This window comes from Pseudofrankia sp. EUN1h, from assembly GCF_001854645.1.
GTDB lineage: Bacteria > Actinomycetota > Actinomycetes > Frankiales > Frankiaceae > Pseudofrankia > Pseudofrankia saprophytica.
Genome location: NZ_MBLN01000095.1, coordinates 1 through 57,671, shown reverse-complemented (window position 1 = coordinate 57,671; position 57,671 = coordinate 1). Strand labels below are relative to the sequence as shown.

The 57,671-nt window shown below is 72.3% G+C and carries 49 protein-coding genes and 1 tRNA gene (1 of these 50 running past the window's edge); 30 read left to right on the top strand and 20 right to left on the bottom strand.

Annotated elements, in window-relative coordinates; all coding sequences use genetic code 11:
• The 4 genes from BCD49_RS36125 to BCD49_RS36110 form a co-directional block, all read left to right on the top strand.
• A protein-coding gene (locus tag BCD49_RS36125) for an ABC transporter ATP-binding protein (RefSeq protein ID WP_007515188.1) crosses the window boundary here: on the top strand, positions 1-627 show its 3' portion. The gene continues 264 nt to the left of window position 1, outside the view; only the last 627 of its 891 coding nucleotides appear in the window; the start codon falls outside the window, past its left edge; it ends in the stop codon at positions 625-627.
• A 16-nt stretch (positions 628-643) separates the two neighbouring features.
• Positions 644-1,501, top strand: coding sequence for an ABC transporter permease (locus BCD49_RS36120; RefSeq protein WP_007515190.1), 858 nt, complete (start codon positions 644-646; stop codon positions 1,499-1,501).
• On the top strand, positions 1,498-2,397 hold the full coding sequence (locus BCD49_RS36115) for an ABC transporter permease (RefSeq protein ID WP_007515191.1): 900 nt from the start codon (positions 1,498-1,500) through the stop codon (positions 2,395-2,397). The genes BCD49_RS36120 and BCD49_RS36115 overlap by 4 nt, the downstream gene beginning before the upstream one ends.
• Before the next feature lie 374 nt (positions 2,398-2,771).
• Positions 2,772-4,388 (top strand): adenine deaminase C-terminal domain-containing protein, encoded by a 1,617-nt coding sequence (locus BCD49_RS36110; RefSeq protein WP_232794244.1) that lies wholly within the window; start codon positions 2,772-2,774, stop codon positions 4,386-4,388.
• A 16-nt stretch (positions 4,389-4,404) separates the two neighbouring features.
• Here the strand turns inward: BCD49_RS36110 and BCD49_RS36105 are convergent, their stop codons facing one another.
• Entirely contained in the window at positions 4,405-5,646 is a 1,242-nt protein-coding gene (locus BCD49_RS36105; RefSeq protein WP_232794243.1) for an ATP-binding protein, read from the bottom strand.
• A 228-nt stretch (positions 5,647-5,874) separates the two neighbouring features.
• Positions 5,875-6,990, bottom strand: a complete 1,116-nt coding sequence (locus BCD49_RS36100) for an aromatic ring-hydroxylating oxygenase subunit alpha (RefSeq protein ID WP_007515194.1) — start codon at positions 6,988-6,990, stop codon at positions 5,875-5,877.
• Positions 6,991-7,371: 381 nt separating this feature from the next.
• On the opposite strand from BCD49_RS36100, the gene BCD49_RS36095 reads away from it, so the two are divergent.
• From BCD49_RS36095 to BCD49_RS36075, 5 genes are all read left to right on the top strand, one after another.
• Positions 7,372-8,385, top strand: a complete 1,014-nt coding sequence (locus BCD49_RS36095; RefSeq protein ID WP_007515195.1) for an FAD binding domain-containing protein — start codon at positions 7,372-7,374, stop codon at positions 8,383-8,385.
• A gap of 5 nt (positions 8,386-8,390) precedes the next feature.
• A complete protein-coding gene (locus tag BCD49_RS36090; RefSeq protein ID WP_425343329.1) occupies positions 8,391-9,101 on the top strand; it encodes a (2Fe-2S)-binding protein in 711 nt (236 codons plus the stop codon).
• Positions 9,098-11,536 (top strand): xanthine dehydrogenase subunit D, encoded by a 2,439-nt coding sequence (gene pucD / locus BCD49_RS36085; RefSeq protein ID WP_071042410.1) that lies wholly within the window; start codon positions 9,098-9,100, stop codon positions 11,534-11,536. Before BCD49_RS36090 ends, pucD begins: the two co-directional genes overlap by 4 nt.
• Complete coding sequence (gene allB, locus BCD49_RS36080) at positions 11,526-12,902, top strand: allantoinase AllB (protein WP_007515198.1); 1,377 nt, start codon at positions 11,526-11,528, stop codon at positions 12,900-12,902. Before pucD ends, allB begins: the two co-directional genes overlap by 11 nt.
• A 90-nt stretch (positions 12,903-12,992) precedes the next feature.
• Entirely contained in the window at positions 12,993-14,543 is a 1,551-nt protein-coding gene (locus tag BCD49_RS36075) for an allantoicase (RefSeq protein ID WP_007515200.1), read from the top strand.
• Positions 14,544-14,906: 363 nt separating this feature from the next.
• On the opposite strand, the gene BCD49_RS36070 is transcribed toward BCD49_RS36075, so the two are convergent.
• Positions 14,907-18,134: an AAA family ATPase gene (locus BCD49_RS36070; RefSeq protein WP_007515201.1), complete on the bottom strand. Its 3,228-nt coding sequence runs from the start codon at positions 18,132-18,134 to the stop codon at positions 14,907-14,909.
• Between the two features lie 498 nt (positions 18,135-18,632).
• On the opposite strand from BCD49_RS36070, the gene uraH reads away from it, so the two are divergent.
• The 3 genes from uraH (at position 18,633) to BCD49_RS36055 (ending at position 22,434) form a co-directional block, all read left to right on the top strand.
• On the top strand, positions 18,633-18,959 hold the full coding sequence (gene uraH, locus BCD49_RS36065; protein WP_007515202.1) for a hydroxyisourate hydrolase: 327 nt from the start codon (positions 18,633-18,635) through the stop codon (positions 18,957-18,959).
• 138 nt (positions 18,960-19,097) lie between these two features.
• Positions 19,098-20,396, top strand: coding sequence for a DUF6986 family protein (locus BCD49_RS36060; RefSeq protein WP_071042415.1), 1,299 nt, complete (start codon positions 19,098-19,100; stop codon positions 20,394-20,396).
• Positions 20,397-21,495: 1,099 nt separating this feature from the next.
• Positions 21,496-22,434 carry a hypothetical protein gene (locus BCD49_RS36055; RefSeq protein ID WP_007515204.1) on the top strand — a complete coding sequence of 313 codons (939 nt, stop codon included), beginning with the start codon at positions 21,496-21,498 and terminating at the stop codon, positions 22,432-22,434.
• 183 nt (positions 22,435-22,617) lie between these two features.
• Here BCD49_RS36055 and BCD49_RS36050 read toward each other — a convergent pair whose 3' ends face one another.
• The 3 genes from BCD49_RS36050 to BCD49_RS36040 form a co-directional block, all read right to left on the bottom strand.
• A complete protein-coding gene (locus BCD49_RS36050) occupies positions 22,618-23,319 on the bottom strand; it encodes a GNAT family N-acetyltransferase (RefSeq protein WP_007515205.1) in 702 nt (233 codons plus the stop codon).
• A gap of 130 nt (positions 23,320-23,449) precedes the next feature.
• The gene (locus tag BCD49_RS36045; protein WP_071042409.1) at positions 23,450-24,760 is read right to left on the bottom strand and encodes a glycosyltransferase; all 1,311 of its coding nucleotides are present in this window, start codon (positions 24,758-24,760) and stop codon (positions 23,450-23,452) included.
• Positions 24,757-25,773 carry a helix-turn-helix domain-containing protein gene (locus BCD49_RS36040; protein ID WP_232794242.1) on the bottom strand — a complete coding sequence of 339 codons (1,017 nt, stop codon included), beginning with the start codon at positions 25,771-25,773 and terminating at the stop codon, positions 24,757-24,759. Before BCD49_RS36040 ends, BCD49_RS36045 begins: the two co-directional genes overlap by 4 nt.
• Before the next feature lie 444 nt (positions 25,774-26,217).
• Between BCD49_RS36040 and BCD49_RS36035 the strand changes: the two genes are divergently transcribed.
• Complete coding sequence (locus BCD49_RS36035; RefSeq protein ID WP_007515208.1) at positions 26,218-26,613, top strand: hypothetical protein; 396 nt, start codon at positions 26,218-26,220, stop codon at positions 26,611-26,613.
• A gap of 51 nt (positions 26,614-26,664) precedes the next feature.
• Here BCD49_RS36035 and add read toward each other — a convergent pair whose 3' ends face one another.
• On the bottom strand, positions 26,665-27,750 hold the full coding sequence (gene add, locus BCD49_RS36030; RefSeq protein ID WP_007515210.1) for an adenosine deaminase: 1,086 nt from the start codon (positions 27,748-27,750) through the stop codon (positions 26,665-26,667).
• A gap of 291 nt (positions 27,751-28,041) precedes the next feature.
• Positions 28,042-29,493, bottom strand: coding sequence for an 8-oxoguanine deaminase (locus BCD49_RS36025; protein ID WP_071042408.1), 1,452 nt, complete (start codon positions 29,491-29,493; stop codon positions 28,042-28,044).
• A 35-nt stretch (positions 29,494-29,528) separates the two neighbouring features.
• Here BCD49_RS36025 and BCD49_RS36020 point away from each other — a divergent pair, with 35 nt between their 5' ends.
• Positions 29,529-30,479 (top strand): TrmH family RNA methyltransferase, encoded by a 951-nt coding sequence (locus BCD49_RS36020; RefSeq protein WP_007515212.1) that lies wholly within the window; start codon positions 29,529-29,531, stop codon positions 30,477-30,479.
• A 51-nt stretch (positions 30,480-30,530) separates the two neighbouring features.
• On the opposite strand, the gene speB is transcribed toward BCD49_RS36020, so the two are convergent.
• Positions 30,531-31,598, bottom strand: coding sequence for an agmatinase (speB, locus tag BCD49_RS36015; protein WP_007515213.1), 1,068 nt, complete (start codon positions 31,596-31,598; stop codon positions 30,531-30,533).
• Between the two features lie 40 nt (positions 31,599-31,638).
• On the opposite strand from speB, the gene BCD49_RS36010 reads away from it, so the two are divergent.
• The 5 genes from BCD49_RS36010 to BCD49_RS35990 all read left to right on the top strand — a co-directional run bounded on the left by BCD49_RS36010 (position 31,639) and on the right by BCD49_RS35990 (position 36,536).
• Positions 31,639-32,160, top strand: a complete 522-nt coding sequence (locus BCD49_RS36010) for a DUF2752 domain-containing protein (protein ID WP_007515214.1) — start codon at positions 31,639-31,641, stop codon at positions 32,158-32,160.
• A 175-nt stretch (positions 32,161-32,335) separates the two neighbouring features.
• Positions 32,336-33,178, top strand: coding sequence for an ABC transporter ATP-binding protein (locus BCD49_RS36005; RefSeq protein WP_007515215.1), 843 nt, complete (start codon positions 32,336-32,338; stop codon positions 33,176-33,178).
• Positions 33,179-33,486: 308 nt separating this feature from the next.
• The gene (locus BCD49_RS36000; protein WP_007515216.1) at positions 33,487-33,969 is read left to right on the top strand and encodes a hypothetical protein; all 483 of its coding nucleotides are present in this window, start codon (positions 33,487-33,489) and stop codon (positions 33,967-33,969) included.
• Positions 33,970-34,199: 230 nt separating this feature from the next.
• Entirely contained in the window at positions 34,200-35,024 is an 825-nt protein-coding gene (locus tag BCD49_RS35995; protein ID WP_131803634.1) for a MarR family transcriptional regulator, read from the top strand.
• Positions 35,025-35,168: 144 nt separating this feature from the next.
• The gene (locus BCD49_RS35990) at positions 35,169-36,536 is read left to right on the top strand and encodes an ABC transporter substrate-binding protein (RefSeq protein WP_007515218.1); all 1,368 of its coding nucleotides are present in this window, start codon (positions 35,169-35,171) and stop codon (positions 36,534-36,536) included.
• 144 nt (positions 36,537-36,680) lie between these two features.
• Here BCD49_RS35990 and BCD49_RS35985 read toward each other — a convergent pair whose 3' ends face one another.
• The 8 genes from BCD49_RS35985 to BCD49_RS35950 form a co-directional block, all read right to left on the bottom strand.
• Entirely contained in the window at positions 36,681-37,454 is a 774-nt protein-coding gene (locus BCD49_RS35985) for an ABC transporter ATP-binding protein (protein ID WP_083401904.1), read from the bottom strand.
• On the bottom strand, positions 37,451-38,215 hold the full coding sequence (locus BCD49_RS35980) for an ABC transporter ATP-binding protein (protein WP_071042414.1): 765 nt from the start codon (positions 38,213-38,215) through the stop codon (positions 37,451-37,453). Before BCD49_RS35980 ends, BCD49_RS35985 begins: the two co-directional genes overlap by 4 nt.
• A complete protein-coding gene (locus BCD49_RS35975) occupies positions 38,212-40,494 on the bottom strand; it encodes an ABC transporter permease (protein ID WP_007515222.1) in 2,283 nt (760 codons plus the stop codon). The genes BCD49_RS35980 and BCD49_RS35975 overlap by 4 nt, the downstream gene beginning before the upstream one ends.
• 3 nt (positions 40,495-40,497) lie before the next feature.
• The gene (locus BCD49_RS35970; protein WP_007515223.1) at positions 40,498-41,064 is read right to left on the bottom strand and encodes a hypothetical protein; all 567 of its coding nucleotides are present in this window, start codon (positions 41,062-41,064) and stop codon (positions 40,498-40,500) included.
• 321 nt (positions 41,065-41,385) lie between these two features.
• Positions 41,386-41,694: a hypothetical protein gene (locus BCD49_RS35965; protein ID WP_131803633.1), complete on the bottom strand. Its 309-nt coding sequence runs from the start codon at positions 41,692-41,694 to the stop codon at positions 41,386-41,388.
• A 119-nt stretch (positions 41,695-41,813) separates the two neighbouring features.
• The gene (locus BCD49_RS35960) at positions 41,814-42,890 is read right to left on the bottom strand and encodes an NAD-dependent epimerase/dehydratase family protein (protein WP_007515225.1); all 1,077 of its coding nucleotides are present in this window, start codon (positions 42,888-42,890) and stop codon (positions 41,814-41,816) included.
• Complete coding sequence (locus tag BCD49_RS35955; protein ID WP_007515226.1) at positions 42,891-44,432, bottom strand: helix-turn-helix domain-containing protein; 1,542 nt, start codon at positions 44,430-44,432, stop codon at positions 42,891-42,893.
• Between the two features lie 273 nt (positions 44,433-44,705).
• The gene (locus BCD49_RS35950) at positions 44,706-44,900 is read right to left on the bottom strand and encodes a hypothetical protein (protein ID WP_035930750.1); all 195 of its coding nucleotides are present in this window, start codon (positions 44,898-44,900) and stop codon (positions 44,706-44,708) included.
• Between the two features lie 485 nt (positions 44,901-45,385).
• On the opposite strand from BCD49_RS35950, the gene BCD49_RS35945 reads away from it, so the two are divergent.
• From BCD49_RS35945 to BCD49_RS35905, 10 genes are all read left to right on the top strand, one after another.
• Positions 45,386-46,801, top strand: a complete 1,416-nt coding sequence (locus BCD49_RS35945) for a nicotinate phosphoribosyltransferase (protein ID WP_051466478.1) — start codon at positions 45,386-45,388, stop codon at positions 46,799-46,801.
• Between the two features lie 163 nt (positions 46,802-46,964).
• On the top strand, positions 46,965-47,624 hold the full coding sequence (locus tag BCD49_RS35940; RefSeq protein WP_007515230.1) for an NUDIX hydrolase: 660 nt from the start codon (positions 46,965-46,967) through the stop codon (positions 47,622-47,624).
• A gap of 76 nt (positions 47,625-47,700) precedes the next feature.
• Entirely contained in the window at positions 47,701-47,991 is a 291-nt protein-coding gene (gene clpS, locus BCD49_RS35935) for an ATP-dependent Clp protease adapter ClpS (RefSeq protein WP_071042406.1), read from the top strand.
• A gap of 61 nt (positions 47,992-48,052) precedes the next feature.
• A complete protein-coding gene (locus tag BCD49_RS35930; protein WP_007515232.1) occupies positions 48,053-48,607 on the top strand; it encodes a DUF2017 domain-containing protein in 555 nt (184 codons plus the stop codon).
• A 75-nt stretch (positions 48,608-48,682) separates the two neighbouring features.
• Positions 48,683-49,087, top strand: coding sequence for a Mov34/MPN/PAD-1 family protein (locus BCD49_RS35925; protein WP_027141197.1), 405 nt, complete (start codon positions 48,683-48,685; stop codon positions 49,085-49,087).
• A 47-nt stretch (positions 49,088-49,134) separates the two neighbouring features.
• Positions 49,135-49,272: a putative leader peptide gene (locus BCD49_RS43855; RefSeq protein WP_157845295.1), complete on the top strand. Its 138-nt coding sequence runs from the start codon at positions 49,135-49,137 to the stop codon at positions 49,270-49,272.
• Positions 49,273-49,567: 295 nt separating this feature from the next.
• Complete coding sequence (locus tag BCD49_RS35920) at positions 49,568-49,909, top strand: MoaD/ThiS family protein (RefSeq protein ID WP_007515234.1); 342 nt, start codon at positions 49,568-49,570, stop codon at positions 49,907-49,909.
• Between the two features lie 38 nt (positions 49,910-49,947).
• Entirely contained in the window at positions 49,948-50,895 is a 948-nt protein-coding gene (locus BCD49_RS35915) for a PLP-dependent cysteine synthase family protein (protein ID WP_071042405.1), read from the top strand.
• 117 nt (positions 50,896-51,012) lie between these two features.
• Entirely contained in the window at positions 51,013-52,620 is a 1,608-nt protein-coding gene (locus BCD49_RS35910; RefSeq protein WP_083401902.1) for a DUF2867 domain-containing protein, read from the top strand.
• Complete coding sequence (locus BCD49_RS35905) at positions 52,614-54,005, top strand: cryptochrome/photolyase family protein (protein WP_007515237.1); 1,392 nt, start codon at positions 52,614-52,616, stop codon at positions 54,003-54,005. The genes BCD49_RS35910 and BCD49_RS35905 overlap by 7 nt, the downstream gene beginning before the upstream one ends.
• 54 nt (positions 54,006-54,059) lie before the next feature.
• On the opposite strand, the gene BCD49_RS35900 is transcribed toward BCD49_RS35905, so the two are convergent.
• From BCD49_RS35900 to BCD49_RS35895, 3 genes are all read right to left on the bottom strand, one after another.
• Entirely contained in the window at positions 54,060-54,929 is an 870-nt protein-coding gene (locus BCD49_RS35900; protein WP_007515239.1) for a 1-aminocyclopropane-1-carboxylate deaminase/D-cysteine desulfhydrase, read from the bottom strand.
• Between the two features lie 321 nt (positions 54,930-55,250).
• Positions 55,251-55,415, bottom strand: a complete 165-nt coding sequence (locus tag BCD49_RS43850; protein WP_157845294.1) for a hypothetical protein — start codon at positions 55,413-55,415, stop codon at positions 55,251-55,253.
• A gap of 451 nt (positions 55,416-55,866) precedes the next feature.
• Positions 55,867-55,947, bottom strand: a tRNA-Leu gene (locus BCD49_RS35895).
• A 451-nt stretch (positions 55,948-56,398) separates the two neighbouring features.
• Between BCD49_RS35895 and BCD49_RS35890 the strand changes: the two genes are divergently transcribed.
• Entirely contained in the window at positions 56,399-57,103 is a 705-nt protein-coding gene (locus BCD49_RS35890; protein ID WP_007515240.1) for a hypothetical protein, read from the top strand.
• Positions 57,104-57,671: the final 568 nt, after the last annotated feature.

The window sequence follows — 57,671 nt, the reverse complement described above, 5'->3', positions numbered from 1 at the left end:
CTCGCCGACCTGGAGGGGCCGACCCAGGGCGAGGTGCTGGTGCACGGCGAGCCGCCGTCGACGGCTCGCCGCAACCACCACCTCGGGATCGCCTTCCAGGACGCGGCTCTGCTGCCGTGGCGGTCGGTGGAGGCGAACATCCGGCTGCCGCTGGAGGTGAGTGGCACCAGGACGAACAAGAAGGTGATCGCCGACCTGATCTCGCTGGTCGGCCTCACCGGCTTCGAGAAGGCGCGCCCGGCGCAGCTGTCCGGCGGCATGCGCCAGCGGGTCGCGATCGCGCGCGCCCTGGTCGTCGAGCCGAAGGTCCTCCTGCTCGACGAGCCGTTCGGTGCCCTGGACGACATGACCCGCCAGCGGCTGAACTTCGAGCTGCTGAGGATCTGGACGGAGCGGGCGACGACGACCCTGCTGGTCACCCACTCCATTCCCGAGGCGGTCATCCTGTCCGACAAGGTCGCCGTGATGAGCCCCCGCCCCGGGCGGATCGCCGCGATCGTCGACATCGACCTGCCGCGCCCGCGCACCCCGGAGATGCTGCGCACCTCGCAGTTCCACGACCTGCACGACCAGCTGTCGAGCCTGCTGTTCTCTGGCCAGGGCGACGACAGCGCGCAGGCAGCGTGACGGCGGTGGTGCGCCGATGACGACGATTCAGGACACGCCGGCCGGAGCGGCCGTCGGCCCGACGGGCGGTGGCCCAGGCCAGCCGGGCGGCGCGGGCAGCGCCCGTTCCGGCGGCGCGCCGTCGTGGCTCGGCGGCCTGATCGGGACCGTCGCCGTGATCGCCCTGTGGTGGATTCTCGCGGTGACCGCGTTCGAGCACGGCGGCGCGGTGCCGACTCCCTGGGAGGTCCTGAAGGACCTGTGGACCGACCGGCATCTGTGGTCGAGCCCGGTCAGCTCGACCGTATGGATCGCGCTCAAGGGATACCTGATCGGCAACGGCCTCGCGATCGGTCTCGCCGTCCTGTGCTTCGGGATCCCGGTCGTCGACCGGATCGTCCTGCAGATCGGGGTCGCGTCGTACTGCCTGCCGATCATCGCGATCGGACCGATCCTCACCACGGTGTTCGACGGCACCACGCCGCAGACGGCGCTCGCCGGGATCTCCGTGTTCTTCACGACGCTGGTCGGCACGCTCGTCGGCCTGCGCTCCGCGGACCAGACGACGCTCGACCTGATCAAGGCCAGCGGCGGCGGGCGTTTCGCCCAGCTGCGTTACGTCCGGCTGCGCGCGGCGCTGCCGAGCACCTTCACCGGGCTGCAGATCGCGCCGCCGGCCGCCCTGCTGGGCGCGATCATCGGCGAGTACCTGGGCGCCGACAAGGGGATCGGGATCACGATGATCGCCTCCCAGCAGGGGTTCAACGTGCCCCGCACCTGGGCGCTCGCGCTCATCGCCTCGGCCATCGCCGGTATCGGGTATGGCATTACCTCGCTGGTCGCCCGGCTGCTCACGCCGTGGGCGCCGCGCGGGAACGTCGGAGGTGCATCGTGACGACGGCCGCCGCCCCGCCCAAGGCCACGACCGAGCCCGCGCCGGCCACGGCCGTCGCGCCCCCGGTTGAGGAACGCGCCCCCAGCTCGATGATCCTCATCACGGCGCTTTCCCGRCTCGGCCGGACCTTCGGGTCCGTGCTCGCCTCGGTCGTCGTGATCCTCGTCCTCTGGTATGCCTTCCTCAAGGTGTTCGACCTCAGCCCACTGGTCGCGAAGTCGCCGAAGGACGTCTACCACTACCTGTTCACCGTCCCCAAGGCGCCGGACAACCGGCACGCGATCTTCGACGCCCTGATGGTGACACTCGGCGACGCGCTGGCCGGCTATATCGCGGGAACGGTCGCCGCCATCGTCGTGGCGGTGCTTTTCGTGTTGTACCGGCCCGTCGAGCAGGCATTCATGCCCGTCGCGATGGTGCTGCGCTCGGTACCGCTGGTCGCGATGACCCCGATCATCACCCTGGTCTTCGGCCGGCATCTCGTGGGCGTCACGGTCATCGCTGGGATCGTGGTGTTCTTCCCCTCCCTGGTGAACATTGTCTTCGGCCTGCGCTCGACGCCACGCGCCGCCGCCGACCTGATTACCGCGTACGGGGGCTCCGAGTTCACGGTGCTGCGCAAGGTGGCCATTCCGAGCGCATTGCCGGCGCTGTTCGCCTCCGCGCGTATCGCCGTCCCGGGCGCCATCATCGGCGCGCTGCTGGCCGAATGGCTGGCCACCGGCAAGGCGCTCGGCTACTACATGCAGCACGCGCAGCAGACCTTCAACTACGGCGGCGTCTGGGCGGCGGTCATCGTCATCACCGCGGTCAGCATCGCCCTCTACGGCGTCGTCGGCATCATCGAGACCGTCGTCCTCGCCCGCTACGGCCCGGCACCGTCCCGCGGAAAGTGACGCCGCTGCATCCCGGTCGTTCCGGGTAGCCGGTCACGTAACCAGCAGGTTTCCGGACTCCCCAGACCACCCGAAAGGGGTGGCCCCGGGCCGTGCGTGAAGCGGCGACGCCCCACCCGCACGCGCCCCGCTCGTTTAGCGGCGGGCCCGCCCGCGCGTGAAGTGACGCGCTTCGTTCCCGCTTCGTTCCCGCCACGTTTGCCGGGGCCGGCGTGCCCCGGTGTGACGGTTGTGTTTCGGCGTACTTAATGCTTGGCAGCAATCGGTGACTGTGCTGTGCTTGCCTGCGACAATGGGGCGGCGGTCGTTCGGGTATGCCGAACGGCCGGACCCCCGGCGTCGAGCTTCGCTCGACCCCCTCAGCGGAGGTGAGCGTGTCGACTCCTCGGGGGTTGGCGGCTGGATGGCCGGGCTCGGGCCTCGTCGTGGGGCCCGCCCCGGTGCCAGGCGCGGTGGTGGGCGCCCAACCAGCGCCCGGAGCGCCCGGTGTCGTCGGCGGGCAGGGGCTGGTGCCGAGCGGCGGGGAGCGGGCCCGGCTGCGCCGGGTCGCCGTCGGCGAGGAGGACGCCGACCTGCTGGTCCACAGCGGGACCGTCGTCGTCGTGCAGACGGGCGAGCTGCTGCATCGGGACGTCGCGATCGTCGGCCGGTTCATCGCCGCCGTGACCAAGCCGGGCGCGATCGCCGGCCGGCGATCGCTCGACGCCTCGGGCCGCTACCTGCTCCCGGCCTTCGTCGACGCCCGCGTCCGGCCGGAGCGGACGCTGCTGATGCCGGGCGAGGCGGCCCGGCTGCTGGTGCCGCGCGGCACGGTGACCGTGTTGACCGACCCGTCCGGGCTCGCCGCGCGCTGCGGCCCACGCGGCGTGGGGCTCGCCACCGCGACCGGTACGCCGTTGCGCGCGCTGGCGCGCCGTCCCGGCCCCCCCGGGCGCACCGGGCCCACCCCCGCGGACCTGCTGCCGGGGGAGCGCCCCGGCACGCACCGCACGCTCGCCGACCTGGTCGGCTACGGCCAGCTTGCCTGTGCCGTGCGGCGCGCGGTGGTGGCGGGCATGCCCCCAGCGGAGGCGGTGCGCCGGGCGACCCTCGCGCCCGCCCGTTGGCACGGTCTCGACCACGTGCTCGGCGCCATCACCCCGTCGCACCTGGCCGACCTGCTCATCGTCTCCGAGATCGGCGGCCTCGAGCCGCCCGACCTGGTCGTCGCGGGCGGGCGGATCGCCGCTGGCCAGGGCCGGCCGCTGTTCGACAACTCTGACGTGGTGCCCGGCTGGGCCGTGGACAGCGTGCGCCTGCCGGCGAACCTGCACGTCGGCTCGTTCGCGGCGGCGCGCTGGCCCGGTCATCCCGCGCCGCTGCCACTCGCGGTGGAGATCGTGTCGCCGCTGTCCGCACCGGTGATCTCGCAGCGGTCGGCCGGCCTGCCCGGTCTGCTGCCGGGGCTGCCCGTCGTGCCCGGGGCACCGGGGATCGCCCCCGCGATTCCCGAATGGCAGCCCGCGACGGTGCTGCCCGTCGGTGAGCCGTCCGCGCGGCACGTGCGGTTCGAACCGACGGTACGGGACGGCCTGATCGCCGCCGACCCCGAGCACGACCTGCTCAAGGTGGCCCTCGTCGACCGGTCAGGCGCCCATGAGCCGGTGCGCGTGGGCCTGGTGCGCGGCGTCGGGCTCACCAGCGGCGCCGTCGGCGTCACCATCACCGAGCCGCCCGGCGACCTGCTGCTCGTCGGCGCGAACGACGCCGACCTGCTCACCGCCGCGCGGGCGCTGGAGGGCATGGGCGGCGGTTTCGTCGTCGTCGACCGCGGCTGGGTGCAGGCGGCCTGCCCGCTGCCGGTGGGCGGCGTCGTGAGCGACGCGCCCTGGGAGGCGGTCGACGGCCAGCTGGCCGCGGCCGACGCGGCCGCCATGGCGATCGGCTGCCGGCTGACCGCCCCGCTGCAGACCCTCGCCGACCTCGGCGAAGCCCTGTACGTCCAGCCCTGACGCGGGGAAGTTCTCGTCAGCTGGCGGCTTCGGCCGGTGGCTTGCCGTCGGCGGGCACCGCCGGGGGCGAGGAAGCGGCCGAGCCGGCCGCCGCCGGCTCGCGCGCGGGTGACTCCGCCGCGGCGACGGCTTCGGCGGACTCGCGCAGCGCCCGCTCGGTGTACTCGGACAGCGACCAGGAACGCCGTGGGGTCGACGCGTCCCGGATGTCCACCAGGCCGGCCCGCACCATCCGGAACAGCGCCCGGCGCGCCTCCGTCTTGGAGACGGCGAGCATCTGGGCGACGTCCTCGGTCCGCAGCCGGGACTGCCGGCGCAGCCGGGTGATGATCTGCAGCTCCGGCAGTGACAGCGGCCGGCCGCCGAGCTCGTGGCTGAGCACGAATCGGGCGAAGCCCAGGTCGGGGCGCCCGCCGGGGAGCACGACGACGACCGCGTGCTCACCGCTGCGGCCGTGGTCGGGCGGGGCGTGCCCGTGCCGCAGCTGCTCGCGCCAGATGTGGCTGACGCCCCGGCCGGTGCGCGTGACGATGCCGGCCCGGCGGAACGCGTCCGCGAGCAGCGGGTTGCGCGGGCTCGGCGGGGCGCTCAGCAGGCTCTCGACGGTGATCCCGGCCGGCAGCCCTGACGGGTTGGAGACGACGATCTGGTCGGCCGACCACTGCACGTGCACCGCGCCGGGGGCCGTGTAGTCGCGGTGGATCAGCGCGTTGGCCAGCGCCTCGCGAAACGCGCTCTCCGAGTACACCGGCACGCGCATCCGGACCAGGTCGAAGCGCACCTCCCGCATGGGGTTCAGCGCGCGGAACCGGGCCAGGAACTCCTCGACGAGCCGGAGCAGGGGCCAGCGCAGGAACACGTTCGTGCCGGTCGCCAGCCCGTCGATCCGGTCGAAGACCTGGATCGCGGCCTCGTGGGTGGGCGCGAAGCGGCGCAGCGACTCGGGCCGGCCGAACAGCAGCAGGCCCGCGAGCAGGATCTCCACCCGCTCGGGGCCCGCGTCGTCGCCTGCGGCCGCGTCGCCGGCCTCGGCCTCGGCCTCGGGGCCAGCGGCCTCGAGGTCAGCGGCGCTGGGCACGGTGCGCACGACGCCGAGCTCCCGTGCGAGCGCGAGGTCGTCGAGCAGAGCGAGCCGCTCGTCGGCCTTCTCCCGGTAGGCGCCGACGAGGCGGCGCAGCCGATCGAACTCGACCGGGTCGAGGTCGTCCCAGCCGGCGCCGGGCACCACCCGCCCGGTCACGTCGATCGTGCCGGTCACCGGCACGCGTCCCTCAGGACCATGACTCCCAGACCCCTGGCTTCCGGGCCCGCGGCCGGGCGTGTCGCCCTCAGCGCTTCGCACGGCAATATCGTAAGGACGATCAGTGGCGCGCGCGGCGCTTCCGCGCTGTCGGGTAGCGGCTACTGGCTGGACCGGCCCCAACGCGCCCCGGCACAGGTCCGTGGGGCGCGCCGGTGCCCGACGGGCTGGCGCCGCGCGCCAGCCTCAGCGGCCGGCGCGGGTGGGTGGGCGGCGCGGTGCCCTGGTGTGGCGGCCGTCGGGGTCGGCGGCGCTCGTGCCGGGGCGGCGGGAGTAACGGCCCGCTCGGGTGACGAAGGCGGCCAGCACCCGGCGCAGGGCCACCCCGGCGGCGTCGGCGCGGATGCTGACCTCCTCGGCCAGCTCCCCGTCGCCGCTGATCAGCGGCAGGCCGTCCAGGGTGAACTTCTCCTGCAGCGCCAGGTCCTCGTCCAGGATCTCCTGCTCGAAGCGGGCGGCGTCGCGCAGGCGTCCCGCGTCGCCGCCGAGGTCGTCGCGCAACAGCCGGGTGTAGACCCTGGTCGCGCCCTCGTCCTCGGGCTGCAGGCAGAAGTGGATCGCGCTGGTGATCCCGGCGTCCGGGTACTCGAGGCGCAGCCGCAGCATGAACGGCGGGCGGAACACATAGGTGGACACGCGCCGCTGCACGAGCGGCCGGATCCCGGCGGCCACCCCGGGATCCTCGGGGTTGGCGACCTCCTGCTCCAGGGTGACGCAGAAGCCGTCCCCGTCCGCGTCGACGCGGTACGGCGGCACGACCATGTCCTCGCCCGCGCCGATCGTGCCGGCGTGCACGAACGGGAAGTGCGCGGTGTCGAGGAAGTTGTCGGCGAGCAGGCCGGCGGCGGCGGTGGTGCGCGACGGCTCCAGCGAGATCGAGTCGAAGGCGTCGTCCGCGTCCTCCGGCAGCTCCATGATCTCCGAGAACGGCTCGTCCGGAGCCACCCAGACCAGGCCGTACCGCTCGGTCACACCCCAGGCGGCCGTGGCGCGGGCACGGCGCGGAGCGGGCACCCCGGGACCGAGCGCGGGCACCGCGACGCAGTCGCCGCCGGCGGCGAACCGCCAGCCGTGGTACGGGCAGACGAGCGTCTCGCCGTCGACCCGGCCGGCGGACAGCGGCGCGAGCCGGTGTGGGCAGCGGTCCTCGAAGGCGGTGACGGCGCCGTCGAGCCGGGCGAGCACCCAGGGCTCACCGAGCAGGCGCACCCCGAGCGGCTGGTCGCCGAGCTCGGTGGAGAGGGCTACGGGGTGCCAGCCGTGCCGCAGCGCCGGGTCCGTGTTCGTCAGACGGCGTGACACACCCACCTGCCTCCCTGCCCCCGTGATCGTCATCGCTGTCCGGTCGCCTGCGCCGGGTCGTCGGCCGGGTGGGCGGTCCTTCCGCACATCATCCACGCTCCCGGGCCTCGCCGAGGCTTAACCGACGTTCAGTGACGTAACACGCTGTGAGCATTCCCGGCCGTCCCCGGCGCCCGCGCTCGGGCGCCGGCCTGAACACGTCCGTAACCTGCGGGTCCTATCGTCGACGGTCGAACGGCTCGCGCAGATAGGCGGCGTTCGCGCCGCTCGCGCTGGTCAGGGCCCTGTACCCGGTGTCGGCGGCTGTGCCCAGCCACCGGCTGCCGGTGGCCTGAACCTTGCGCATGCTTACGGAGAGCGACAGGCGGGAGGGCTGGCCAGGTGACAGGCAGCACGGCCGCGCTGCACAGGCCGGGCACGGTGGGGGAGGCGGTCCGGATGCTCGCCGAGGTCGGCGACGCGGAGCTGCTCGCGGGCGGCACGGACCTGGTACCGGCGATGCGCGCCGGCACGCGCCGGCCGCGCGCGATCGTGGCGCTGCGCCGCGTCGTCGAGCTGCGCGCCCGGGGCGTCGGCGCGGACGTGCTCACCATCGGCGCCGGGGTGACCTACGCCGAGCTCGCCGACTGGGCTCCCGCGCCCGGGCTCGCCGCGACCGCCAGGGCGGTCGGCTCGGCCCAGATCCGCAACGCCGGCACGGTCGGTGGGGCGCTCGGCTCGGCGAACCCGCGTGGCGACCTGCTCACCTTCCTGACCGCCGCCGGCGCGGACGTGCTGACCTGCTCGGCGCGCCGCGGCCCGCGCGCCACGCCGCTGGGCAGCTTCCTCGCCAGCACCCGGGCACCCGGCCGCGGTGAGCTGGTGACCGCGATCCGCGTCCCGCGCCCCCGAGGACCGCAGGCCTTCCTCAAGATCGGCGGCCGGCAGGCGGCCTATCCGACGCTGGTCTCCTGCGCGCTGGTCGTGGACCAGACCAGCGGTCAGGTCGGCTGCGCCGTCGGTGGCGTCGCCGCGACGCCGCTGCGCGCCACCGAGGCCGAGAGCTTCGCGACGGCCGAGATCGACTGGACGTCCCCCGCAGGGACGTCTCCGGGAGGAACGCCGCCCGGAGGGGGCGACGCGGCGCGGGCCGCCGTCGCGCGCCGCTTCGGCGCGCTGGTCGCCGACGCGGCCCGCGGCGCGGCGGCTCAGCTGCCGGAGGGGCCGCGAGACCCGGCGGCATACCGCTGGCACGCGGTCGGGGTGCTGGCAGAGCGGGCGCTCGCCCGCTGCCTGGCCTCCGGAGACGACCAGCGGCCTGGCACGCCGGCCGAAGGAGGAGCGAAAATGCCGCACCTTCGCTCCTGCGGGGGCGATCAGGGGCCTGGCGGGTCGGCGAGGGGACGGAGCCGGTGAGGGCCGTGGGGACGGACGAGGACGGCGGTCCCGGCGGGGGCGTGCCTGCCCGCCGGGTGCTCGACCGAGGGAGCGCGGGCCGCCGCGGCGATGCCATCGGCTACACCGACGAGGCCACCGAGGCCGGCCCGGTCACCCGGCCGTACCGCCTGCACGTCGACGGCCGGCTGCGCACCGTGACGGGCTCCTGGCTCGGCGACTCCCTGCTGACCGTGCTGCGCGAGCGGCTCGGGATCACCAGCGTCAAGGACGGCTGCGAGCAGGGGCGCTGCGGGTCCTGCTCGGTGCTGCTCGACGGCCGGCTGGTCGCCGCCTGCGCGACGCTCGCCGCCGACGCCGTCGACGCGAGGGTGACGACGCTCGCCGGCCTGCCGGCCGATGGGCTGGCCCCCGCCGTGCGGGCGGCCTTCCTGCGCCATGGCGCGGTGCAGTGCGGCTTCTGCACGCCCGGCTTCGTCGTCGCCGTCACCGACCTGCTGGGCAGGTGTCCGGAGGCGGACGAGGACGAGCTGCGCGAGGCCCTGGCCGGCAACATCTGCCGCTGCACCGGCTACGGCCGGATCATCGCCGCCGTCAGGGCCGTCCAGGCAGAGCTGGCGGCAGGCGCGGCAGGCGCGGCGGACGCGGCGGACGCGGCGGACGCGGCGGACGCGGCGGGCCAGGGCGGCGGTCGCGCCGCCGGCCGCTCGGACGCTGATCGCGCGGGAGAGCGATGAGCATCGCACCGCCGCCGCCGCCGGGGCGGGGCGGGATCGGGCGGTCGACCCTGCGCCCGGACGGGCCGGCCAAGGTGACGGGCACTTTCCCCTACGCCGGGGACCTAGCGTTGCCCGGCATGCTGCATGCCCGCACGCTGCGCAGCCCGCACGCGCGCGCCAGGATCCGTGCCGTCGACACCTCGGCCGCGCTGCGGATCCCCGGCGTCGTCGCCGTCGTGACCGCGGCCGACGTCCCCGGGGTCGCCACCTTCGGGCTGATCGGACCCGACCAGCCGGTGTTCGCCGCCACCGAGGCCCGCTACGCCGGCGAACCGGTCGCGGCCGTGGCCGCCGTCGACGCCCGCTGCGCCCGGCGCGCGCTCGCGGCGATCCAGGTCGACTACGAGCCGCTGTCACCGGTCACCGACCCGGAGCTGGCGATCGCGCCCGGCGCCGAGCCGCTGCATCCGGGCAGCCCCGGCTACGGACCGGGCGCCCCGTTCAGCGACCCCGGCCACCCCAACCTCTACCGGCAGATCGACATCCGCCACGGCGAGACCCCCGACCTCGTCGGCGAGGTCGTCGTCGAGGACACGTACGTCTTCGGCATGCAGGACCAGGCTTTCCTCGCCCCGGAGGCCGCGCTGGTCACGCCCGCCGCCGACGGCGGCGTCGACATGGCCGTCGCCACCCAGTGGCTGCACTCGGACCAGGAGCAGATCGCCGCCTGCCTCGGGCTGCCGGAGGAGCTGGTCCGGCTCACGCTGGCCGGTGTCGGCGGCGCGTTCGGCGGGCGCGAGGACGTCACCCTGCAGGTCCACGGCGCGCTGCTGGCGCTGGCCACCGGGGCGCCGGTGCGGATCGCCTACGACCGCGTCGAGAGCTTCCTCGGCCACCCGCACCGCCACCCGGCCCGGATGTGGTTCCGGCACTCGGCGACCCGGGATGGCGACCTGGTCGCCGTCCAGGCCCGGGTCATCCTGGACGGCGGGGCGTACGCGTCCAGCTCGCGAGCCGTGATCTCGAACGCGGTCACCCACGCCGCCGGGCCCTACCGGGTGCCGAACGCCCACCTCTACGGCGCCTCCGTCCGGACGAACAACCCGCCGTGCGGGGCGATGCGCGGCTTCGGCGTGCCGCAGGTGACCTTCGGGCATGAGGCGCAGATGGACAGGCTCGCGGACAGGCTCGGGATGGACCCGGTCGAGCTGCGGGCCCGCAACGCGCTCGCCGCCGGCGACATCCTGCCGACGGGGACGCCGATCCCCGGCCCGATGCCGGCCCGCGAGCTGATCGAGCTGGTCGCCGCCCGCCCGCTTCCGCCGCCGCTCGACCCGGCGGCCCCCGGCGTGGGCAGCGGCCTCGCGCTGCCCGGCGGCCGGCCGGCCGGCGCCGAGCCGTCCCGGGTGCGCCGCGGGGTCGGCTACGCGCTCGGCATCAAGAACCTGCTGTTCTCCGAGGGTTTCGACGACTCGTCGGTGGCGCGGGCGCGCCTGGAGATGGGGCCGGACGGTGTCCCGCGGGCCTGGGTGCACACCGCCTGCGCGGAGGTCGGGCAGGGCTTCGTCACGATCGCCGGGCAGATCGCGCGCACCGAGCTCGCCGTCGAGGAGGTGGTGCTCGCCCCGGCGGACACCGCCGTCGGCAGCGCCGGCTCCACCAGCGCCTCCCGGCAGACCTGGATGAGCGGCGGAGCGGTACGCGGCGCCTGCGCCGCCGTCGCCGACCGGCTGCTCGCCAGGGTGGCGCGCGGGCTGGGCCTGCCGCCGTCGGTGCTGGAGGCGCCTCGCCGGGTCCTCAGCCTGCGCGACGGGGAGATCATCGGGCCCGAGGTCGGCGCGCGGATCCCGCTCGCCGAGGCGCTCGCGGACGGGCCCGTGGAGGCCGAGTACACCCACCACCACCGGCGCACCGAGGCGCTCGACGAGCGCGGTCAGGGCGACGCGCACGTCGCCTACGCCGCGGCGGCGCACCGCGCGGTCGTCGACGTCGACCTCGACCTGGGGCTGGTCCGAGTGGTGTCGCTGGCGCTCGCGCAGGACTGCGGGACCGTGCTCAACCCGCTGTCGCTGCTCGGCCAGGTCGAGGGCGGCACCGCGCAGGGCCTGGGCGTCGCGGTGATGGAGGAGCTGGTCACCGTCGACGGCGTCGTCGTCAACCCGACCTTCCACGACTACCTGCTGCCGACCATCGCCGACGTGCCCGACCTGGACTTCGTCGCGGTCACCTACCCGCAGCCCGACGCGCCGTACGGGGTCAAGGGGGTCGGCGAGGCGCCGACCGGCACGGCCACCCCGGCGGTCGTGGCGGCGATCCGGGCGGCCRTCGGCCGCGACCTGCGCCGCGTCCCGGTCCGGCCGGCGGACCTGGTGATGCCGTCACCCGCTGACCCGGCTGGGGCCACTGGTGACATGGCCACTGGTGACACAGGATGGGAGGACGATGGCGACTGAGCCAGCCGCGCCGGCGCTCGCGCTGCCGGAACGAGTAGAGGTGCTGCGCTCACGGCGGGTCGTGACGCCGCGCGGTGTGATCGCCGCCGCGGTGCACGTCGCGGGTGGGCGGATCACCGCGATCACCGGCCCGGACGAGACCAGCCCCGGCGCCGCCGTCACGGACCTCGGAGACCTCGCCCTGCTGCCCGGTGCGGTCGACGCGCACGTGCACGTCAACGAGCCGGGCCGCACCCACTGGGAGGGCTTCGCGACCGCCACGAGGGCCGCGGCCGAGGGCGGCGTGACGACGATCATCGACATGCCGCTGAACTCGATCCCGCCGACCACGTCGGTGGCCGCGCTCGAGGCCAAGCGGGCCGTGGCGGCCGGGCAGATCTCGGTGGACGTCGGCTTCTGGGGCGGGATCATCGGCGCCGACGCGACCAACGTCCGCGACCTCGCCGAGCTGCACGACGCCGGCGTGTTCGGTTTCAAGGCGTTCCTCGCCCCGTCCGGGGTCGAGGAGTTCCCGCACGTGTCGATGGAGGCGCTCGCCGCCGCCGCGAGGCACACCGCCCGGCTCGGCGCGCTCACCGTCGTCCACTCCGAGTCGCCGACCGTGCTGGAGGCGGCGCCGCCCGCCGCCGGGCGCGCGTTCGCGAGCTGGCTGCGTTCCCGCCCGCCGGCCGCCGAGACGGAGGCCGTCGCCGCGCTCGCGGCACTCGCCGCCGGGACCGGCGCCCGGCTGCACGTGCTGCACCTGGCGGCGGCCGGGGCGCTCGACGACGTGCTCGCCGCCCGCGACGCTGGGCTGCCGCTGACGGTCGAGACGTGCCCGCACTACCTCAGCTTCACCGCCGAGGAGGTCCCGGACGGCGCGACCGAGTTCAAGTGCGCTCCGCCGATCCGGGAGCGCGCGAACCTGGAGCGCCTGTGGGACGGCCTGGCCGAGGGGTTGTTCGTCGGCGTCGTCTCCGATCACTCGCCCGCGAGCCCGGACGTCAAGGCGGTCGACACCGGCGACTTCGGTGCCGCCTGGGGCGGCATCGCCTCCGTCCAGCTCGGCCCGCGCGCGGTCTGGACCGGCGCCCGCCGGCGTGGCCACGGTCTGGCGGAGCTGGCTCGCTGGGTGGCCACCGGGCCCGCCGACCATGCCGGGCTCGCCCACAAGGGGCGGATCGCGGTCGGCGCCGACGCGGACCTCGTGGTGTTCGACCCGGAAGGGTCCGCTGTGGTGGACGTCGCGACGCTTGCCCACCGGCACCCGATTACCCCCTACGCTGGAAGAACGCTGGACGGCATCGTCCGCGCGACCTACCTGCGCGGCCAGCGGGTCGACGGCGGCCGCCCCCCGCGCGGCCACCTCCTTACCCGAGCCGGATGACCCTGTTCGCTGCCCGAGAAGACGGACAGATATTGAGCACGCGTCACCCGGGCATACGGCTGGGTGACGCAGGGAGAGGACATACCCCGGATGGCTGACGCCCCCGACCTGACCAATCTCGTCGACCTCGCCGGCGCGCGGCTTGGCGGCTCGGTGGTTGCTGTCAACGACGAGTTCTTCGCGTTCGCCGAGCGGATGCTGCTGCCGGAGCCGCCGATCGTGCGACCGGGAGTGTTCACCGAGCGCGGCCAGTGGACCGACGGCTGGGAGACCCGGCGTCGCCGGGTGCTGCCGGGAGCCGACTGGGCCGTGGTCCGCCTCGGCGTGCCCGGCATCGTGCATGCCATCACCGTCGACACCACCCACTTCACCGGCAACGCGCCGGAGGCCGTGGAGATCCAGGGCGCCACCGTCGGTGGCTACCCGGCGCCCGAGGAGCTGCTCGACGAGTCGGTCCAGTGGGTGACGCTCGTGCCGCGCACCCCGGTGAACGCGGACTCGGTCAACGTGCTGCCCGTCGAGGGCTCCGGCCGGTTCCGGATCACCCACCTGCGGCTGACGATCTACCCGGACGGCGGCGTGGCCCGGCTGCGCGCCCACGGCGAGGTCGTGCCCGACCCGCGGCTGCTCGACCGGGTGACCTCCGATCTGGCCGCCACCTACCTCGGCGGCGTGGTCGTCGCCGCCAGCGACATGCACTACGGCGACCGGCACAACCTCAACGCCTCCGGCGAGGCCCGGGTGATGGGCGAGGGCTGGGAGACCCGGCGCCGGCGGACCCCCGGCTACGACTGGGCGGTGATCCGCCTGGCGACGACCGGGCGGATCGTGCGCGCCGAGGTCGACACCCGCCACTTCCGCGGCAACGCGCCGCGCGCCGTCGCGCTCTGGGCGGCCAACGCGCCCGAGCTGTCCTCCTCCGACGACGTCTCGGTGATCACCGACTGGCGCCCGATGCTGCCACCGACCAGGACCCAGCCGAACACCAGGCACCTGTTCGACCTCGACACGCCGATCGAGGCGACGCACGTGCGGGTCGACGCGATCCCCGACGGGGGTCTCGCCCGGCTGCGCCTGCTCGGCGCACCGACCGAGCGGGGCCGCGAGTCGCTGGCGATGCGCTGGCTGGACGCGCTCTCGCCCGCCGCGGCCAAGGAGGAGCTGCTCGCCTGCTGCGGTTCGGAGGACTGGGCGGACGCCGTCGTCGCCCGCCGGCCGTTCGGCACCCTCGACGAGCTGCTCGCCGTCGCCGAGCAGGAGTGGTGGCGGCTGACCGAGTCGGCGTGGCTCGAGGCGTTCACCGCGCACCCGCGGATCGGCGAGCGCCCGGCCGTCGCGTCGGCCCCGCCGACCTCGGCGCGCGCGACCGTCGTCGGCCTGGACGCCCCGCGCCGCGAGCAGGCGGCGATGGACTCGGCGGCCGCCGAGGTCCGCGCCGCGATGGCCGAGGGCAACGCGGCCTACGAGGAGCGCTTCGGCTACATCTTCCTCATCCGCGCAGCGGGACGGAGCGCCGAGGAGATGCTTTCCCTACTGCGGGAGCGCCTCGAGAACGACCCGGCACGCGAGCTGCGGGTGGCAGCCGGCCAGCAGGCGGAGATCACCGCCATGCGGCTGCACCGGCTGATTACGGGCTCCTGACGAAGGAGGCGGCCTCCCCGGGAGGCAGCGCGGTCCTGGGCCTGGGACGGCAAGACACCGCTCGAGGAAGGCCTTGCCTTACATGGGATTTTCCACTGTCGGTGGGCTCCTCGGGAKCCCTAGCATCAGCTGTGGTGCAGCCCGGACGGTCGTCGGGGGGTCGTTCCTCCGGGCGCCCGATCTCCACGGCCTGGTCCGTCAAAAATACGGGAGGTGACGGCCCGGGTCGTGGAGGACCGCCTCGCCGCCGCTTGCGGTGCGGTGCGGTGCCGGCTATGCGGCGGTCCGGCACGGGGCCGCCGCATAGCCGGCCACGTATCGCGGCCACGCTCAACGACCGGGCGCGGCGGCCGGGCGCGGCGGTCAGCGGCCCGGGGCACCGCCGGGGCTGTCCGCTGGCGGTGGCGCCGGCCGGGGCTCGGCTGCCTCATCCCGGCGCGGTGGCGAGGTGGGCAGCGGGAAGAGCGGGGGGTCGCTGGAGCCGCGCAGACCCAGGTAGATGCCGGCGAGTTCCGCGCGGGAGGTGACGCCATGCATCCGGTACAGCTCCCGGGCGACGTTCTCGGCGTGCCCCTTCGACATGTAGAGCTCCCGGGCGATGGACTCGAAGTCGTCCCCACGCAGGATTCTCGTCAGCAGTGCCTGTTCTCGGTCCGTCAGTGGCCGGCCGCCCGCCCCGCCGGCCGCCGGCCCCGGACTCGCGCGAGCGTCGCCGCTCCCCACAGCGGCCGCGGCGGCCACCCTGGTGATCGGCGGCGCATCACCCGGGTGGGTGGCGACCGGAGCGGTCCTGACCGCCGCCCGCCCGCGCAGGGCGGCGATCAGCTCGCGGCACCGGCGCGAGTACGTCGCGGCGCCCAGCGCGTCGAAGACGTCGAGCGCGGCGGTCAGCTCGGCCGCCGCCTTGGCGTTGCGGCGCCGGCGCCGGTGCACCTCGGCCGCGCGCAGCCGGGCCTGGGCCGCGGGGAACGGCATGCCCAGCGCGTCGGACTCGGCGGCCGACCTCTCGAACAGCGCGACCGCCTCGTCGTGGCGGCGCTGGCCCGTGAGCAGGACGCCGTGCGCCCTGGCCACGAGCGCGAGCGTCACCGCCGAGCCGCGGGTACGCGCGTCGGCATCGAGGCTCGCAAGCTCGGCCTCGGCCTCGGCGAACCGGCGCAGCCGGGAAAGCGCCTCGATGTAGAGGTGACGCCACTCGAAGACACCGGGCGGGCGCGCGCCCGCCGGGTTTGCCAGCGCCGCGACCCGCGAGCAGGCTTCGACGACACCGTCCGGGTCGTCGAGCGCCGCGGCCAGGTGCGCGGCGGTGGTGGTGCGGTAGCCGCAGATCGACGCCACGCCCTCGACGTCGTACTCGGCCGCCCGGGCCAGCATCCGACCGACGGTGGCCGCGTCGCCGCGCGCCGCCGGGACGAGCGCGGCCGTGGCGTGGACGACCGGCAGCCCCCAGAGGTGCCCGGCCGACTCGGCGAGCGTGATGCTGTCGCGGCCACAGGCGAGCGACTCCTCCCAGCGCCCGGACCGGAAGGCCGCCTCCGTGTAGTGGATCATCCCCATGAAGCGCTGGTGCAACGGATCCTGCGGGGTGTAGGTCTCAGGGTGCAGGTCCGCGACGGCGCCCTCCAGGTCCCCGGACCACAGCCGCACCGCGCCGCGGCCCACCCGGATCGTCATGTGGGTGTGTGGAGTGGGGTCGAGCAGCCGCTCGCCGGCGGCCAGTTCGGCGAGCGCCCGTGCGCCGTCGCCGGTCGCGGCGGTAAGCGCCGACGCGGCCAGCGCCAGCCCCTGCGCCCGCATGGGGGACGGCGCACCCGTCTCGTCGAACGCCCGTCGGGCCCAGGTCTGGGCCGCGTTGTTGAACCCGGCCAGGATGTAGGCCTGCGCGACCCCAGCGGCGCTCTGTGCGGCGGTCTCGGTGTCACCGCGGGCGCGGGCGGCCTCCCAGCTGGCCATGAAGCCGAGAACGCCCTGTTCGGCCCGGTTGGCCAGCAGGTCCAGGTGCGCCCGCACATAGAGCTGGCGGGGCGAGCCGTCGACCTGGTTACCGCCGTCGGTGCTCTGACCGTCGGCACCGTCGTCCGCGGCCAGCGCCGCCGTGGCCTCGGCGCGTTCGCCGGCCTGGAGGAACGACATCGCCGCGTCGAGGCGCAGTGAGCGAGCCTGAGCGCGGTCCGGGGTGATCGAGGCCGCGAGCAGCAGATGGTCGGCCGCCCAGGCGTAGCGCCCGGAGGCGGACTCCGACTCGGCCAGTTTGATCAGCTCGCCGGCGAGCTCGCTGTCGGGGGTCAACGCCGCGGCGGCCCGGTGCTCCAGCGCGGTCGCGCGGTCGGCGGACGCCGCGGCCACCGCCAGATGCAGCGCGGACCGTTCTTCCAGGTCGACGGCGTGGTAGATCGTCGCCCGGACGACCGCGTGCGGTGGCACGACCCGCAGCGCCGGCGGCGCTCCGACGGTGCCGACCAGGTCGTGGCGCACCGCCTGCGCGAGAGCGCGAGCCGGCTCGGTGATCCCGGCAAGCGTGGCGATGTCCGTCAGGCCGCCGCTGCGGCCGAGCACCGCGACGACGGCGGCCAGCGCTCGGCCCTCCGGCGGGCAGGCGGCCAGGTCGCGCTGGACCAGCGATGCCAGCGACTCCGGCGCCCGCGGCGCGCTGACCGCGCTTTGGCTGATCCCCTCCCAGCGCTCCTCGCCGTCGGCGGTGAGCAGTTTGCTGATCCACAACGGGTTGCCCTCGGTGGCCTTGACGAGGTAGCGCAGCCGGCGGGGTGGGGGCGGGGGGAATCCGCGGGCGACGCACAGGTCGGCCAGCTCCGTCTCCCCGAAACCTGACAGGTCCAAGGCCAGGCCCGCGACCGCGGCGCGCCGGCGCACCCCGTCCAGCCAGGGGGAGTCGTGCGGTCGGCCGGCGATCAGGACCAGCAGCGGCAGCCTGCCCCCGTGCAGCAGCAGGTGTCCGATGGCGCGCAGCGACGGGGCGTCGCACCAGTGGACATCGTCGATCCGCAGCACCATCGGACCGGCGGCGCAGCAAAGCTCGGCGGCGCGGGTGAGCAGCTCGCCGGTCTCGCGGATCCGCTCCGCGACCGCGCCGGCCGCCACGTCGGGGAGGTCGGCCTCGAACGTGCCGGTGGCCCTCATCCCGTCGATGTCGATGTCCCGCCCGCTCGGGGCGGCCGGAGCGGCGACAGCCGGCAGCCGGGGGCCGTGGTGGCGGCCGAGACCCGGGGCGGCCATGGCGGCCATGGCGGCCGGGCCGTTGCCGGCGCCGGCCGGTCGCGCGGCTGGAACCGGCGCGCCCGCGGCGGCGCCCGTCTTCGGCACGCGCGTGAGCTGGTCCAGCAGCCGGTCGGCCAGGTCCAGATCATGAGTGCGGGCACCGTACACGGCCTCGACCCGGACGATGGTCGGCTTGGGTGTTCCGGGCGGGAGATCGCCCTCGACGAGCCCGCCGAGAAACCAGTCGAGCAGCGTCGTCTTGCCGATGCCGGGCGGCCCTTCGGCGAGCACGCACCGCAGGCCGGTGGCGACGGCCGCTGCGTACTGCGCGGCTAGCAGGCCGAGTTCAGACACGCGACCGACAAAACGCACCATCTGCCCGCCTCGACCCACTCCACGTCGACTGTTCCGGCTCAGCCCCCCGTTCCCGTCCCGTCCCGACCGACCTCCGCATCTGGATCCCGCCGGATCGGCTTCGCCGATCTGACTGGTCCGGATTCGATTCTGGACTTACCGGCGGATCCTAGCCGCTTAGTGGCCACATGGTGACGTAGACGACTCGCTGTGGTCGTGGGCCCGTCTCGGACTGGTCGGCATACGCGTGCGGCCAAGCCCGCGCGTCGAGCCGCCGGCACCGGAACCGCAGGTCACCGGGTCGGCCGCGGGCCTTCGCGATCCTCACGGGCGTGTCCGGCCATGGGCGGCTGTGCTGAAGACCGGTTTCGGCCATCACGAAGTACCACGCCGGTGCCGATGGTGGGCCGTCGTCCGTTGCCGCGGCCGGCGCCGACCTCGCCCCGACAGGCCCGGGATACCTTCCGGGGGCGGCCATCAGAGCGCACCGTTGCGCGCCGACGAATCGTGAGGGCCCAGATGTCACTGTCCACGCATGTCCTCGACACCGGTGCTGGACGCCCCGCGGCCGGGGTCGCCGTCCGGCTCGAGAAGATCATTCTTGGCTTCCACGGCCAGCACAAAGGCTGGAGGCTCGTCGCCGAGGCCAGGACGGACGGCGATGGCCGGATCGCCTCGCTGCCCGCGGACGCGGCCGGCCGGTGGCGGCTGGTGTTCGACACGGCGGAGCTTTCGGCGTTCTTCCCAGAGGTGATCATTACCTTCGTGATCGACGACCCGGCCGCCCACCACCACGTCCCGCTCCTGCTCGCGCCCTACGGCCTCTCCTCCTACCGGGGCAGCTGACCTACTCGGGCAGTTGACCCCTATCTGGCCCCTGAGTCGCGGGGGCCGTCGGGAGCTGACATGCGGACACACCCGCGCTTCCAGGCGTTCCTCGTCGTCGAGCGGAGCGAATGGCCGCGTCGGGTGACACTGGAGGGTGTGCCCACCCTGTCGGAACATCTGCTCGGCCGGCTGACCGCCGCACTGGCGCCGGTGGACGCGGCGCTCGCGGCGCGCCACCCCGGCGATCCCGGCACGCGCCAGCCGGTGCACACCTGCTACGTGTCGGCCGAGCGGCTTCACCCCGACGTCGTGCTCGAATGGGGAGAAAACGCTCGCGAGGCGCTCGCGGAGCACGCGCCCTCGCCCGCCGACCTCGCCGAGGCGACCGGCCTCGGCGGGATCGGCCTCGGGGGAGCCGGCCTCGGGGGGGCCGGTGGCGCGGCCGGCCGGGCGGGCGAAGCGGACCCTGCGCTGGCCGAGCGCGTGTACGCCCACGTGCTGCGCACCCTGTCCATGGAACCCATCCAGGATCTGCGCGTCGATCTTGAGGACGGTTACGGCATCCGCCCGGACGACGTGGAGGACGAGCACGCCATCGCCGCCGCTGAGGCGCTGCGGCTGGCCTCGGCGGCCGGGGCGCTGCCGGACAGCTACGGGCTGCGCCCCAAGTCGCTGGACCCGGCGGTGCGTGACCGCGGCCTGCGCAGCCTCGACCTCTTTCTCACCGCGCTCGCCGGCGACGACGGCGGCCCGCCCGGCCTGGTGATCACCCTGCCGAAGGTCAGCGCGCCGGAACAGGTCGGCGTCTTCCTCGCCGTCCTCGACGAGCTGGTGCCCCGGATCGACCTGCGCCCGCCGGCCATCGAGCTGCAGATCGAGACCMCGGCGGCCGTGCTCGCACTGCCAGCGCTGGTCGACGCCGGCCTCGGCCGGGTCACCGGGCTGCACGTGGGCACCTACGACTACTCGGCCGCGCTCGGGATCGCCGCCGAGAACCAGGCCAGCGACCACCCGGCCGTCGAGTACGCCACGACACTCATGCAGCTGGTGACCGCGGGGACGGGGATCCGCGTCGCCGACGGCTCGTCCAACCTGCTGCCCGTCGGGTCGACGGACGCGGTATGGGCCGCCTGGCGCCGGCACGCCGGGCTCGTCAGCCGGGCCTGGCGGCGTGGCCTGTATCAGGGGTGGGACCTGCACCCGGCGCAGCTCGTAAGCCGGCATGCTGCTGTGGCCGCGAACCTGCTCGCTGGCCTGCCGACCGCGCTTGCCCGGCTCGCGGCCTATGCGGAGGCCCGGTTCGCGGGGGCCGTGGCGGATGAGCCGGCTACCGCCCGGGCGCTGGCCGGGCACGTGCTGCGAGCGCTGGACGCGGGGTTGTTGGACGAGGCCGGCTTGGCCGCTGCGGATCTCGACCGCGCGGTCGTCATGAAACTGGGAGGCCGCCGCAGCTGAACCGCTGAAGACGCGGCCCGCCGCCATGCCTGGTGGCTGAAGCTCGCTGAATTCCGCGGTCGGCTGGGTGAACGGAATTGGGCCAGACACGCGGATGGCCGCCCCGTGGCGAGGCGGCCATCCTATGGACCTGTAGGGAAGGTGGTCTTCGCTCACCGCAGTGCGTGTGGCGAGATGGCCTGGATGGAGTGTGCGGCGGTCGCGCGAGAGGCTGCGCCGAGACACCGTCGTGGGGCGATCGACGATCCCGACGACGATCAAGATCGTGACCAATGGCGTCAGCACCAGAGTCCTGACCGCCGTCATCATCAACCGGAGAAGTTCCTACGCGAGGGTCCGGAGTCGGCGAATGTGCTGGGTTAGCGCACTCATCATGACAGTCAGTCCGACCGCCGCGACGATAACCAGGACGGGTGAGCCGTCCTGGCCGTCGGGCCCGGCTACCTGGGCATTTACGGCCTGTTGGGCAAGAGCTACTGTGTTCTTTGCGGGCATTGCTCCCCGTTCGGACTCGCGTTACCGCGCGGTACGACGCCTTCTGGCATCAAAGGTGTGACGCCGCTGTAGGTGGCACTACGGCGGTCGATGGCACCGTGCTGAGGTGACGCAAAGACGGCGGGCCGAGCCCGCCTGGGTGAGACAGAGCGCCCCCGGTACTTCGCCGCAAACGAGACCGGGGGTGTTCTGCTGTGCGCTCCCGAAGCATCCGTGGCTTCTTTGAGGCTCACCTCCGTCGCGTCTGGTGAAGTTCAGTAAATCCCGCTGTATCTCTGAAGGAATTCGCTGAACTCAAGGCGATCCAGTTACTCACACTGTAGAACCAACATGCCGACGAAGCCTGCGGGGAAGGCGAATCTGGTGCTAGTGACTCCCCGGAAGCGCGCACCTACTCAACTTAGCCGTCTGTGGCGACCTCCTGGTACGCTTCCCATACATCGACATTTGTGATCTTCTTGAAATTCGGTGTCGACACCGAAGGGGTGAAGGGCCGGTGATGGAGTCGAACTCGGCGTTGGCCCGTCGTCTCCGCGAGTTGCGCCAGGAAGCCCGCCTGACACAACCGTAGGTCGCCAGCGTCCTTGGCGTCTCGGTGGCGACCGTGTCCTCCGACGAGAACACCGCGCGTGGCATCCCGATCAGAAGACTGGAGCAGTACGCGGCGGTCTACTCCGCGCCCCGCTCGGACAAGAACGGGAAGGCGCGGGTGGCCGACGAGGAGGAGGTCACTCCCGAGGAGCGCGCGGGGCGGGACGCGTTATTGGCGCAGCTGACCACCTTCTTGAAGGACGTGGCGGCGCCCGACTCGAAGGGGTCGACGGCGCGCGCCGATGCTCCCCGTGGAACCTGGCGCTTTGGCGATGGAGCGCACGTACGGATCGTGTGCGGCCTCCTGCCGGAGACGGTCCGTTCCGATCTCACGTCCACGAAGAACCTCAACTACACCGAGCTCCTCGCCTACGCGGACCTCGACTCGCTCGTCGAGTTGTTCGGTCACATCCGGGCGGAGAATCCGCTCTCGGACGTCCGGTTCCGGACCTCGTCGGCCGTCGTGTCGGACGACATGTCCGGTCACCTGGTGCTCTTAGGGGGCCTCGGCTGGAACCAGGCGGTGGATTGGTACCGCCGTCAGGTGGATTTCCCGGTCGAGCAGATCGAGGACGAGGAGTATCCCGAAGGGGAAATCTTCGTCATCCACCGGGAAGGCATCCGGGAGAAAGTTGTTCCGACCATTTCTGGGGACCTTGACTTCGGTCTACGGGACGACGTCGGTCTTCTGGTCAGGACCCCAAATCCGTATAACCGGGCACGCACGCTGACGATCTGCAACGGCGTGTACTCCAGGGGAGTGCTGGGTTCGGTGCGGTGTCTCACCGATGGGAATCTGAAGGAACGTAACGAACGTTACATCCAGGACAGGTTCGGCGACTCCAAGGAATTTGGCATTCTCATGCGCGTGCGAGTGCTGAGGGGCCGGACTATCACGCCGGATCTTCATGATGAAGAAGTCCGGATTTTCGAGTGGCCCGAAAGGATCTGATCGATGGCCATGAACTGGTGCGATGGCTAGAAGGCTAATGGGAGAATCGCCAACAGTCGAGGTGTCACTCACACTCGGTCTCGCCGATGATCATGTGCMTGAGGTCGCGCAGACGAACGCGTCGGCTCATCGAAACCGATAGTCGCCCCGTCGTATGGAGCCGGGAATGTGCCGCGTGCCTGCTCAGGTCTTCCTGCTGCGTTTCCGAAGACTCGCGACGCCCTGTCCACCGAGGTCCAGATGCATGTGATATTCGCGACGTGGCGGGCGTTGGCGTTCCTGTTCTGATTCGCCGAGGTACTCCTGGCAATACTGGCCGCTGCGCTTAAAGCCCATGGACCCGAAGGCATCGGCGGCGTTTCTGTTATTTTCGAAAACCCAGAGGCCAATGAGCCGGCTTTTATTGACCTCTTTTTCCACTTCTTCTATGGCTGCTATCACGAGCTTGCTCGCGATGCCGCTCCTGCGGAGGTGCGGCTCCACCCACATCGACTCGATGTGGGCATGTGGCTGTTGAATCACAGCGCACTCACCTGGATCGGTGAGAGCGCTCTTGTTGAGTGCGGCGACCGCGATCGGCCGACCCGCCTCGCGAACGACGAACCACTCGCGGTGGCGGATCTGGTCCCGCCACCGATGCGCCTGAAAGTCCAGAAACGTCGCCAGGTCACCGGCCAGGACGTCGGCTGCGGTGTCGAGGGACCGGATGCGCACGTCCTTGAGCAGGGACCAGTCGTCCTTCTTCAGGGTCTGGACGGACCACATGCTCGCCAGGTCACCGCCCGGCCGGCCGCAGTCGAGCGGTGGGCGCGTCTGCTGCACCGGACCGGTCGGTACATCCACAACGAGCCCCACGGCGCCCCCGTCGCTCTGCTCTGTACCCATAGATCACACGTACCCACAGATCACTCGGATCACCGTTGATCGTCATGACTGCGTCATCGTACCTACAGGGCCAGGCCGTCTCGCCGGTGCCCCGCCGTGCGGGTCCTGGCGCGTCGCGCAGGCGGAGGGGCTAGCGCAGATGCAGGTCGCTGAGCGCCTGCTCCAGATCGAGGGTGGGCGGTGGCAGGGCGTCCAGCCGCCGTCCCCAGGCGCGTCGGTCCCTCTCGAAGTTCTTGAGATATTCGACACAGGCGTCCGGGGTGACCAGCCTCAACTGTCTCTGCGAAGCTTTGATCGCCTTCGTGGCCGACGCGGCGTATTGGCTCTCGCTCTTCTGAAGACCCGCGCGTATCTCGCKGAGGAGAACGCGCCTGGCCTCGAGGAACTGTTGCCAGTACCGAACGTCCGGCTGTTTCGATATCCCCAGGTGCAGGTGTGYGAGAAGCCCTTCGGCGAGCACGTCGCCGAATTCTTCGTAACGGGCGCGGGCGGCGATGTAGGGGTTGTATTCTCGCTGTTTGACGAAGCCGACGCGCGTGATGGCGGCGCGCTCGGTCTCGCGCAGCATGAAGAACCAGTCCTCGTTGTAGATGTTGGGAAAGAAAGAAAGATCCTCGAAACAGTTCACGCCGAGTGCGGAGCCGCTCGCATAGACGTTCTGCTTGCGGCCGGCGAGACGCAGCGCATGGCAGACGGCCGAGTTGTCCTCGGTCGGCAGGCGGTCGTGTACCGCGTCGCCGGCCTCGACGAGGAAACAGGATATCGGATTCGAGTCCAAGGCGGCGCTGGCACGGAGGAGACCGCCCGGCTCGATACCGTAGATGTCGTCGTCCATGAAGACGACCTTCTTCCAGCCGGCGAGGCGGGCCATGAGAAGCCCGAGATTTCGCTTGAGGCTGAGATCGCGCGGTACCGGCACCGGTGAAAGCCGCATGAAGACCTCCGCCGCGGTCGAGAAATCGAACGTCTCATGCCAGTAACCGGGCGGGATGTCGATGGCGACAACGTCGATCTTGGCGCCGCTGAGACGCTCCAGTACCTCGCTGGCCCGTGCCTCCCTGCTGCACAGGACGATCAGACGCCGGCTGCAGCCGGATGCCATCGTGGCCGCCTCGTCGAGGAAGCGTGCCGGCCTCACGGTCGGGACGATCACTGCGTCCAGTAGGTCCGGCGCGCTGTCGGTGTCCGGCTGGTAGACCTTGAGGAACTCGAGATGGTCCGGAAACTGGCGGACGCTGGCACCCGTCGTGGCGGCGCGGCTGCCTGCGATCGCGTCCCGAACCCTCTGCCGTCCACGCGACCCGAGGGTCTCGCGAGATCCCTGACCCGTCTCCGGGGCGCGGTGGTCCGGCCCAGTGTGCCGCTCACCATGGCCCAGCGAATGACCATGGCCCAGCGAAAGGGCAAACCGGCTCCCGCCTGATTGTCGCGGGCCGGTCACCCTAAGTCAGACCACTCGAAGAGCCGGTTCCTTGGGTTGCCTATCTCGGGTGTCACCGTCTTTCCGTTATTAATCGGGACGCGGAAGAGAACGACGTACTTGAGTGCGTCCTGAAAGCGCGTGGCGAGGTACTCCTCGTTGCGACCGCTCAGCGATGGATTGGTAAGAAGCCGAACGGCTCCGAGGACGCCGCGTGAATGTACGCCGTTGCAGATGGTCAAGGTCGTCGCCGAGTTGTAGGGGTTTGGGTAGCGAGCGAAGAAACCCACGTCCTCCACGAGGCCGAAGGCCGCGTTCCTGGATTTCTGTGGAACGTAACGCCGCGGCTCTCCGTCGTCGATCTTGACGGTGAAGAACTCGCCGTCTGGGAAATCATCGCTGTCGACCTGCTGAACGGGTAGGTCGTCGAGAAGCGCCAGGAAGGATCCGGTCGTCTGGTTCCAGCCGAGGCCGCCGAGGACGACTACATGATACGAGAGGTCGGCGTCCGACATGTCGTCGGGCTGCATGAAGCGGACGTCGGTCGACGGGTTCTCGGCGCGGATGTGGCCGAAGAGCTCCACCATCGCGTCGAGGTCCGCGTAGGTGAGCAGCTTCGTGAAATTGGGGTTCGTCGGCTCGGCAAGGCTGGAGACGTCCCCCGCGGGGATCTTGCCGCAGACGAGTCGGACCGGGGTGTCGTCCGTGAAATCCCAGGTGCCTCGTCGCCCCTGCGCGCGGCTCGACGAGGCGCCATCCCGAAGCCGCAGGAGTTCGCCGAGGAGGGAGTCCCGCTCCTCGCGCTCCGGTCCGGAGAGCTCGTCCTCGTTCAGGACGCGCAGCTGCCCGTTGGACTGGGATCGAGAGGTCGCGAAGAACGTGGCGTAGATCCGGAGCGTCTCGTCTCCGGGGGCGGCCTGGCCGGTCTCGTAGCTGGATACCGTCGACTCGCCGACATGCAGAAACCTGGCCAGGCTCGACTGCGTCAGCTGGCGTGGCCCTGCGGTCCGCAGGGCCTTCAGGCGGCGTGCCAAGGGCGGAGGAGTTCGCCGTGGTCTGGGAGCCACGACCACCCCCCTCCATGGTGATCCCAGTGGAGTCCATGGTAGCCCAATGTGCCTTGCCGAGGTTGCGTTCAGAGTGAGCCCCACTTGAGCGAGTGGTTGCGCTGCGATGGAGGCTGACCGTTGCCCGGTGCGGTGGTGGCGGACACGGGATGGGCTCTCGACGGATCGGTCGAACTCCGGCTGGGATCATGATGGCCCCAACCCGGAACTACCAGGCTTCTCCCAGCAACGATGCCGCGTGCGCGGAATTGACCGTCTGGCTGCGGGGGTATTCGCCCTGTGTACTCATTGGTGACGTCGCTCATCGACACGAATCGAAAGTTGGTGGGCGGCTCAGTGTCCGCGGCTTTGCTCATATCTGGTCGTGGTCTGAACACGGGTTGGAGCGCAGGCATGGAGCCGAACTAGAAGATGCCGGTGATCCCGGCGGGCACGCTGTTGGACGGAACAGTGCAACGCACACAAGGAAGCACGGAGCATTCGGGGGCTCAAATCATCGTGAACACCTCGCGTCGTATTCATCTCGCGACAGCCGCCTATCAGGCGGCGCAGTCACAGGACCAGGGGCCTGGCATCGTCCTGGGCCTCGTCGTCGTCTTCGGACTGATCGCATTTACCGTCGGGCTGACTCGACACATCCGGACACTCTGGACGCTGTCCCTGACCTTCCTGCGGCCGATGCTGGCCGCCGTGAGGACGTTGATGATGATCACCCTGGTGATCATCATCGTCGTGTTCGGGCTCGCCTGGTCGGCGCATGAGGACGCCTCGGCCGCGCCGGCCGTCACGGTTGCCCGTGTCCGATAGTCACCGCTGAGGGCGTGAGCGGCCGCCGCCGCTGGCCGGCCGGCCGCCACGCTACTCAGCCAGTCGGGAACGTAGGTCCTCGGCGGCCCGCGTAACGCGGTCGCGCAGCGCGCGCTTGGCGTCCGCGTCGAGCCAGGTGGCCTCGACGCCGTCGAGGGCGATGGTGACCATGTCGTCGAAGGTGTAGTCGAAGGCCTCGGCGACGGAGGCGTATTCGTAGCCGAGGTCGAGGTCGGTCATCGCCGGGTCGTCGGTGTTGAGCGTCGCCAGCAGGCCGGCGGCGCGCATCGTCGGGTAGGGGTGCTCGGCCAGCGCGGGGAACGCGTTGGCGATGCGGATGTTGGAGTTCGGGCAGACGGTGAGCGGGATGCGCTCGGCGGCGAAGCGGCGCACCAGCTCCGGGTCGTCCACCAGTGAGAGCCCGTGGTCCACGCGTTCGGCGCCCAGGACGTCGATGACCTCGGCGATCGCCGACGGCGGCGAGTTCTCGCCCTGGTGCCCGGTCAGCCGGAAGCCGGCGCCGGCCGCCGCCCGGTACGCCTTCACGAACGACTTCGGATCGACCCCCAGCTCGGTGGAGTCCATTCCGACGCCGAGAACCCGCTCGATACCCGGGGCGCCCGAACGGCGTAGTTCGCCCAGTTCGGTCACCATCTGGAGCCCGGGTGCCGGGCCGAACGCCCGGTCGATGTCGGCGATGAGCATCGCCCGCGCCCCGGTCTCCGCCTCGGCCGCCGCGATCCCGTCGGCGAGGCCGGCGACGATGTCGGCGAGGCGCTGCCCGGAGTCGAGGTGCCGGGCAGGGGTGAAGAACATCTCCGCGTAGACCCGGCCGTGCGCGGCGGCGTCGACCACACTTTCGTAGCCGAGTCGGGCCCAGTCGTCGCGTCCGCCCAGCGTCGACTGCACCAGCCAGAAGATCGACAGGAACTCGTTCAGTGAGCTGTAGGAGTACAGCTCATCGAGGTTCTCCGTTGGCAGCGCCAGCCCGTGCTGGTGGGCCAGGTCGAGAACCGTTCCCGGCCGCATCGTGCCCTCGATGTGGCAGTGCAGCTCGACCTTCGGCAGCAGGTCGAGCGCGGTGGCCAGGTCGAGCGGTTCCGTACCCGCCGCGCCCGCCGTCACGGTCCGATCCATCTCAACGCCTTCCGCAAGATCTCGTCCCGCGTTCCGCGCCGACTGGTCAGGCGGAAGCAGGCACACCCCGGCACCTCCGCCGACTCTGCCACCCATGCCCCGGCGTCGCGGGCATGCCCCGCCCACGGCAATTCATGATCGCCGCGGGCGTGTTGTCGTGGTCGCGATTTGGTCGGATCCACGACCGCGACAACACGCCCGCGGCGATCAACCGGTCGTGTGCCGCCGGACGGACGTTGGCGGGCTCGCGCACGGCGACACGGCGACACGGCGACACGGCGAGAGAGTCCGTCAGGCGCGCGTCGTCGCTGCCGGGATGGGGCCCGCGTCCTCGACGGCGGCCTGGATGCCGGTGGCGATCGTCCGGTGACGGGCCAGCATCTCGTCGACGCCCGGGTGGGTCGGCGTCCCGTCCTCGACGACGAGGCGGCCCGCGACGACGGTGTGCCGGGAGGCGACCGGGCCGCAGCGCAGCCAGGCCTCGATCGGGTCGGAAAGGGCGCCCGCGAACGCGATCCCGGTCAGCGGCCAGACGACCAGGTCGCCGACCGCGCCGACCGACAGCTCGCCGATCTCGCCCACCCGTCCCAGGCAGCCCGCGCCGCCCCTGGTCGCGATCTCGAGCGCGTCCCGTGCGGACATCGCCGCCGAACCGTGCCGCAGCCGGCCGAGCAGCATCGCGTTGCGCGCCTCCATCCAGAGCGACGCCGAGTCCGCCGAGCTCGACCCGTCACAGCCCAGGCCCACCGGCACGCCGGCGGCGCGGAACTCGCGGATCGGGGCGAGGCCGCCGCCGAGGATCATGTTGCTGCTCGGGCAGTGCGCCACCCCGGTGCCCCAGGAGCCGAGCCGGGCGACCTCCTCCTCGTTCGGGCAGATGCAGTGCGCGACCCAGGACCGGTCGCTGCCCCAGCCGACCTCGGCGAAGTGGTCGATGGGTCGGCGGCCGTAGACCGCGAGGCAGTAGTCGTCCTCCTCCGGGTCCTCGGCCAGATGGGTGTGCAACCGGACGTCCAGCCGCTCCGCGAGCTCGGCCGTCGCCGTCATCAGCTCGGGACTGACCGAGAACGGTGAGCAGGGAGCGAGCGCGATCCGCACCATGGCGCCGTGTGCCGGGTCGTGATGCGCCGCCACCAGCCGGGCCGACTCGGCGAGGATCTCGTCCGGGTCCTGAACGACGGAGTCCGGCGGCAGCCCGCCGTCCTTCTTCGACAGGGACATCGAGCCGCGCGTCGGGTGGAAGCGCATGCCCAGCTCGCGGGCGGCGGCGATCTCCGCCGAGATCAGGTCACCGCCGCCCTTCGGGTGYACGTAGAGGTGGTCCGTGGTCGTCGTGCAGCCACCGAGGGYGAGCTCGGTGAGCCCGATGTACGCGGAGACATGCACCGCCTCCTCGTCGAGGCGCGACCACAGYGGGTACAGCGTGGTCAGCCACTGGAAGAGCGTGCCGTGCAGGGACGGGGCGAAGGCCCTGGTGAGGTTCTGGTAGATGTGATGATGGGTGTTGACCAGTCCCGGAGTGACCAGGCAGCCATCGGCGCGCAGCACGCGCCTGGCCGCCGGCGGCTCATCACCGGCCGCGCCGACGCCGCTCACCAGCCCGTCGGTGATCGCCACCCAGCCGCCGGGCAGCTCGCGGCGCTCGGTGTCGACGGTCGCGACCAGCTCGGCTCCGGCCACCAGCAGGTCGGCCGGCTGGCCGTTCAGGGCGGCAGGCGAGGGGGAGTCCGGGTGCGCGGTCATGAGGGCCGATTCTGCTGGCCTGGGGTTACGTCCATATGACGGCAAGCAATCCGCGGAAGCCGGCCTCCCCGGCCTCCCCGGCCTCCCCGGCGTACCCGGCCTCCCCGGCGTCCTCGCCAGACTCGTCGGCGACCTCGGCGACGGCGACCTCGGCCACCCCGACAACGCTGAGGATCGTGCCGGTCGACGACCCGGCCGACCCGCGCGTGGCCGACTACGTCGCCCTCACCGACGTCGCCCTGCGCCGCCTCAAGGAGCCGGCCGAGGGGATCTTCATCGCCGAGGGTGAACGAGTGATCCAGCGGGCGCTGCGCGCCGGCTACCCGCCGCGGTCGGTCCTGGTGGCGCCCGCGCGGCTCGACGCCGTCCCCGCCGAGATCGGCCCGGACGTCCCCGTCTACCTGGCCGGGCCGGACGTGCTCGCCGAGATCACCGGCTTCGAGGTGCATCGCGGCGCGCTTGCCGCGATGGGGCGTCATCCCGCCCGCGACCCTGCCGAACTGCTCTCCTGGGCGCTGCGCGTCCTCGTCCTCGAGGATCTGGTCTCGCACACCAATCTCGGCGCGATCTTCCGGTCGGCGGCCGGTCTCGGAATGGACGCGGTGCTCCTCAGCCCGCGCTGCGCCGACCCGTTGTACCGCCGGTCGGTCCGGGTCTCGATGGGCGAGGTCTTCGCGGTCCCCTATGCCCGGCTCGACCCCTGGCCGGCGAGCCTGGCCACGCTCACGGAGCGCGGCTTCGAGCTGCTCGCCCTCACCCCGGCCGCCGACGCCACCGACCTCTCGGCGCTGCGCCTCGCGCCCGACGCCCGCGTCGCCGTCCTGCTCGGCACCGAGGGCGAAGGCCTCTCCGCCGCCGCGCAGGCCGCCGCCAGCCGCCGGATCCGCATCCCGATGGCCGCCGGCGTCGACTCCCTCAACGTCGCCGCCACCGCGGCCATCGCCTGCTACGCCCTGGGCCGGCCGGCCTCCCCGCCGATCAGCTAGCGGGACAGTCAGGCCAGCTAGCGGGGACCATGGAGTCAGGGGGAAGCAGGGTCAGGGGGCGGTTCCGGGCAGGTCCGGTGTGCCTCCGGCCTCGGCGCGGCGGCGGTGGGCGAGCGCGGCGAAGATCTCCATCGCTACCCGGTGCGCGCTGTTGACCGTGGTCTCGGCGTGATCGTAGGGCGGGGAGACCTCGACGATGTCGGCCGCGACCAGCGGAGTGTCCAGGGCGATCTGGCGGACGGCGCGCAGCAGGTCGGCCGGGTTCATCCCGCCGGGCTCCGGAGTGCCGGTGCCGGGCGCGAACCCGGGGTCGAGGACGTCGATGTCGACCGACAGGTACAGCGCCTTGCAGCCGTCCACCGCCTCGGCGATCGCGTCGGCGATGACGGCGCGTGAGCCGCGGTCCCAGACCTCGTGCATCAGGTGCCAGCGCAGGCCGTTCTCGCGCATCCAGGCGAAGACGTCCGGTGGCGGCCAGTAGCCGCGCARCCCGACCTGGACGAAGTTGCGGCCGCGGATGGCGCCGGACTCGATCAGCCGGCGCATCGGGGTGCCATGGGAGGCCAGGTTGCCGTCGATGATGTCGGCGGTGTCGGCGTGCGCGTCGAAGTGCAGCAGGCCGACCTCGCCCCAGCCGACCGCCTCCGCGACCGCCGTCGCAGCGGGCCAGGTGATCGAGTGGTCGCCGCCCAGCACCAGCGGGAAGATGCCGGCCCGGGCGACCTCGTGGACCTTGGCGCGAATGTTCGCGTGGGAGGCCTCGGTGAGCCCGTGCGGGCAGTGCGCGTCGCCCGCGTCCACGACGTCGAGCCAGTCGAAGATCTCGATGCCGAGGTCGAGGTGGTAGGTGCCCGGGTCGTAGGCCAGCGCGCGCAGCGCCCGCGGGCCGAACCGGGCGCCTGGCCGGTGGGTGGTGGCGACGTCGAACGGGGCGCCGACGACCGCCACGTCGGGGCGCCGCGCCAGCAGCTCCGCCTCGGTCTCGTACCAGGGCCGGCCACAGAACGTCGCGAGACCGGCGTAGCCAGGTCCGTCGGGATTACCCGCGGCGGCCTCGCGCGCCGCGTAGGGCGGCACCGGCCGGCCCGAGGTCCTCGGCGTCTTGTCGGCCTCGTCCATCACGTCCGCCTCCCCTCCGCTTCCGTCTACGCTGGCCAGTATGAGTCTGGCGGACCAGCCTGGCCCCTCGGCGGCCACGCCCGCCTCGGCGCCCGCCTCGGTGCCCGTCCCGGGCCAGGGTGGCGCCGACGCCCTCCCGGGGTGGCCGGTGCGCCGCTGGTCGCGGCGCGCGCGGCTCGCGGGCTACCTGGGGGTGGCGGCGGTCGTGGCGGCGGGCTCGACGATGATCTACCTCGTCGACCCGGCCGAGCCGGGCCACTACCCGACCTGCCCGTTCAAGCTGGTGACCGGCCTGGACTGCCCCGGCTGTGGCTCGATGCGCGGGCTGCACCAGCTGCTGCACGGGCACCTGGGGCACGCGGCGAACTACAACGTCCTGCTGGTCGTCGCCGCGCCGTGCCTGGTGGTCGGCTGGCTGGTCGCCATGGCTCGGCTGCTGGGCTTCCAGGTCCGGCTGCCGCAGCCACCCGCGTCGCTTTACCGGGCGATCCCGGTCCTGGTCATCGCGTTCTGGATCGTGCGCAACATCCCGGGACCCGTCGGCCACTGGCTGCACTCGTAGGCGACCCGTAGTTCGCCCATGGCTGGCCCGGCGTCCACGTACTTCCCGCGTATTCCTCCCCGCATAAGGCCGGAGACGGTTGATCGCACCGCTCGCTCGCCAGGGCGGCACGATCCGGTTACTTGGGGGACTTCGCTACAGTTCGACCGGATGTCCCAGGACCCTGGGGGTGCGAATGACGCAGGGCACGGGCCGGTGTGCCGGCCAGATCCAACTGGTCGGGTTGACGCACCACCATCCCGGGGCCTCGGCCGCCGCGGTGGCCGGCGTCGAACTGACCGTCGCCCCCGGCGCGTCGCTCGCCCTGGTCGGCCCCGCCGGCGCGGGTAAGACGACCGTGCTGCGCCTGGTCGCCGGGCTCGAGGCCCCGACCGAGGGCCATGTGCTGCTGGACGGGGCGGAGGCCGCCGACCTGCCGGCCGTGCGCCGCCACGTCGTCGCGGTGTTCGGGCGCTACAGCCTCTTCCCGTTCCTCGACGTCGCCGCGAACGTCGCCTTCGGCCTGCGGGGTGGCGCACCCCAGTCGCGCGGGCGGGCGCTGGCCACCCCGGCCGGCCAGGCGGCGGCGGCCCGCCGGGTCCGCGAGGCGCTGGAGCTGGTCCGGCTGGGTGACTACGCCCGCCGTCGCCCGCCGCAGCTCTCGCCGGCGCACCAGCAACGGGTGGCGATCGCCAGGGCGCTCGTGCTGCGTCCGCGGGTGCTGGTGCTCGATGAGCCGCTCGGCACGGTGGACGACGAGGACCTGCGCGTCCGGCTGGCGGCCGACCTGCGCGTGCTGCACCGCCAGCTCGGGTTCACGCTGCTGTACGCGACCCGCTCGGCCGGCGAGGCGTCCGCGCTGGCCGACCGCGTCGCGGTCCTCTCGGAGGGTCGCCTGCTGCTGGAGGCCGAGCCGGCCGAGGACGCGGCCGCGCGGCCCCGCGACGACGGATCCTCGGACGACGAGTCGGACGAATCGGCGGGCCGGCGGATGCTGGCCACGACCGACACCCCCGAGGCAGGCGCACCGGCCGCCTGATGCCTGTGCCTGACGCCTGCCGCAGCCGGTTTCCCTGTCGCTCAGGCAGGTAGCCGCCGTTCGCGGCGCATCCGCGCGGACCGTTCGGCGGCGACGGCGGCCCTCGCGGCCGGGTACCCGCGGGGCCGGGATTCGAGGGGAAGCCGGTTACTGTGGTCAACGCCGGGAACGGGCGAGGCAGTACCTGAGTACGCGACGCCGGAGCACGTGAGCAACCGGAGCGCGTGAGCAACCTGGTGTGCGTGAGCAACCGGAGTGCGCGGGGAAAGACCGCCGGGGCCCCGACCCAGACCCACCGGGAGGCAACGATGACCGAGCCCGCCGACTATGCGCGGGAGACGTTCGACTCGTCGAGCGTTCTCGACGACGTGCCGCTGACCGTCGAGGAGAGCCTCGACAGCGACGACCTGGGCGACACCGACGCGGGCCTGGACCCTCTCGACGACAGCTGGGACGCCCCGGACCGGCCGAGTGCCGAGACCCGGCACCGTCCGACCGCCACGGAGGGCCGGGCGGGAGCCTCGCTGGACGACCAGCTGGCCCAGGAGATCCCGGACGTGGATCCCTACCTGGAGGCGGAACGCTCCGAGTCGGGCCCGGTGCTCGACGACGACGTCGAGGGGATCAACACGCCGTTCGGTGACGATGGCGGCAGCTTGCGGCTGGCCGGGCTGGTCGCCGACGACGCGAACGGCCCCGGCGACGTGCCGACGGGGCGGCGGGCCGAGTACCTGGGCGACCCGGAGACGTGGCCGGTGGCTCCCGAGGAGGACGCCCTCCACCTCGACTGAGCGGGACTGGACCGAGCGGCCCAGAGCGGCCCTGGGTGCGTCCGCCGGCGCCGCCGGTGACCGCCCGGCGGTCGTCTGGTGCCCGCCCGTTAGCGTCCCGTTACGCAAGGTGGCCGATGTTTGGCGGACAGACGCTGCCAGATGGGCGGCGCGCGCCAGCGTGGGCACACCGGGCGGGCAATTCCACCCCGCTTGTCGGTGAGACACGGATAACGTATAGCGTCCGCTTCGTGGCTACTGTTGCGGACCGGATTCTCGGCCATCTGACCGGGGCTCCAACCGGTTTGGACGACGGCAGACTCGCGGAGGCCATTGGTGCCAGCCGCAGCTCTGTCAACAACGCGTGTCGCAAGCTCGCCGAGCAGGGGCGGCTGGTGCGGATCGTCGGCCCCGACGGCAAGATCGTGAACCAGGTGGCGGTCGGCACCGCGGCCCCGCCGAACGGGCAGACCGCCGAGGCGCCCGCGGCTGAGGAGTCCGTCGCCGCGGCCCCCGCCGCCCCGGCGGCCGCCGACAGCGACGTGGACGACGCACCGCAGATCCCGGCCGCGCGCCAGGGGTTGGACGACGTGCCCGGCATCCCGGCGGCCCGCCTTCCGGGCGACGACGAGCCGGCGCCGCCCGCGCCGGCGGCCGAGGAGGCCACGCCGTCGACCGAGCCGGCCGCTGAGACCGTCGAGCCGGTGGCTGCCGAGGCGGAGCCGGAGCCCGCACCGGAGCCGGAGCCCACCCCGGAGGTGGCGCCCGTGGCGTCAGCCGAGCCCGCGGCTTCCGAGGAGGAGCCGGCCGCTCCTGTCGTCGAGGCGGCCGCCGCGCCCGAGCCCGCGTCCGAGCCGGTCGATGTGGCCGTCCCCGAGGACGAGGTGGCGGAGGCGGAGCTCATCGCGGCCCCGGCCACGTCACCGGACGCCGACACGGCGGCCACCGATGACACGGCGGCCGATGACGCCGACGGCGACATCGAGGACGCCGACACGTCCACCGAGCCGGATCCGCCCACATCCACCTCCGGCGCCCGGCGGCCGTGGTGGCGGCGCTTGCTGCCGCTGCGCTAGCCGCTTCGGTCGGGCTGGCCCATGCCAGCCGGCGAGATGTCGCGCCCGCCGCGCGGGTGTGAGCCGCGTCCCGGTTGGCTGGAGCCGGCGGGGTATCGGCGCGGGAATAGCGTGACAGCGTCACGGAACTCACCAGGGGAGAGCATGTCCATCCGAGCCCGAGCGCTCGTCGCCGCTGTGGCGCTGTCGACGCTGGCCTTGTCCGCGTGCGGCAGCCGGGTCCACGACGACGGCAGCGACACCGGAAACACCGGGAACACCGGCGGCGCCACGCAGGGGGCGTCCGCCAACACGGCGTCCGACACCGGTGTCACCCCGGACGAGATCAAGGTCGGGGTGATGGCGGCCAAGAACAGCCCCCTCGGCGCGGACACCTTCTCGGCGACCACCTTCGGCGCGCAGGCCTACTTCAAGGCGCTCAACGACGCCGGCGGGGTGAACGGCCGGAAGGTCACCGCCGAGCTCTGCGACGACAAGGGCAGCGGCGACGGCAACGTCACCTGTGTCCACGACCTGATCGATGACAAGAAGGTCTTCGCCTTCGCCGGCACGACGTCGTTCGACTACGCGGGCGCGCCGTACGTCAGCCAGAAGGGCGTCCCCGACGTCGGCGGTGAGCCGGTCTCCGGAACCGCCTACTACCAGTACCCGCACCTGTACTCGATCTACGGTGGCTTCGGCTACCCGCGGGACGGCAAGGCGCCGGGTTACGACGGCAAGCTGTACGCCGGCACCGAGAACTACCGCTGGTTCAAGGAGAAGCTCGGTGCCAAGACGGCGGCGGTCGTGTACTTCGAGATCGGGCCGTCCAAGCAGTACGCGGACTCGATCGCGGCGGGCCTGCAGAAGGAGGGGTACAAGGTCGTCAAGGAGTCGATCAACCTCGGCCTGCAGAACTGGGACGCGGCCGTGCTGGACATGAAGCGCCAGAATGTCGACCTCGTCTTCGACGCGCTGACCTCCGACGCCAACGTCGCGCTGTGCCAGTCGATCCAGGCCCAGAACATGCCGCTGAAGGCGAAGGTCACCACCACCCAGAGCTGGACGGACGCGGCCGGCGAGGCCTACAAGTTCACGCCGACGTGCCTGAACAACCTGTACGCGATCAGCCAGAGCGAGAACTACAACAACGTGGATGACCCGGAGGTCAAGAAGTACCGGGACGCCATCGCGAAGTACTTCCCGGACCGGGCCGGCAAGATGAGCATGTGGATGTTCGAGGGCTACATCTCGGCGATGTGGCTGACGGACGCGATGAAGTCCTGCGGAGCGGACCTGACCCGCAAGTGCGTCGACAACTACATGAGCACGACGACCTATGACGCGAACGGCCTGCTCATCCCGCACAACTTCAAGGTCGTCGACACCCCGCCGGCGACCCACAACGGCTGCCTGAACGTGGTGCGCTGGACCAACAGCGCTCCGACCGGCAAGGCTGGCTGGACGTCTCAGACCGACGACATGACCAAGAACTGCTTCGACGTCCCAATGTTCAGCTTCAACGCCGGCTGACGGTTCCACCCGGCTGGAGAAGCGGCCCAGAGAGGGCCGTCCGCAGGGAAATTTCGAGGGGCGCTGGTCCCGGCATCAGCCGGGACCAGCGCCCCTCGGCATTTTCTGAGATCGTCGCTCGGTCGCCGTGTCGCGGCGGCGGGCTTAGGCGTGCGCGAGCTCCGCGGGGTCGCCGACGAAGGAGCGCTCGCCACGGTGCAGGACGTAGGCGAGGTCGGCCATGCCGAGCGCCGCGTCGGTGTACTGGTCGGCCAGGATGACCGTCGTGCCGGTCGCGGCGACGGTCGCGAGCCACTCGAACAGCTCGGCGGCCACCTTCGGCGACAGGCCCAGCGAGAGCTCGTCGACCATCAGCACGCTCGGGCGGGCGAGCAGGGCGCGGGCGAGCGCGAGCATGCGTCGCTCGCCGCCCGACATCGAGCCGGCCCGCTGGGGCAGCCGGTCACGCAGCTTCGGGAACGCCTCCAGCGCCGGCGTGATGTCCGGGTGCCCGGTGGCCTCGGCGACGACGAGCAGGTTGTCGCGTACCGAGAGGCTCGCGAACACGGCCCGCTCGTCCGGTACCAGCAGGAGGCCGCGTCGTGCCCGGTCGACCGTGGACATCCTGGTGATGACCTGGTCGCGCCAGGTGAGCGTGCCGCTGCGCAGAGAGACCAGTCCGGCGAGGACACGCAGCGTCGTACTCTTGCCGGCACCGTTGACGCCGAGCAGTGCGGTGACCTTGCCGGACGGGATGACGAGATCCAGGCCGTGCAGCACCTCGACGGCGCCGTAGCCGGCGCGGGCACCGGTCAGCCGCAGCTCGATGCCGTCGGGGGCCGGAGCGCCGGCGCGTGYCGTCGCCGCGGCCGCGGCCGCCAGTGCGCTGGCGGACGAGCCGGCCGCGATGGCGGCGGACGATGAATCCGGAGCGGTCATGCCACCGTTCCCTGCGCGAGGTAGACGGACTGGACGGTCGGGTCGGCGCGAACCGCCGCCGGGTCGCCGTGGGCGACCACCCGGCCGCCGACCATCGCGTAGACCTGGTCGCACACGGTGAACACCAGGTCGACGTCGTGGTCGACGAGCACGATCGCCACGCCGTTGGCGGCGATCCGGCGCAGCAACTGGGAGAACCGCTCGGTCTCGGCGGCGTCGAGGCCGCTGGCCGGCTCGTCGAGCAGCAGCACGTCCGGGTGGGTGCACAGCGCCCTGGCGCACTCGGCCAGCCGCAGCGCTCCGGTGGGCAGCGACCCGGTGATCACGTTGGCCACGTCGGTCAGGCCGAGGGAGGCCAGCATCTCGTCGACTACCTCGTCGTGCCGCGCGTTGCCGCGTATGCCGCGGCCGAACAGGCCGCCGGCGTAGTCCCGGMGGCGGTTCTCGACGCCGACCAGCAGGTTGTCCCGCACGGTCATGCTGGTGAACAGCGACGGCACCTGGAACGTCTGTACCAGCCCCAGCCGGGAACGCTGGTCGGGGCGCAGCTTGGTGATGTCACGCTCGCCGAGCAGCACGGCGCCCTCGTCGGGCTGCTCGACGCCGGTGAGCAGGCTGAACACCGTCGACTTGCCGGCACCGTTCGGACCGATCAGCCCGGTGATCAGCCCAGGCGGCGCGGAGATGTCGACGTGGTCGACCGCTGTGAGCCCGCCGTAGCGACGGACGAGGCCGACGGCGCGTAGTTCGGCGCGGCTCACCACCGGCCTCCTTCCAGGTGGTTGCTGTTCGAGCCCGCCGGCACGGAGCCGGCCTGCTGGCCGGTGGACGAACCGGAGGCGCGTGGCCCGACCTCGCCGGCCGGTGCCGGGATCACGGCGTCGGGGCCCGTGCTCCTGGCGCTCAGCATGCGTAGCAGTGTCTGGCCGAACGGGGTGAGGTCGAGCCCACGCTCGGTCGCGATCCGCTCGGCGGCCGCGAGGCCCGCCGAGCCGGCGGCCAGGGGCTCGCTGAGCCAGACGCCCGCCGGAACCTCCGGCGTGGCCGTGGCAGCCGCGTCGCCCGGTGCGGTGGGGCGGGGGATGGCTGCCCCGAGACCTGCGGCGGCCGGCGGCCGCGGCACCGGGCGGACCAGGGCCTCGGGCTCGACGAACTGGTCGGCGAGGCGCTGGGCGACGAACCGCGCCAGGCCGCGGACGGCCGAGGCGAGGCCGCCGGGCAGCCAGCCCAGGGAGAGCGCCAGGATGCCGATCGCCAGCGTCGACGAGCCGGACGGTGCGAGCACGTCGATCGCGACGATCAGGGACGCGCCGATGATCGCGCCGACCGCGCTGTCCGCACCGAAGACCACCATCGCGGTGAACCACAGCAGGCTCTGGATCGGCTGGAAGGTCTGCGACGAGAACGACGAGGCGCCCTGCACCAGCAGCGCGCCGCCGAGGCCGGCGACGACCGAGGACATGGTGAACGCGATCAGCTTGAGGTTGCGCACGTCGACGCCGACCGCCGCCGCGCCGCCGGTGTTGTCGCGCACCGCGAGCAGTGCCCGGCCCAGCCGGCCGCGGTGCAGGCTGCGCACGGCGAGCAGGCCCAGGCCCAGACCGACCAGCTCGATGACGTAGAACGCCTTGTCGTTGAGCTGCCAGCCGCCCAGGTACAGGGAGTTGACGTAAAGACCGCTGGAGAACTTGGGCTGCTCGAAGACGAACTGGCTGACGACGGCGCCGACGGCGAACGTGGTCAACGCGAGCGTGAGGCCACGCCGCCGGATCGCCGGGTAGCCGGTGATCAGACCGACCGGGGCGACCAGGATCGCCCCGACCAGGATCGCGAGCAGTCCGGGCATCCTCGGCAGGCCGAGAAAGTCGCCGTTCGCGAGCTTCAGTGAGAACAGGGCACCGAGGCCCGCGTAGCCGGCGACGCCGAGCGACACCTGCCCGCTGTAGCCGGTGACGATCACCAGTGACAGCATGATCAGGGCGACGGCCGGGACGTCGAAGGCCGAACGCAGGTCCGCGGCCCGGAAGAGCAGCGGCGTGAGCAGCATGACGAAGCCCGCGAGCTTCCACACCAGGTCCTTGCTGCGCTCCTCGACCGTCCCGGCCGGGTCCTGCGCGCCGCGGCTGGACAACCGGCCGGCCGAGCCCGCGTCGCCCAGCTCCTTCAGCTTCGGGATGGCCAGCAGCAGCACGAGCAGGACGACCACGAAGAGGTTCGACTCGAGCGACCGGTAGACGTCCGCGAACTGGCCGTCCACCTTGAACTGGGTCAGCTCGCTCTGCAGGATTCCGATCGCGAGGCCCGCGAACACGGCGATCGGCAGGCTCGCTAGGCGAGCGGCGACGACGACGGCGAACGTCTCCAGGACGACGAGCGACAGCCCGTACGGGGACAGCTGCAGCCGGGGCGCGAGCAGCACGCCGGTGAAGCCCGCGAGCGTCGTGCCGAACGCCCAGCCGACGGCGGCGACCCGGTCGGCCGGCACCGAGGACAGCTCCGCGAGCTGGCGGTCGTCGACGACGGCCCGCATCTGCCGGCCGAACCTGGTGCGGTTCTGCACCACTCCGAGCGCGACACAGCAGACGACGATGAGGATGAGCGTGCTGATCGTGTCGACACCGATGCGGTGCCCGCTGATCCCGACCGACTTGTTCGGGAACAACGGCGGGGTGTCGTTCTTGGAGCCGAGCCCCCAGATGCCGGCGCACATGCCCAGCGTCAGCACCAGCACGCCGAGGCTCGCGACCAGTGACTCAGCCGCGGAGGCGCGCCGCCGGGCGAGCGGACGGAAGACGAACCGCTCCAGCAGCAGGCCGAGCAGGGGTGACAGGATGGCGAGCGCGAGCACGGCCGCGAGCCACTTGGGCAGGTCCCACTCGACCGCCATCTGCCGGTACACGTAGGCGACCAGGGCCGCGATGCCGCCCTGGGCGAGGTTCAGGACCCCGTTGGTGCGGTAGGTGACCAGCAGGCCGATGCCGGACAGCGCGGCGATCGCGCCGATGGCGAGGCCGGCGATCGCCAGGTCGACGCTGAGCATCGGTTAGCCGACCAGGATCGGCGCGCAGACCGAGCACGGAGACAGGCCGCGCCCGCTGACCTGCGACGCCTCGACCCGCTGCGCGGCCTTACCGGCCAGCAGCTCACAGCCGGGCCGGTGGAAGGTGCGCCCGCCCGGCACCGCGTAGACCGAGCCGTCGTCGGCCGGCAGCGACTGGGCCGGCGGCTGGGCGGTCGGCGGCGGCACCGTCCCCGCGCCCGCGGGGGAGCCCGCGTTCGCCGCGGCGACCACCAGGGCGTGCAGGTCGTCGACCTGCGTGGCGAGGCGCCCCTGGGCGGCCGTCGCGCGGCTTGCCTGTGTCGACTCCAGCCGATCGGCGATCAGCAGGGCGCTGCCGACGAGCACGAGGGCCAGCCCGCCGAACCCGCCGGAGACCACATAGGGCAGTTGGAGCCCCGGGTCGCTCTCGCCCGAGACCCCCAAATAGCAGCTGAGCAGTAGGACAGCGCCCGCCGCGATCACCACCCAGCCTCGCAGCGCCCGGACGACGTCTACCACCAGCCGGGAGGTGGTCCGCGACTCCGTCGCGCCAGCGCTCTGTTCGTCCACCGTGTTCCCCCAGGAACGTGTTCATCCGGAAACCGGGCGGGGACACCCCGCTGGTCGTCCGCCAAGGCGATCCACGACGCGGCGTGTGGACACGCGCGCGAAGGAGATCGCCAGCCATTAGACGCCAGATTAGTGTGCGGAGGTGGCGACGTGTGCCCATGGGGGTGGTCGAGCGGAATCGCGTGCACGACTACCCCGGCGGCCGACCAGCGACTTCGTCGGAATCGGTCGTCTTCGTGACGCCGCGCGGTCCACGGCCGACTGCCTCGGTGGCGGACCGTGGCCTCGTCGGGCGCCCCGGGCGGCCACGGACCGTCCGCCTCAGCTGGGGCCGCGGGGGTGTGGCGGGGCGAAAGCGAAAGCGGATGYGGCGAGCGGGGTGCCGGGGTCGGTGCCGGGAGAGCCGGTCGCCTCGGTGGCTGGCGTCGGGAAGGGCGCGCAGTGGTCGACCCAGACCTGACGGCGGGTGCGCCGGCGGCGGTCCTCGACCTCGAGCGGCGCGGGTAGCGCGCTCAGGGCCACCTGGAGGTGGGCCCACTCATGGGCGGTCTCCCAGGCCGTGAACGAGCCGAGATGGTCCCCTTCGTGGTCGTAGACGTGGTAGGGACGGCTCGCTCGGCCGACAGCCACCGAATCGTGGCTCTCCTCGCGCTTCCAGAGGCATCCGGTCATGGGCCCCGCTTCTGCCGCGACGACAACGACCTTTCCAGGGTTCCGGCGGCCGGCGGTGGCGGTCCAAGGCCCCGGCGTCATAGCGGTGCGGTTCTTCTCACATCGGTGTGGGTGCCCGACCCGTCACGCACGTCGACGTCGACGCCATCGTCGCCGCTGTCGCCGGCCAGCGGGCCGCGCAGGAGGGACCATCGCCACGCGTCGGAGATGATCTGGTCGAGCTTCGAGTGGCGGGGCCGCCAGCCCAGCTCGGCACGGATCCGCCCGCTGTCGACCACCAGCGCCCGCGGCTCGGTCACCGGCGGGGCGAACTCCCGGCGCACCGGGCGCGCGGTCACCCGCTCGACGGCGGCGAGCACGTCGCTGACGGACACGCCGGTCCCGCTGCCCACGTTGTAGACGCGGCGCTCGCCGGGCGGGACGGCCTCCAGCGCCAGCGCGTACGCCTCCGCGGCATCGCGCACGTGCACGTACTCGCGCAGCGCCCGCCCGTCCCCGTTGATCCGGAAGGCGTCCGTCCGGCCCGCGGCGACGAGCAGCGCGGCCGGGATGATCCTGGTCGTGTCCCGGTCGACGTGCCCCGGCACGCCACCGGAAACGTTGAAGAAGCGCAGCACGACGGCACCGATCCGGCCGGTCGCGGCCTGGTGGGCGATCGCGTGCTCCGCCGCGAGCTTCGAGGCGCCGTACGGGTGCACCGGCTCGGCCGGCTGGGACTCCGGGACCAGAGCGGAGCCCGGGTCGCCGTAGACGGTCCCGGTCGAGCCGAACACCACCACCGGCGGCGGCCCGCCCGCCGCGACGCCGCGGTCGAGCGTCGTGAGCAGGTTGACCGTTCCGGTGACGTTGGTCTCGAAGTACCGCAGCGGCTCGGCGCGCGACTGGCGCACCCGGGTCAGCGCCGCCAGGTGGCAGACGCCGTCAAAGCCCCGGTCAAGGCGCGCCTCGTCCAGCGAGCGTGGGTCGAGCAGGTCGGCCGCGACCACCTCGATGCCGCGCCGCAGCGCCGGTGACCGCGCCGCCGGCGCTCCGGGCCGCACCAGCGCGGTGACCTGGTGCCCCCGCGCCGCGAGCAGGTCGGCGACGACACCCCCGATGAACCCGCCGGCGCCGGTGACCAGGATCCTGCGCGAGCGTCCCCCGCGAGACGGCACTCAGGACGCCGCTCGAAGCCGAAGCCCCGGCAGCAGCTGCTCGCGGTGACGCCAGGCGAGCTCCAGGCAGGCGGCGGCGGCCGGCGCGAGCGGCTCGCCGTCGATGAGCCGGCGCAGGGTGGCGTAGGTGAACGGGATGCCCTCGGCGACGGCGCGGTGCGGCCCGGCGGCGACCACCGTTCCCTCGGCGTTGCTGTGCACCATCTCCGCGAACATGTTGTCGAACGTGTCGGCCTCGATGACGACGACGGTGAGGATCTCTGCGAAAAGGGTCAGCGCGTCGACGCCCACCCCGAAGCAGGACACCCGTACCCGGCCGTCGCGGCGCGCCTCGTCGAAGGCACGGAACGGCTCGTCCGCGTCGTAGTCGATCGGGGCGGACGAGTTGCCGTCGTGCTCGGTGTTGCCCAGCAGCTCCTCGGACAGCTCCCGCATGATGTTGCGCCACAGGTCGAAGTCGGCCCGGTGGTGGAAGGGTGTGATCCCGGACGGCTGGAAGACCCCGGCCGGGATGACGTGGTAGACGCCGCCCGCGGTGGCCACCGAACCGGCGCTGCGCCGGTGCAGCAGGAAGCTCGCGGAGTCGCGGTCGGCCCGGATGGTCAGCGTGTTGATGGACGGCAGCACCGGCCGGCTGGCGAGGTCGAACGGGTCGCCGACGCGGCGGCGGAACGGCAGCGACGGCCAGGCGAGCCCGCCGGACATCATCGCGGCGGCGGTCTCGTGCGCCACCGTCTCACAGACGTCGACGGCGTCGAAGTAGGTGGTGTGGCTGAACGCGAGCCTGGGCAGGCCGGCGCGGTCACCGCCGGGGCGGGCCTCGGCGCCGGTCCTCGCATCGCCGGCGGTGAGCAGCCGAGGAGTGGTCTCGTCGCGGGCGATGTCGACGAGCCGGAAGCTCAGCCGGTTCTCGAACAGGGTCGGCCGGTCCAGGTCGCGCATCGCGCGGGTGTAGCGCTGGTAGCGCACGTACGGGCCGCCGTCGGCGATCAGCGGGCGGGCGCCGTCGGTCTCCGGCTCGCCCCCGGTGAGGACCGGCTCGGGGACGTCGTCGGCCCAGCGCAGCGCGACCTCGTCGATGTCGAGCGGTTGCGGCCAGATCCAGCCCGGCCTGGCCAGCAGACCGGAGAAGAGGCGGTAGGGCTCCGGGTAGAGGCCGGCGGCGGCCTTGGCCAGTTTGATCCGGTTGCGGTTGAGGGTGTCCCGGGTGACCTTCCAGGAGCGCTGGCTGGCGGCGGCCTGCTCGGCGAACGCGTCCCGGGTGGCGTCGCGACGCCGGTCCGCGAGCGTGCCGGGCGCGAGGCCGACGTCCTCGGGCGCGAGGTCGAGGTGACGGGCGATGTGACGCAGCGTCGAGATGTCATGGATCGCCCGCCGGCCGCTCTCGACCTTGGAGACGTACGACTGGTCGAACCCCAGCTGGTCGGCGAGTTGCTGCTGGGTTAGGCCGTGGGCCTGCCGATAGGCGCGAAGCAGCTGGCCGACGCCGACGGGAGCAGGGGTCGGCCGTGGCGGCGTCCACAGCCAAGTCTGACCGGTCACCCGGTGTCCTCTCGGGTCGTAGCTGGGTTACAGGAAGTGAGCCTAACTAGTCGGGCATCTGCAGGCGCATAGGGACAATTCGTACATGCATTCGGGAGGGCGACCGTAGTGGTGCGGATCGCCACCGCTGGACGCGGCCGGGCGTAAGGAGATCCGCCGACATCCCGTCGCACCGCTGGGGTCGCGTCGCCAGCCACGGCGTTGTCCGCACCGGACGTTCGTCGACGTTCCATTGCTTTTTAGGTGTCTTGTTGGTCTTTCGTTGTTGGCGGATCACTTGTTCGGTATGCCGTCCGCCAAGTCGAGGAAGACGACGACCACGATGGCCACAGCGACCCAGCGCAGCAGGCCCATACGGCCCCAGATCTCCCGCGCGAGGCTTCTTCCAGCTCGGCCACCCAGCACCAGCAGGGCAAACAACGCCCCGCCGACGACGACCAGAAATACCCCCGCATAGTTGCCGTGCACGGTCACAACGATCGCATGCCGACCTCGACGGACGGGCACGCCATCCGGGATCACGCCGTCTACCGCGGCACAGGCGGCACGGATCCAGGAGGGCGCGGGCGCCGGCCGGCAGCGAAGGTGACCAGTTCATCAGCGCACGTCCGGTGAGCCCGCGCACGTCATAGCCTGCCCGAACCCGCCCGGCTTTCGACGTGGCCCGCCCGTGTCGGGCGTGATCTCCCTGTGTGCTCCCCCGCGCGGCGTCGCCGGCCAGCGCCGCGCGGTCGAAGAAGACCTGTGGCGATGGGCCTTTCCGACGGTGCACTAGCGCGTCGCGCCGGGGGAGGGCGGCCATGACCAACTGGGCTGGTCCGGTGCCGTCRGCGCGTCGGGACCCGCCGGTCCGCCTTGGTGCTGGAAGGGTTGTGCGACACCCGTCCTTCGTTGGGCGCGCCATTCGGACTTTTCCCGCGCGCCATGGCTTGGGGATACCTACCCTGGTCCGGATGTCCACGGCGCTTTTTACAGATCATTACGAGCTGACGATGCTCCGCGCAGCACTGAAATCGGGTGCCGCGGGGCGTCGGGCCACCTTCGAGGTGTTCGCTCGGTCACTGCCGGCCGGCCGCCGTTACGGCGTCGTCGCCGGTACCGGCCGGCTACTGGAGGCGCTCGCTGACTTCCGGTTCGGCCCGGACGAGCTGAGTCTGCTCACTGGCACCGGCGTCATCGACGCCGAGACCGCGGACTGGCTTGCCGGCTACCGCTTCTCCGGCGACATCCATGGCTTCGCTGAAGGCGAGCCCTACCTACCTGGAACCCCGGTGCTGGTGGTGGAGGGCCCGTTCGCCGAATGCGTGCTGCTGGAGACGCTGACCCTGTCGGTCCTGAACCACGACAGCGCGATCGCCGCCGCCGGCGCCCGGATGGTGCAGGCGGCCGGTGACCGACCTCTCATCGAGATGGGTTCCCGGCGCACCCACGAGGAGGCCGCCGTCGCCGCGGCCCGGGCCGCCTACCTCGTCGGCTTCGCCGCCACCTCGAACCTGGAGGCGGCCAGGCGCTGGGCGGTGCCGACCTCCGGCACCGCGGCCCACGCCTTCACCCTCGTCCACGCGACCGAACGGGACGCCTTCGCGGCCCAGGTGGCGACCCTCGGCGCCGAGACCACCCTGCTCGTCGACACCTACGACACGCGGGAGGGCATCGCGGCGGCGGTCGCCGCCGCCGGTCCCGGCCTCGGCGCCATCCGCATCGACAGCGGCGACCTGGCCGCCGGCGTGCGCGCGGCCCGGATCCAGCTCGACGCGCTGGGCGCCACCGAGACCGGTGTCATCGTCACCGGGGACCTCGACGAGCACGGGATCGCCCGGCTCGCCGGCGTCCCCGCCGCGGCCTACGGGGTAGGCACCAGCCTGGTCACCGGCTCGGGCGCGCCCACCGCCGGCTTCGTCTACAAGCTCGTCGAGGTCGATGGCCGCCCGGTGGCCAAGACGTCCGTCGGCAAGGCCACCCGCGGCGGCCGCAAGGAGGTGCTGCGCCGGCACGGCGCCGACGGAGCCGCGGTCGTCGACCTGGTGGTACCAGCCGGCTACCGCCCCGGCGGCAGCGGCGCGGACGGGCGGCGCACGGCGGACGGCCAGGTTCACAGGAGCGACGGGCTGGCGCCGGCCGAGCTCGACGGGCCGGTCGCGCCGCCCCCGGTCCCGGGCCAGCTGGGCGGCCCCGGGTACGACCGGCCGCTGCTCGTGCCGCTGGTGCGGGCCGGCGCGGTCGTGGACGCCACGGCGACGGGCGCGGCGGGGCTGCGCCGCGCCCGCGAGCACCACCGCGCGGCGATCGCCGACCTGCCGGCGCACGCCCGCTCCGTCACCTTCGGCCATCCCTGCCTGCCGGTCATCAGCGCCGTGCCGTCGCCCTGATGAGCGTGGCCGCTGCGGCCCGCGTCAGCCGGTGAGAGAAGCTGGATCTGTGAGCCGAGCGACAATCCGAGGCCAAGGTGGCGCCACCGGTCAGGGGGCGTCGCGCGGCCAGGGGACGTCGCGTGGGCCGGTCCGGCAGCCGAGCACCAGCGTCACCGTCGACGTGGTGTTGCTCACACTGCGGGCCGGGCGGCTGTGCGTGCTCGTCATCCAGCGCGACGAGCCCCCGTTCCAGGACTACTGGGCGCTGCCGGGCGGCTTCGTGGGCGCCGACGAGGACCTGGACTCCTCGGCCCGCCGCCAGCTCGCCGAGGAGACGGGCGTCACCGCGGCCGGCCACCTGGAGCAGCTCTACACCTACGGCGACCCGGGGCGGGACCCGCGCACCCGGGTCGTCAGCGTCGCCTACCTGGCGTTGTTGCCGAACCTGCCGCAGCCGGAGCCGGGCCGGCGCGGCCAGCAGGCCCGCTGGTGGCCGGTCGAGGACCTGGACTCGCCGGAGGGCCCGACCCTGGCCTTCGACCATCCGCGCATCGTCGCCGACGGGGTGGAGCGGGCCCGCAGCAAGCTCGAGTACACGCCGATGGCGGCGGCCTTCTGCGAGGAGCCGTTCACCCTCGCCGACCTGCGCCGGGTCTACGAGGCCGCCTGGGGGGTGACCCTGGACCCGCCCAACTTCCGGCGCAAGGTGCTCAGCACGCCGGACTTCGTCCTGTCCGTCGGCGCGGTCAGCTCGCCGCGCGGCGGCGGCCGTCCCGCCCAGCTCTACCGCCGTGGCTCCGCGACCGCGCTCTACCCCCCGCTCCTGCGCCGCTCCGTATGAGGCGGGGCCTGGGCGGGGCGGAGCCGACCTCCCGCCCGACGAGAAGGGAGCCGCGGCATGCGTAACAATAGGGATCGTGACCGCGACCACCGTCTCACCCGCGGACGTCGAGGAGATCGACGAGGAGCTCAGCGACGACCGGCCCTGGGTCACGATCGTCTGGAACGATCCGATCAACCTGATGTCGTATGTGACCTACGTCTTCCAGAAGCTGTTCGGCTACGACAAGGCGACGGCGCGCAAACTGATGATGGACGTCCACCAGAAGGGCAGGGCGTCCGTGAGTAGCGGTACTCGCGACGAGATGGAGCGCGACGCGRCCCGCCTACACACCTACGGCCTCTGGGCCACCGTCAGACAGGACTAGCTGGCTCGTGAGCTGGATGCGCCCCTGGAGTCGGGGCAGACCGCTGGATGGGGACGGGAACGTGGGGTCTTACTACAGGTTCCCGGACTGCTTCCGGCGGACGGCCGGTGGAGTCGAGGTGCGGCTGCCCCGCTGGGAGGGCACGATCCTCGCCGAGCTGGTGCGGCTGATCGACGGCATGCTGGAGCCGCCGCCGGTCGACGACCCGCTGGAGGCGCTCGTCGGCCTGCGTGACACCGCTCCGCCGCCGCCCGAGGACCCGGCGCTGGCCCGCCTGCTGCCGGATCCATACCCGGAGGACCCACTGGCCTCCGGCGACTTCCGCCGCCGCCGCACCGACGACTCGCTGGCCCACAAGCGAGCCGCCGCCCGCCGGGTGCTCGCGACCCTGCCCGGGCCCAGCGAGGTGCTGCTGCTCGACGAGGAAGCCGCCCAGGACTGGTTGACCACGCTGAACGACCTGCGCCTGGTGCTCGGTACCCGGCTCGGCATCACCGACGACGACTTCCTCGAGGAACTCGGCGAGCTGCCGCCCGACGATCAGCGCGCCCCGTTCGTCGAGATGTACGAGCTGCTGACGACCCTCGTCGACAACCTCGTCCGCGCCCTGTACTGAGCGGCCCGCTGCGCGGCGGTGCTGAGCGGATCGCCGCGCGGCGGCCTGATCCCGACGGCAGGTAGCTTGTTCGACGTGCTGCGAATTGAGCGCGCCCTCTACCAGGCGATCGTCGATCATGCCCGCCGTGACCACCCGGACGAGGCCTGCGGCGTGATCGCCGGCCCGGCCGGCTCGGACACCCCGGTTCGGTTCATCGCGATGGAGAACGCGGAACGTTCGCCCACGTTCTACCGGTTCGACTCGATGGAGCAGCTGCGCGTCTGGCGGGAGATGGACGACCGGGACGAGGAGCCCGTCGTCATCTACCACTCGCACACCGCGACCGAGGCCTACCCGTCCCGCACCGACGTCTCGTACGCCTCCGAGCCGGGCGCGCACTACGTGCTGGCCTCCACCAGGGAGCCCGACGTCACGGAGTTCCGGTCGTTCCGGATCGTCGACGGCGCCATCACGGAGGAGCCGGTCGAGATCGCCTGAACCGCTGCTCACGGTGCCGGTGTCATATCTGTGCAACCATGGTTGCTATGACTGCGTCCCACCACCCGATGCGGCCCGGATCCCGGGCCGCGGTGGCCGAGGGCGTTCCGGAACTGCGCCTGGTCGCGCGGCTGCACGTCGACCTCCTGCGGGTGGCCAGCGCCCGCTGTCGCGGCGCGCACTGACCTTCGCCGCGGTCGCGCGCACCGCCGGGAAGCGTTGACACCGTCGACGGTGTTCCCGGTAGGGATCGACAAAGACGTGATCATGTTCGTGAGAGCGGGTCCCGCGGGCCGCGAACCCTGAAACACTGGAGGCCGCTCGCCGCGCCGGTCGGGCTGTCCGGCCGCGGGCGAGCATGGACGCTGGTTTCGTTACGACGCTGGTTCTACGTGTACGTTTCGCGCCCGGACGCGCCGGGCGTGTCGCCGTCGCCCGCGGGCGAGCGGCGCGAACGAACCGAAGGAGACGAGGAACACCATGGCAGTCAAGGTCCGCGTGCCGACCATCCTGCGCACCCACACCGGCGGTTCGAAGCTCGTGGAGGGCACGGGGGACACCCTCGGCGCGCTGTTCGTCGACCTCGACGCCCGCCACGAAGGTCTCCGCGGCCGCCTGGTGTCCGGCGAGGGCGAGGGCGAACTGCACCGCTTCGTCAACGTCTACATCAACGACGAGGACGTCCGCTTCCTCGGCGGCCTCGACGCGAAACTCGCCGACGGCGACGAGGTAACTATTCTGCCCGCCGTCGCTGGCGGCTCCGCCATGATGCCAGCGACTTTGGGCAAGGTCACCATCCTGCCCGCCGTCGCTGGCGGCTGACCGCGGGCCGCGAGCAGGCCACAGATCGGTAGCAGATCATGCGTTACGACTCCCTGGTGGGCTCCGTCGGCAGGACACCGCTCGTCGGCCTGCCGAGGCTGTCACCGTCCGCGGACGTGCGGCTGTGGGCCAAGCTGGAGCAGGACAACCCCACCGGCTCGATCAAGGACCGGGCGGCGCTGTGGATGGTGCAGGACGCCGAGAAGCGCGGCGTGCTCAGCCCCGGCGCGATGGTGCTCGAGCCGACGTCCGGCAACACCGGGATCTCGCTGGCGATGGTCTGCCGCCAGCGGGGCTACCGCCTGACCTGCGTCATGCCGGAGAACACCTCGATCGAGCGCCGGCAGCTTCTGGCGATGTGGGGCGCGGAGATCATCTTCTCGCCGGCGGCCGGCGGCTCGAACGAGGCGGTCGCCGTCGCCAAGCGGCTGTCCGCGCAGCACCCCGACTGGGTGATGCTCTACCAGTACGGCAACCCGGCGAACGCGCAGGCGCACTACGAGACGACCGGCCCGGAGATCCTCGAGGACCTGCCGAGCATCACCCACTTCGTCGCCGGCCTGGGCACCACCGGGACCCTGATGGGCACCGGCCGCTACCTGCGGGAGCGCGTGCCGGGCATCACGATCGTCGCCGCCGAGCCGCGCTACGGCGAGCTGGTCTACGGCCTGCGCAACATCGACGAGGGCTTCGTGCCCGAGCTCTACGACCCGGCGGTGCTGACGTCGCGGTACTCGGTGGGCCCGAAGGAGGCGCTGCGGCGCACCCRCGAGCTGGTCGCCGAGGAGGGCATCTTCGCCGGCATCTCCACGGGCGCGATCCTGCACGCCGCGCTGGGCCAGGCCGACCGCGCCGTCAAGGAGGGCCGACGCGCGGACATCGCGTTCATCGTCTGCGACGGCGGCTGGAAGTACCTGTCCACCGGCGCCTACGCGGGGACGCTGGAGGAGGCCGAGGCCGCGCTCGAGGGCCAGCTCTGGGCCTGACCGGGACTCCGATGGGCACCCGGCCCGGACTCCGGTAGGACGCCGGGGGATCGTGCGGTCCCGCGAACGCCCAGGTTGTGGAGGGTCGAAGGCGCCGAGAGCGGGAAGCGCCAGAGCATGAGATGTGTGGTGGTCGGCGCGACTGGCTATGTCGGTAGCCGGCTCGTCCCCGAACTGCTCGACCGGGGGCACACGGTGCGGGCCGGTGCCCGCAGCCCCGCCAAACTGGCGGAYGCGCCCTGGCGTCACCGGGTCGAGGTCGTCGCGGCGGATGTCACCGACGCGGGCCAGATCGCCGCCGCTCTTGCTGGGCAGGATGTCCTCTACTACCTGGTGCACTCCTTGCATCACCGCGACTTCGTCGAACGCGACCKCGCCGCCGCTCACACGGTCGCGGCCGCCGCCCGGCAGGCTGGCGTGCGGCGGATCATCTATCTGGGCGGGATCAGCCCGGTTGGCGAGCAGCTGTCCCCGCACCTTGCCTCCCGCGCGGAGGTCGGGCGGATCCTGACCGAGTCCGGGGTGCCGACGGTCGTGCTGCAGGCGGCCGTCATCATCGGCTCAGGATCGGCGAGTTTCGAGATGCTTCGCTACCTCACCGAACGACTGCCGGTTATGGTTACGCCACGGTGGGTGCATACTCGGGTTCAGCCGATAGCCATCCAGGATGTGCTGTACTACCTCACCCGCACCGCCGACCTGGTGCCGGCGGAAGTCAGCCGTGGCTTTGACATCGGTGGTCCCGAAGTCCTGACCTACTGGGAGATGATGAAGCGATACGCGGCGGTCGCGGGCCTGCCCCGCCGGGTCGTGATCCCGGTGCCGCTGCTTACGCCGTGGCTGTCCGCCCAGTGGGTCAACCTCGTGACGCCGGTGCCCCACAGCATCGCCGTCCCGCTGATCTCGTCGCTCATCCACGAGGTTCGTTGCCACGACCGCGACCTCGCCACGTACGTCCCCGATCCCGCCCGCGGCCTGACCGACTTCGACCAGGCGGTGGCGCTCGCGCTGGCCAGGATCCGGGAGGCGGCGGTGCCGCCCAACTGGTCACGGGCCGGGATCGCCGTCGGGGAACCCCAGCCTCCCTCGGACCCGCTGCCCATGGATCCGGACTGGTCCGGCGGCACCGTCTACCAGGACGTGCGCGAGCTGCCCACGACCGCGGACGCCGGGCAGCTGTGGCGGGCCATCGAGGCCGTGAGCAGCGAGTATGGCTGGCGTCCCCTTCCCCTCGCCTGGTCACCCAGCGGGTGGATCGACCGGCTTGTCGGGGGCGCAGGGGGACGGGGGCGACGGCAGCTCCCGCGCGGCCCGCGTGTCGGCGAGGTCCTCGGCTGGTGGCGGGTCGAGGACGTGGAACAGCCGCGTCGGCTGCGGCTGCGCCCGCGACTGCCGCTGCCGGGCCGCGCCTGGCTCGAGCTCTCCGCCGTTCCGGACGCCGAGGGCGCCGAGGGAGCCCAGGGAGCCCAGGGCGCCCAGGGCGCCGTCTACCGGCAACGTGCGATCTTCGAACCTCATGGTCTCGCGGGCCACGTGGGCTGGAAGGCGCTCGCTGCGCTCCACGGCGCCGCGCTGGGCCGGATGGCGCGTGGCATCGTCGACCTGGCGGAGCATCCGGTGCCGGCGGAGCAGCCCCAGGTGTCGACGGAGCAGCCGTCGGTACCTGCAGAGCAGCTTTCGGTATCGACGGAGCGGCCTTCGGCCTCGGCGGGGAAGCCATGGTGACCACGCTGGCGGTCTTCACCCGTGACCTCCGAGTACACGACAACCCGATGCTCACGGCCGCCACCGACGAGGCCGAGTTCGTCGTGCCGCTGTTCGTGCGGGACACCGGAGCGCCCCGGGACCTGTTCGGCTCCGGCAACCGCGAGCGGTTCCTCGTCGAATGCCTCGCCGATCTCGACCGCTCCCTGCGAGGGCTCGGGGGGCGTCTCGTGGTCCGGGAGGGCGACCCGGTCGAGCAGGTGTGCCGGCTCGCCGACGAGGTCGGCGCCGCCCGGGTCCACATCGCCGCCGACGCCTCCGCGTACGCCCAGCGGCGCCAGACCACCCTGCGCACCGCGCTCGCCGAGCGTGGCCGCGAGCTGCGCAGCCACGACGAGGTGCATGTCGTCGTCGCCCCGGGCCGGGTCACCCCGGTCGGCCGAGACCATTTCGCGGTGTTCAGCGCGTACCACCGGCGGTGGGAGGACGCGCCGTGGCGAGGTGTCGTCTCACCGCCCGAGCGGATCCGGCTGCCGAAGGTCGACCCGGGACACGTGCCGCCCGCCGGGGCCGACGGGCGACAGGCGGGCAAAGGCGGGTCCGCCGGCGCGTCTGCCGGCGGCGAGTCCGCCAGCGGGTTCGCCGGCGGTGAGTCCGCGGGCCGGCGGCGCGCCGAGCTGTGGCTGGGACGGGACGTCGAGCACTACGACGACCGCCGGGACCTGCTGGCCGAGGACGGCACGTCGAGGCTGTCGCCGTACCTGCACCTGGGATGCCTGTCCGCGCGCGAGCTGGCGACCCAGGCGGGTCGGAGCGACGGAGCCCGCGCCTTCGTCCGGCAGCTCGCCTGGCGCGACTTCTACTACCAGCTCCTGGCCGCCCGCCCGGACGCGGCCCATGACGACTACCGGCGTGACCGGGGCGGTGCGCGCGACTGGCGGGACGACCCGGAGGCGCTGGACGCGTGGCGCTCCGGCCACACCGGCATCCCGATCGTCGACGCCGGCATGCGCCAGTTGCTCACCGAGGGCTGGCTCCCGAACCGGGCACGGATGATCACCGCGAGCCTCCTCACGAAAACCCTCGGCCTCGACTGGCGCGCCGGCGCGGCGCACTACCTCGAGCACCTGGTCGACGGAGACCTCGCCAACAACAACCTGAACTGGCAGTGGGTCGCCGGCACCGGCACCGACACCCGCCCGGGCCGCGTCCTGAACCCGCTGCGCCAGGCCGAGCGGTACGACCCGGACGGCATCTACATCCGCCGGTACCTGCCCGAGCTCGCCCACCTGAAGACGCCCGAAATCCACCAGCCCTGGCGGCTACCGGACCACGAGCGCCGCGCCCTCGACTACCCAGCACCGCTCCGCGACCCGGCGGACGGGTTCAGGCCGGTTCGCTCCTGAACGGTCGCCGAATGTCGATGCCCGCGTCCGCGCGCAGCGCCCGCGAGTGCCACCTCAAAGTCTGATGGCGTCCTCGCATCGGCCGGTGATGACCGCGACGACGGTCGAGGCGGCCGGGATCCGCCCGTCGGTGACCATCGCGAACAGGCCGGACATCATCTTCGCGACGTAAACCCATTCCAGGACCAGGCCGTGTCGGTCGGCAAAGTCGTCGATGAAGGCGTCCAGCGCCGGCGTGCGACGGGCATAGCCGCCAAAATGGAACTCCTCGGCCACGCGCCAGTTGGCGGTTGGGTGGCCGAATGCGGCGCGCTGGAGCGATGTGACCTCCTCGGCGAGGAAGCCGCCGCCCTTGAGCACAGAGACCCCGATCGCCTGCCGGTCTGGACCTAGGCCACCGGCGAGGCCGGCGAGGGTGCCGCCAGTGCCGACCGGGCAGACCACCACGTCGACGTCGGGCACCTGGCCGACGAGCTCGGCCGCCAACTGGGCGCAGCCGGGAACCGCCAGTGCGTTGCTACCGCCTTCGGGGAGCAGGTAGAACGGACCGAACTCGGCGGCCAGTTGGGCGAGCAGGACCGGGTCTTGCTTGGCCCGGTAGCGGGTCCGGTCGAGGTAGGTCAGCCGCATCCCGTGCTGCTCGGTCGCGCGAGCGAGGACCGGGTTGAGGGGCAGGTGCTCCTCGCCTCGGATCACACCGACCGTTCGGAAGCCGAAGTGCCAGCCGGCCGCGGCGGTCGCTGCGACGTGATTCGAGTACGCCCCACCGAACGTCAACAGCGTCTCTGCGCCCTGCTCGGCCGCTGCGGCCAGGTTGCCGGCCAACTTCCGCCACTTGTTGCCGGGGAAATCAGGGTGGATCAGGTCGTCCCGCTTAAGCAGTAGCCGCACGGAGCGCAGGCGGTCATCCGGCAGCTCGGCCACTGGCGACGGCACCTCAAACGTCGGCCCGCGCTCCCTTGCCTGTCCGCTCACCTGCCAAGCGTGCCATTCAGCAAGGCCGCCCTGGTCGGGTGCCTCGACGCCGAGTATCCGCGTGAGCTTGAAGACCCGTCGCGGTACTGAGTCCGGATGTCCCGGGATCCGGACAGGCGCCTCAGACCAGGCCAGCCCGGCCGTGCGGCGTCGCGGCAGACGGCCTGCTACCGAAACCGCCGATTCAGGACCAGGACGAGTTCTGACTCCGGCGCAGATCTCGTGATCGTTCTGACCCTGATGAAACGGGKGCGAGCTGGGTCCGGGTGGTCAGCGCCGGTCGGCCGCGATGACCGCGAGATCGTCGTGCTGCCAGGCGACGGCTGGTTCGAAGTCGGCGTGGCGGAGCCATGCGAGCTGGTCGGGCAGGGGGCTGGGCTGATCGTAGGCGCCGTCGATGGGTGTGTACCCGAAGATCTTCTTGCTGCCGCGCACGTTCTAGGGAGGTGTGTGGGGAGCCAGCGGCGGGTGCTGCCGGACAGTTGGCTGGACACCGCGGATCTGAATGGGGCACAGCTTGGCGAGGCAGACCTTCGGTCCGTGCGGTTCGGCTCTACGGCCGGATGTACTGCGGGTCGTCATGGACGGCGGGCTCAGGTCGGTCTGGCGGAGATCGCGAACGTCGGAAGCTGGTCGTCGGAACGCCCGGCAGCGCTCGGGGCTCGGCGTGCGGTTGTAGCCAGCGGATCGCGGAACTGGCGACATCTTGCCGGCCGTCGGCCAGGTCGACTAGCCGGGTTTGCTCGTCGCACGTGTTGCGTCAGGGTGTGGTCGGACGTGAGCGGACGTCACCGTCTGCACGCGGACGGATGGTCGGCAAGGGCGGCGCGACCTGCGGCTACGCGGCGTCCGGCCACGGGCAAGCCCAGCGCCAGACAGGCGACCGTGCGGGAGGGGGGACTTGAACCCCCACGCCCTAGGGCGGCAGATCCTAAGTCTGCTGCGTCTGCCATTCCGCCACTCCCGCGCGCCTCTAGCGTATCGATCGGTGAGGGGCCGGTGGGCGGGCCGGGGGTGGGCCTGGTGGGCGCGGCGGCGGGCGATGCACCTGCGTGCCAGACGATGAAGGAGTCGCGCACGACAGGTGGTTAGATGCCTACGCGGAGCAAGGCCGGTGGCTTCGCAGTAGTCCTGACGTGACGCGACACGCTGCAAGATGCAACGTGACTGGCGGCGTGCGCGTCAATGAAGTCAGAAGGGATTGGAGCGCCCGCTCGACTGAGCTGGTTCGGCTGGTGGGCCTGGCGTACAGAGGCAGTGTGCCGCGGCCTCGTGAGCGCTGGACTAGCGCTCGCGAGGGTCGAGACGCGAGATCTCTGATGTGGCTCGGCCATCGCGTCGGCGGCCGGCGCTCACCGACGACCAGGCCCGAAAGACCTCCAACGTTCAGCGGCGGATCCCAGAGGGGGAGGCATCCGGTGAGGCGAGCTGGCGGGCTTGTCGACGGCGAGCTGATGGACATCCTGTTCCCGGGACGCCGAGTGATCAGGATCGAACTTGACGGACGGGTCGTGGACGCGGTGTTCCGCCTGGATGTCGGCGAACACGAACGGCGCGCCCGGTTCGATCTGGGCGCCATGAGTTACCCGCGCCTGCTGCGCCGCCTCGAGGGGATGCCCGCGGGGGTGCTCGTCGAAGACCCGGTTCTGGCGGCCGAGACCAACCTGCTGCCGGACGGCGTGGTCGCGTGGTCGTCAAGTGGGGTCGGACGGCTGGTCGAGCCTCCGCTGACCTTGGACGCGGTCGTCGTGCCCGCCCTTCGAACCGCGCAGACCCGGCACATCCGGGTGGCCGAGCGCTTCGCGCCGTATACGAGCCGCTGGGTGGTAAGCGGCGATCCACGGATCGATCCCGCTGTGTTCGTCGCCGCCTCGATCCACGGCGTCGGCCTGGCCGTCCGCCGACCCGAGGTGGACGTCGTCGCGGAGGCGGCGCCCCCGGCCGGGCGGACCAGGCCGGGGCATGCGTGGCTGCTCGCCGAACAGGTCTACGGCGCCTGGCTCGCCGCCGTCGCGCGCGCCGGAAGCGCGGAGAGCCTCGATGCGGGGAGTTCGGATGCGGAGAGCTCGGAGGTCGCCCCAGGCGTCGGCGATACGCCCGCGGGGCTGATACCGGCCACCTGACCCGTCGGTCGCGACGGTTGCCCGTGTCCAAGGTGATCGTCGGTGGTTGACCGCGGTGCCACCTGAGGGAGCAGCGTCACCTTAGGGAGCATGTCGCCTGAGGGAACAGTGTCGCCTCAGGCGGAAGGCCGGCCGGGCGACCTCGTCGAGCCGAGAGCTTGATCAGCGGGACTGTACTGGGATCCGAACCGGCGGGGGTTCAGGATTCGGATCCCGGTACAGATCTGGCGATCTTCCGGGGTGAAGGTCGGGGACGTCGCCCGGGGCGGCAGTAGGCAAGGAATCGCCGGCAGTCGGCCGTAGCCCGAGCGGGCGCGCCCACGTCAAAATCGTTGGATTGGCCGTCTGAACGTTCCTAGCCGTCCGAACGTTGCTAACTGGCGCGTTCGGGCGATGGAAGAGCTCCCATCGCGTCCCGGGTGCCACCGCTTCGCTTTGCGTTGTCGAAGTTCCGAAGTGCCGGAGCGCTGGGAGCCCCGGAGCGCTAGGAACCCCGGAGAGCCGAAGCGGCGGGAGTCCCGAAGCGCCGGAGGGCCCGGGAGTGCCGAAGTGCCGGAAAGCCGGGAGT

Coding starts and splice junctions, on each gene's coding strand:
- BCD49_RS35905 (WP_007515237.1), top strand. CDS start 52,614: ATGGTGACCACGCTGGCGGTCTTCACCCGTGACCTCCGAGTACACGAC.
- BCD49_RS35945 (WP_051466478.1), top strand. CDS start 45,386: ATGTCCACGGCGCTTTTTACAGATCATTACGAGCTGACGATGCTCCGC.
- BCD49_RS43855 (WP_157845295.1), top strand. CDS start 49,135: ATGACTGCGTCCCACCACCCGATGCGGCCCGGATCCCGGGCCGCGGTG.
- uraH (WP_007515202.1), top strand. CDS start 18,633: ATGTCACTGTCCACGCATGTCCTCGACACCGGTGCTGGACGCCCCGCG.
- BCD49_RS36035 (WP_007515208.1), top strand. CDS start 26,218: ATGCCGGTGATCCCGGCGGGCACGCTGTTGGACGGAACAGTGCAACGC.
- BCD49_RS35920 (WP_007515234.1), top strand. CDS start 49,568: ATGGCAGTCAAGGTCCGCGTGCCGACCATCCTGCGCACCCACACCGGC.
- BCD49_RS36050 (WP_007515205.1), bottom strand. CDS start 23,319: ATGGGTACAGAGCAGAGCGACGGGGGCGCCGTGGGGCTCGTTGTGGAT.
- BCD49_RS35990 (WP_007515218.1), top strand. CDS start 35,169: ATGTCCATCCGAGCCCGAGCGCTCGTCGCCGCTGTGGCGCTGTCGACG.
- BCD49_RS36075 (WP_007515200.1), top strand. CDS start 12,993: ATGGCTGACGCCCCCGACCTGACCAATCTCGTCGACCTCGCCGGCGCG.
- BCD49_RS36070 (WP_007515201.1), bottom strand. CDS start 18,134: ATGGTGCGTTTTGTCGGTCGCGTGTCTGAACTCGGCCTGCTAGCCGCG.
- BCD49_RS36010 (WP_007515214.1), top strand. CDS start 31,639: ATGAGTCTGGCGGACCAGCCTGGCCCCTCGGCGGCCACGCCCGCCTCG.
- BCD49_RS36020 (WP_007515212.1), top strand. CDS start 29,529: ATGACGGCAAGCAATCCGCGGAAGCCGGCCTCCCCGGCCTCCCCGGCC.
- BCD49_RS36005 (WP_007515215.1), top strand. CDS start 32,336: ATGACGCAGGGCACGGGCCGGTGTGCCGGCCAGATCCAACTGGTCGGG.
- allB (WP_007515198.1), top strand. CDS start 11,526: ATGGCGACTGAGCCAGCCGCGCCGGCGCTCGCGCTGCCGGAACGAGTA.
- BCD49_RS36000 (WP_007515216.1), top strand. CDS start 33,487: ATGACCGAGCCCGCCGACTATGCGCGGGAGACGTTCGACTCGTCGAGC.
- add (WP_007515210.1), bottom strand. CDS start 27,750: ATGGATCGGACCGTGACGGCGGGCGCGGCGGGTACGGAACCGCTCGAC.
- BCD49_RS36120 (WP_007515190.1), top strand. CDS start 644: ATGACGACGATTCAGGACACGCCGGCCGGAGCGGCCGTCGGCCCGACG.
- BCD49_RS35975 (WP_007515222.1), bottom strand. CDS start 40,494: ATGCTCAGCGTCGACCTGGCGATCGCCGGCCTCGCCATCGGCGCGATC.